Source organism: Kitasatospora hibisci, from assembly GCF_043950205.1.
In the GTDB taxonomy this organism is placed as follows: domain Bacteria; phylum Actinomycetota; class Actinomycetes; order Streptomycetales; family Streptomycetaceae; genus Kitasatospora; species Kitasatospora hibisci.
The window spans coordinates 8,149,554-8,205,326 of sequence record NZ_CP171642.1; the positions used below are offsets into that span (position 1 = coordinate 8,149,554).

51 protein-coding genes, 1 pseudogene and 1 riboswitch (1 of these 53 cut by a window edge) are annotated in these 55,773 nt (G+C 73.9%); of the genes and pseudogenes, 26 read left to right on the forward strand and 26 right to left on the reverse strand.

The window, feature by feature from the left end; genetic code table 11:
• Positions 1 to 99: 99 nt before the first annotated feature.
• The 5 genes from ACF9IK_RS35370 to ACF9IK_RS35390 all read right to left on the reverse strand — a co-directional run bounded on the left by ACF9IK_RS35370 (position 100) and on the right by ACF9IK_RS35390 (position 4,956).
• Positions 100 to 1,287: an ABC transporter ATP-binding protein gene (locus ACF9IK_RS35370; protein ID WP_395298148.1), complete on the reverse strand. Its 1,188-nt coding sequence runs from the start codon at positions 1,285 to 1,287 to the stop codon at positions 100 to 102.
• A gap of 37 nt (positions 1,288 to 1,324) precedes the next feature.
• Positions 1,325 to 2,155, reverse strand: a complete 831-nt coding sequence (locus ACF9IK_RS35375; protein WP_395298149.1) for a carbohydrate ABC transporter permease — start codon at positions 2,153 to 2,155, stop codon at positions 1,325 to 1,327.
• Complete coding sequence (locus tag ACF9IK_RS35380; RefSeq protein WP_395298150.1) at positions 2,152 to 3,084, reverse strand: carbohydrate ABC transporter permease; 933 nt, start codon at positions 3,082 to 3,084, stop codon at positions 2,152 to 2,154. Before ACF9IK_RS35380 ends, ACF9IK_RS35375 begins: the two co-directional genes overlap by 4 nt.
• Complete coding sequence (locus ACF9IK_RS35385; protein ID WP_395298151.1) at positions 3,081 to 4,301, reverse strand: ABC transporter substrate-binding protein; 1,221 nt, start codon at positions 4,299 to 4,301, stop codon at positions 3,081 to 3,083. Before ACF9IK_RS35385 ends, ACF9IK_RS35380 begins: the two co-directional genes overlap by 4 nt.
• Before the next feature lie 190 nt (positions 4,302 to 4,491).
• A complete protein-coding gene (locus tag ACF9IK_RS35390; protein ID WP_395298152.1) occupies positions 4,492 to 4,956 on the reverse strand; it encodes a phage tail protein in 465 nt (154 codons plus the stop codon).
• 500 nt (positions 4,957 to 5,456) lie between these two features.
• Here ACF9IK_RS35390 and ACF9IK_RS35395 point away from each other — a divergent pair, with 500 nt between their 5' ends.
• The 3 genes from ACF9IK_RS35395 (at position 5,457) to ACF9IK_RS35405 (ending at position 9,374) form a co-directional block, all read left to right on the forward strand.
• Positions 5,457 to 6,635 carry a hypothetical protein gene (locus tag ACF9IK_RS35395; RefSeq protein WP_395298153.1) on the forward strand — a complete coding sequence of 393 codons (1,179 nt, stop codon included), beginning with the start codon at positions 5,457 to 5,459 and terminating at the stop codon, positions 6,633 to 6,635.
• A 235-nt stretch (positions 6,636 to 6,870) separates the two neighbouring features.
• On the forward strand, positions 6,871 to 7,896 hold the full coding sequence (locus ACF9IK_RS35400) for a polysaccharide deacetylase family protein (protein WP_395298154.1): 1,026 nt from the start codon (positions 6,871 to 6,873) through the stop codon (positions 7,894 to 7,896).
• A gap of 422 nt (positions 7,897 to 8,318) precedes the next feature.
• Positions 8,319 to 9,374 carry a serine protein kinase RIO gene (locus ACF9IK_RS35405; RefSeq protein WP_395298155.1) on the forward strand — a complete coding sequence of 352 codons (1,056 nt, stop codon included), beginning with the start codon at positions 8,319 to 8,321 and terminating at the stop codon, positions 9,372 to 9,374.
• Between the two features lie 149 nt (positions 9,375 to 9,523).
• Here ACF9IK_RS35405 and ACF9IK_RS35410 read toward each other — a convergent pair whose 3' ends face one another.
• Positions 9,524 to 11,128, reverse strand: coding sequence for an ABC-F family ATP-binding cassette domain-containing protein (locus ACF9IK_RS35410; protein ID WP_395298156.1), 1,605 nt, complete (start codon positions 11,126 to 11,128; stop codon positions 9,524 to 9,526).
• A gap of 339 nt (positions 11,129 to 11,467) precedes the next feature.
• Here ACF9IK_RS35410 and ACF9IK_RS35415 point away from each other — a divergent pair, with 339 nt between their 5' ends.
• The 4 genes from ACF9IK_RS35415 (at position 11,468) to ACF9IK_RS35430 (ending at position 14,615) form a co-directional block, all read left to right on the forward strand.
• On the forward strand, positions 11,468 to 12,316 hold the full coding sequence (locus tag ACF9IK_RS35415) for a response regulator transcription factor (RefSeq protein ID WP_395298157.1): 849 nt from the start codon (positions 11,468 to 11,470) through the stop codon (positions 12,314 to 12,316).
• Positions 12,313 to 13,839, forward strand: coding sequence for a sensor histidine kinase (locus tag ACF9IK_RS35420; RefSeq protein ID WP_395298158.1), 1,527 nt, complete (start codon positions 12,313 to 12,315; stop codon positions 13,837 to 13,839). The genes ACF9IK_RS35415 and ACF9IK_RS35420 overlap by 4 nt, the downstream gene beginning before the upstream one ends.
• A 135-nt stretch (positions 13,840 to 13,974) precedes the next feature.
• Entirely contained in the window at positions 13,975 to 14,412 is a 438-nt protein-coding gene (locus ACF9IK_RS35425) for a hypothetical protein (protein ID WP_395298159.1), read from the forward strand.
• Positions 14,409 to 14,615 (forward strand): hypothetical protein, encoded by a 207-nt coding sequence (locus tag ACF9IK_RS35430; RefSeq protein ID WP_395298160.1) that lies wholly within the window; start codon positions 14,409 to 14,411, stop codon positions 14,613 to 14,615. The genes ACF9IK_RS35425 and ACF9IK_RS35430 overlap by 4 nt, the downstream gene beginning before the upstream one ends.
• 378 nt (positions 14,616 to 14,993) lie before the next feature.
• On the opposite strand, the gene ACF9IK_RS35435 is transcribed toward ACF9IK_RS35430, so the two are convergent.
• The gene (locus ACF9IK_RS35435) at positions 14,994 to 17,237 is read right to left on the reverse strand and encodes a protein kinase domain-containing protein (RefSeq protein WP_395298161.1); all 2,244 of its coding nucleotides are present in this window, start codon (positions 17,235 to 17,237) and stop codon (positions 14,994 to 14,996) included.
• A 520-nt stretch (positions 17,238 to 17,757) separates the two neighbouring features.
• Positions 17,758 to 18,579, reverse strand: a complete 822-nt coding sequence (locus ACF9IK_RS35440) for a universal stress protein (protein WP_395298162.1) — start codon at positions 18,577 to 18,579, stop codon at positions 17,758 to 17,760.
• A gap of 215 nt (positions 18,580 to 18,794) precedes the next feature.
• Here ACF9IK_RS35440 and ACF9IK_RS35445 point away from each other — a divergent pair, with 215 nt between their 5' ends.
• From ACF9IK_RS35445 to ACF9IK_RS35455, 3 genes are all read left to right on the forward strand, one after another.
• Entirely contained in the window at positions 18,795 to 19,490 is a 696-nt protein-coding gene (locus ACF9IK_RS35445; protein ID WP_395298163.1) for a response regulator, read from the forward strand.
• Positions 19,491 to 19,648: 158 nt separating this feature from the next.
• Positions 19,649 to 19,966, forward strand: coding sequence for an SHOCT domain-containing protein (locus tag ACF9IK_RS35450; protein WP_395298164.1), 318 nt, complete (start codon positions 19,649 to 19,651; stop codon positions 19,964 to 19,966).
• A 67-nt stretch (positions 19,967 to 20,033) separates the two neighbouring features.
• Entirely contained in the window at positions 20,034 to 21,017 is a 984-nt protein-coding gene (locus ACF9IK_RS35455; RefSeq protein WP_395298165.1) for an Acg family FMN-binding oxidoreductase, read from the forward strand.
• A gap of 50 nt (positions 21,018 to 21,067) precedes the next feature.
• Here ACF9IK_RS35455 and ACF9IK_RS35460 read toward each other — a convergent pair whose 3' ends face one another.
• Positions 21,068 to 22,744: a GAF domain-containing sensor histidine kinase gene (locus ACF9IK_RS35460; RefSeq protein WP_395298775.1), complete on the reverse strand. Its 1,677-nt coding sequence runs from the start codon at positions 22,742 to 22,744 to the stop codon at positions 21,068 to 21,070.
• Between the two features lie 530 nt (positions 22,745 to 23,274).
• On the opposite strand from ACF9IK_RS35460, the gene ACF9IK_RS35465 reads away from it, so the two are divergent.
• Complete coding sequence (locus tag ACF9IK_RS35465) at positions 23,275 to 23,586, forward strand: hypothetical protein (protein WP_395298166.1); 312 nt, start codon at positions 23,275 to 23,277, stop codon at positions 23,584 to 23,586.
• A 146-nt stretch (positions 23,587 to 23,732) separates the two neighbouring features.
• A complete protein-coding gene (locus ACF9IK_RS35470; protein ID WP_395298167.1) occupies positions 23,733 to 24,404 on the forward strand; it encodes a pyridoxamine 5'-phosphate oxidase family protein in 672 nt (223 codons plus the stop codon).
• 208 nt (positions 24,405 to 24,612) lie between these two features.
• Here ACF9IK_RS35470 and ACF9IK_RS35475 read toward each other — a convergent pair whose 3' ends face one another.
• Positions 24,613 to 24,990 (reverse strand): DoxX family protein, encoded by a 378-nt coding sequence (locus tag ACF9IK_RS35475; RefSeq protein ID WP_395298168.1) that lies wholly within the window; start codon positions 24,988 to 24,990, stop codon positions 24,613 to 24,615.
• Positions 24,987 to 25,493: a cupin domain-containing protein gene (locus ACF9IK_RS35480; RefSeq protein WP_395298169.1), complete on the reverse strand. Its 507-nt coding sequence runs from the start codon at positions 25,491 to 25,493 to the stop codon at positions 24,987 to 24,989. Before ACF9IK_RS35480 ends, ACF9IK_RS35475 begins: the two co-directional genes overlap by 4 nt.
• An 81-nt stretch (positions 25,494 to 25,574) precedes the next feature.
• Here ACF9IK_RS35480 and ACF9IK_RS35485 point away from each other — a divergent pair, with 81 nt between their 5' ends.
• Positions 25,575 to 26,426 (forward strand): LysR family transcriptional regulator, encoded by an 852-nt coding sequence (locus ACF9IK_RS35485; protein ID WP_395298170.1) that lies wholly within the window; start codon positions 25,575 to 25,577, stop codon positions 26,424 to 26,426.
• A 57-nt stretch (positions 26,427 to 26,483) separates the two neighbouring features.
• Here the strand turns inward: ACF9IK_RS35485 and ACF9IK_RS35490 are convergent, their stop codons facing one another.
• Together ACF9IK_RS35490 and ACF9IK_RS35495 are read right to left on the reverse strand one after the other, a co-directional pair.
• On the reverse strand, positions 26,484 to 27,362 hold the full coding sequence (locus ACF9IK_RS35490) for an NAD(P)H-binding protein (protein ID WP_395298171.1): 879 nt from the start codon (positions 27,360 to 27,362) through the stop codon (positions 26,484 to 26,486).
• Complete coding sequence (locus ACF9IK_RS35495) at positions 27,359 to 27,787, reverse strand: nuclear transport factor 2 family protein (protein ID WP_395298172.1); 429 nt, start codon at positions 27,785 to 27,787, stop codon at positions 27,359 to 27,361. Before ACF9IK_RS35495 ends, ACF9IK_RS35490 begins: the two co-directional genes overlap by 4 nt.
• A gap of 89 nt (positions 27,788 to 27,876) precedes the next feature.
• Here ACF9IK_RS35495 and ACF9IK_RS35500 point away from each other — a divergent pair, with 89 nt between their 5' ends.
• Complete coding sequence (locus ACF9IK_RS35500) at positions 27,877 to 28,473, forward strand: TetR/AcrR family transcriptional regulator (RefSeq protein WP_395298173.1); 597 nt, start codon at positions 27,877 to 27,879, stop codon at positions 28,471 to 28,473.
• Positions 28,474 to 28,494: 21 nt separating this feature from the next.
• Here ACF9IK_RS35500 and ACF9IK_RS35505 read toward each other — a convergent pair whose 3' ends face one another.
• On the reverse strand, positions 28,495 to 29,121 hold the full coding sequence (locus ACF9IK_RS35505) for a TetR/AcrR family transcriptional regulator (protein ID WP_395298174.1): 627 nt from the start codon (positions 29,119 to 29,121) through the stop codon (positions 28,495 to 28,497).
• 107 nt (positions 29,122 to 29,228) lie between these two features.
• On the opposite strand from ACF9IK_RS35505, the gene ACF9IK_RS35510 reads away from it, so the two are divergent.
• Positions 29,229 to 30,884 (forward strand): MFS transporter, encoded by a 1,656-nt coding sequence (locus ACF9IK_RS35510; protein WP_395298175.1) that lies wholly within the window; start codon positions 29,229 to 29,231, stop codon positions 30,882 to 30,884.
• A 78-nt stretch (positions 30,885 to 30,962) separates the two neighbouring features.
• Here the strand turns inward: ACF9IK_RS35510 and ACF9IK_RS35515 are convergent, their stop codons facing one another.
• Together ACF9IK_RS35515 and ACF9IK_RS35520 are read right to left on the reverse strand one after the other, a co-directional pair.
• Positions 30,963 to 31,136, reverse strand: coding sequence for a CsbD family protein (locus tag ACF9IK_RS35515; RefSeq protein ID WP_395298176.1), 174 nt, complete (start codon positions 31,134 to 31,136; stop codon positions 30,963 to 30,965).
• Between the two features lie 190 nt (positions 31,137 to 31,326).
• On the reverse strand, positions 31,327 to 31,839 hold the full coding sequence (locus tag ACF9IK_RS35520; protein WP_395298177.1) for a DUF6328 family protein: 513 nt from the start codon (positions 31,837 to 31,839) through the stop codon (positions 31,327 to 31,329).
• A 247-nt stretch (positions 31,840 to 32,086) separates the two neighbouring features.
• Between ACF9IK_RS35520 and ACF9IK_RS35525 the strand changes: the two genes are divergently transcribed.
• From ACF9IK_RS35525 to ACF9IK_RS35550, 6 genes are all read left to right on the forward strand, one after another.
• Positions 32,087 to 32,530, forward strand: coding sequence for an STAS domain-containing protein (locus tag ACF9IK_RS35525; protein ID WP_395298178.1), 444 nt, complete (start codon positions 32,087 to 32,089; stop codon positions 32,528 to 32,530).
• A gap of 12 nt (positions 32,531 to 32,542) precedes the next feature.
• A complete protein-coding gene (locus tag ACF9IK_RS35530) occupies positions 32,543 to 33,019 on the forward strand; it encodes an ATP-binding protein (protein WP_395298179.1) in 477 nt (158 codons plus the stop codon).
• A gap of 472 nt (positions 33,020 to 33,491) precedes the next feature.
• Positions 33,492 to 33,911, forward strand: a complete 420-nt coding sequence (locus ACF9IK_RS35535) for an ATP-binding protein (protein ID WP_395298180.1) — start codon at positions 33,492 to 33,494, stop codon at positions 33,909 to 33,911.
• Positions 33,912 to 34,333: 422 nt separating this feature from the next.
• The gene (locus ACF9IK_RS35540; RefSeq protein ID WP_395298181.1) at positions 34,334 to 35,146 is read left to right on the forward strand and encodes a SigB/SigF/SigG family RNA polymerase sigma factor; all 813 of its coding nucleotides are present in this window, start codon (positions 34,334 to 34,336) and stop codon (positions 35,144 to 35,146) included.
• Positions 35,147 to 35,566: 420 nt separating this feature from the next.
• A complete protein-coding gene (locus ACF9IK_RS35545; protein ID WP_395298182.1) occupies positions 35,567 to 36,025 on the forward strand; it encodes an SRPBCC family protein in 459 nt (152 codons plus the stop codon).
• Positions 36,026 to 36,097: 72 nt separating this feature from the next.
• The gene (locus ACF9IK_RS35550) at positions 36,098 to 36,391 is read left to right on the forward strand and encodes a helix-turn-helix transcriptional regulator (RefSeq protein WP_395298776.1); all 294 of its coding nucleotides are present in this window, start codon (positions 36,098 to 36,100) and stop codon (positions 36,389 to 36,391) included.
• A 319-nt stretch (positions 36,392 to 36,710) separates the two neighbouring features.
• Here ACF9IK_RS35550 and ACF9IK_RS35555 read toward each other — a convergent pair whose 3' ends face one another.
• From ACF9IK_RS35555 to ACF9IK_RS35575, 5 genes are all read right to left on the reverse strand, one after another.
• Complete coding sequence (locus ACF9IK_RS35555; protein ID WP_395298183.1) at positions 36,711 to 36,863, reverse strand: hypothetical protein; 153 nt, start codon at positions 36,861 to 36,863, stop codon at positions 36,711 to 36,713.
• 246 nt (positions 36,864 to 37,109) lie between these two features.
• Positions 37,110 to 37,682, reverse strand: coding sequence for a dihydrofolate reductase family protein (locus tag ACF9IK_RS35560; protein WP_395298184.1), 573 nt, complete (start codon positions 37,680 to 37,682; stop codon positions 37,110 to 37,112).
• Positions 37,683 to 37,944: 262 nt separating this feature from the next.
• Positions 37,945 to 39,312, reverse strand: coding sequence for a carotenoid oxygenase family protein (locus ACF9IK_RS35565; protein ID WP_395298185.1), 1,368 nt, complete (start codon positions 39,310 to 39,312; stop codon positions 37,945 to 37,947).
• A 96-nt stretch (positions 39,313 to 39,408) separates the two neighbouring features.
• Complete coding sequence (locus ACF9IK_RS35570; RefSeq protein WP_395298186.1) at positions 39,409 to 40,956, reverse strand: MFS transporter; 1,548 nt, start codon at positions 40,954 to 40,956, stop codon at positions 39,409 to 39,411.
• Between the two features lie 142 nt (positions 40,957 to 41,098).
• Positions 41,099 to 43,099: an ATP-binding protein gene (locus ACF9IK_RS35575; RefSeq protein WP_395298187.1), complete on the reverse strand. Its 2,001-nt coding sequence runs from the start codon at positions 43,097 to 43,099 to the stop codon at positions 41,099 to 41,101.
• Between the two features lie 635 nt (positions 43,100 to 43,734).
• On the opposite strand from ACF9IK_RS35575, the pseudogene ACF9IK_RS35580 reads away from it, so the two are divergent.
• Both ACF9IK_RS35580 and metE read left to right on the forward strand, forming a co-directional pair.
• Positions 43,735 to 44,014, forward strand: a pseudogene (locus ACF9IK_RS35580) (plasmid stabilization protein).
• A gap of 108 nt (positions 44,015 to 44,122) precedes the next feature.
• Positions 44,123 to 44,348, forward strand: a riboswitch (cobalamin riboswitch).
• Positions 44,349 to 44,505: 157 nt separating this feature from the next.
• Positions 44,506 to 46,821 (forward strand): 5-methyltetrahydropteroyltriglutamate--homocysteine S-methyltransferase, encoded by a 2,316-nt coding sequence (gene metE / locus ACF9IK_RS35585; RefSeq protein WP_395298188.1) that lies wholly within the window; start codon positions 44,506 to 44,508, stop codon positions 46,819 to 46,821.
• 163 nt (positions 46,822 to 46,984) lie between these two features.
• On the opposite strand, the gene ACF9IK_RS35590 is transcribed toward metE, so the two are convergent.
• From ACF9IK_RS35590 to aceA, 3 genes are all read right to left on the reverse strand, one after another.
• A complete protein-coding gene (locus ACF9IK_RS35590) occupies positions 46,985 to 47,857 on the reverse strand; it encodes a 3-hydroxybutyryl-CoA dehydrogenase (RefSeq protein ID WP_395298189.1) in 873 nt (290 codons plus the stop codon).
• A gap of 39 nt (positions 47,858 to 47,896) precedes the next feature.
• On the reverse strand, positions 47,897 to 49,510 hold the full coding sequence (aceB, locus tag ACF9IK_RS35595) for a malate synthase A (RefSeq protein WP_395298190.1): 1,614 nt from the start codon (positions 49,508 to 49,510) through the stop codon (positions 47,897 to 47,899).
• Between the two features lie 133 nt (positions 49,511 to 49,643).
• Positions 49,644 to 50,936, reverse strand: coding sequence for an isocitrate lyase (gene aceA / locus ACF9IK_RS35600; RefSeq protein WP_395298191.1), 1,293 nt, complete (start codon positions 50,934 to 50,936; stop codon positions 49,644 to 49,646).
• A 346-nt stretch (positions 50,937 to 51,282) separates the two neighbouring features.
• Here aceA and ACF9IK_RS35605 point away from each other — a divergent pair, with 346 nt between their 5' ends.
• Positions 51,283 to 52,674, forward strand: coding sequence for a short-chain fatty acyl-CoA regulator family protein (locus ACF9IK_RS35605; RefSeq protein ID WP_395298192.1), 1,392 nt, complete (start codon positions 51,283 to 51,285; stop codon positions 52,672 to 52,674).
• A 57-nt stretch (positions 52,675 to 52,731) separates the two neighbouring features.
• Here ACF9IK_RS35605 and ACF9IK_RS35610 read toward each other — a convergent pair whose 3' ends face one another.
• Both ACF9IK_RS35610 and ACF9IK_RS35615 read right to left on the reverse strand, forming a co-directional pair.
• Positions 52,732 to 53,388: a phosphatase PAP2 family protein gene (locus ACF9IK_RS35610; RefSeq protein WP_395298193.1), complete on the reverse strand. Its 657-nt coding sequence runs from the start codon at positions 53,386 to 53,388 to the stop codon at positions 52,732 to 52,734.
• On the reverse strand, positions 53,385 to 53,999 hold the full coding sequence (locus tag ACF9IK_RS35615; protein WP_395298194.1) for a phosphatase PAP2 family protein: 615 nt from the start codon (positions 53,997 to 53,999) through the stop codon (positions 53,385 to 53,387). The genes ACF9IK_RS35610 and ACF9IK_RS35615 overlap by 4 nt, the downstream gene beginning before the upstream one ends.
• Before the next feature lie 224 nt (positions 54,000 to 54,223).
• Between ACF9IK_RS35615 and ACF9IK_RS35620 the strand changes: the two genes are divergently transcribed.
• The gene (locus ACF9IK_RS35620) at positions 54,224 to 54,901 is read left to right on the forward strand and encodes a response regulator transcription factor (RefSeq protein WP_395298195.1); all 678 of its coding nucleotides are present in this window, start codon (positions 54,224 to 54,226) and stop codon (positions 54,899 to 54,901) included.
• Positions 54,894 to 55,773, forward strand: partial view of a sensor histidine kinase gene (locus tag ACF9IK_RS35625; protein WP_395298196.1) — the 5' portion only. Its footprint extends 581 nt past the window's final position; only the first 880 of its 1,461 coding nucleotides appear in the window; the start codon lies at positions 54,894 to 54,896; the stop codon falls past the right edge of the window. The genes ACF9IK_RS35620 and ACF9IK_RS35625 overlap by 8 nt, the downstream gene beginning before the upstream one ends.

A 55,773-nucleotide genomic window follows, 5' to 3' on the forward strand; every position in this document is an offset into this window, starting at 1 on the left:
GCGGGTCCGGCCCCGAACCCTGTGTCCCGAACCCCGTGTGCCGGAATCGCGGCCGCCCGTCGAAGGCATACCCCGCCGTACTCCTCGGGAGTCGGCGGGTCAGGTCGCCGGCTCACCCGGGCGGGTCAGGTTGGTGCCGCTGCGAGGGTCGAAGACGTGCATCCGGGACGTGTTGATCGACAGGTCCAGCCGGGCGCCCTCGGAGGCGCGGGTCGCGGTGTTCAGACGGGCGACGAGACGGTGCTCGCCCATGCCGGTGTCCGCCCGGCCGGAGTCGGCGGCGATCTCGGCGAGCTCCTCGGAGTGAGCGGGGCCCCCGGTCTCGGTGAAGTGCACGTACACGTCGGAGCCGACGGACTCGCGGACGTCCACGGTGACGGTGCAGACGGGATCGCCGCCGTGGTCGTCGACGAGAGCGGCGTCCTCGAAGTCCTCGGGGCGGATGCCCACGATGACGTCGCGCGGTGCGTCCGCCTGCTCCAGCGCGCGGCGTGTGCGGTCGTCGACCGGGAGGTCGCCGAGGGAGGTGCGCAGGGCGCTCTGTTCCAGTGTGGCGGCGAGGAAGTTCATGCCGGGCGAGCCGATGAAGCCGGCGACGAAGAGGTTGACCGGTGCGTCGTAGAGGTGCTGCGGCGAGCCGACCTGCTGGACGACGCCCGAGCGCATGACGACCACCCGGTCGCCGAGGGTCATCGCCTCGACCTGGTCGTGGGTGACGTAGACGGTGGTGGTGCCCAGGCGTCGCTGGAGTGCGGCGATCTGGGTGCGCATCTGGACCCGGAGCTTGGCGTCGAGGTTGGACAGCGGCTCGTCCATCAGGAACGCCTTGGGGTCCCGGACGATGGCGCGGCCCATCGCGACCCGCTGGCGCTGGCCGCCCGAGAGGTTGGCCGGCCGGCGTTCGAGGTGCTGGGTCAGGTCGAGGATGCTCGCGGCCTCCTCGACCTTGGCCGCGATGGTGGCCTTGTCCACCTTGGCGAGGCGCAGCGCGAAGCCCATGTTGTCGCGGACGCTCATGTGCGGGTAGAGCGCGTAGCTCTGGAACACCATGGCGATGTCGCGGTCCTTGGGCGCGCGGTCGTTGACGACCTGTCCGCCGATGCTCAGGGTGCCCTCGGTGATGTCCTCCAGGCCCGCGATCATGTTGAGGGTGGTGGACTTGCCGCAGCCGGAGGGGCCGACGAGGATGACGAACTCGCCGTCGGCGATGGTGAGGTTGAAGTCGCGGACGGCGAGAGCGCCGTCGGGGTAGCGCTTGGTGATGCCGTCGAGGACGATCTCGGCCACGGTTCGCCTTCCTGGTCCCGCCCGGTCGGGGGCGGTCTCATCCCTTGACTGCGCCGGCGGTGAGGCCGGCGACGATGCGGCGCTGGAACAGCAGGACGAAGATCACGATGGGAATGGTGATGACCACCGCCGCCGCGGCGATGGACCCGGTCGGCTGCTGGAACTGCGAGCTGCCGGTGAAGAAGGCGATGGCCGCCGGTACGGTCCTGGCCGAGGTGGTCGAGGTCAGGGAGATGGCGAACAGGAAGTCGTTCCAGCAGAAGATGAAGACCAGGATGCCGGTGGTGAACACGCCGGGAGCGGCCAGCGGGGCGATGACCAGGCGGAAGGCCTGCCACGGGGTGGCGCCGTCCACCTTGGCCGCCTTCTCCAGGTCCCACGGGATCTCGCGGAAGAACGCCGACAGGGTGTAGATCGCCAGCGGCAGCGAGAAGGTCATGTACGGGATGATCAGGCCGATCCAGGTGTCGAAGATGCCCAGCGCGCGCTCGATGTTGAACAGCGGTGAGACCAGCGAGATCGGCGGGAACATGGCGATCAGCAGCGAGACGCCGATCAGCAGCCGCTTGCCGGGGAACCGCAGCCGGGCCACCGCGTAGGCGGCCATGGTGCCGAGGACGACGGCGATGGTGGTGGCGATCACCGAGATGCCGATCGAGTTGACCAGCGCGCGGGTGAACTCCGAGGTCTTGAAGATGCCCCGGTAGTTCTCCCACGTCCACTCGCGCGGGATGAAGTCGCCGTCGGTGAGGGTGCTCGGGTCCTTGAACGAGAGCGCCACGATCCACCACACCGGGAACAGTGCGTACAGGATGACGATCAGGTTGGCGAAGCCCCAGCTGGTCAGGGTACGGGTGCGGCTGCTCATCGGCGCTCCGGCTCTCCGCCCGGCGCGGCGGCGCCGAATAGCTTGATGAAGACGAAGGCGATGACCGCCACACAGAGGAAGATCAGCACCGAGATCGCCGACCCGATGCCCAGGTTCAGGGCGGTGAACAGGTTGTCGTAGCCGAGGATCGACACCGATCCGGTGTCGTTGGCTCCGCCGGTCAGCACGTAGATGTTGTCGAAGATGCGGAACGCGTCCAGGGTGCGGAACAGCAGGGCGACCAGGATCGCCGGCTTCATCAGCGGCAGGACCACCAGCCGCAGCCGCTGCCAGAACGTCGCACCGTCGACCATCGCCGCCCGGACGGTCTCCTCCGGCACCAGGGCCAGGCCCGCGAGGAGCAGCAGGGCCATGAACGGTGTGGTCTTCCACACCTCGGCCAGGATGATCAGGCCGATCGCCTGCCACTGGTCGGTCAGCGGGGCGCTTCCCTCCGGCAGCAGTGCGGCGAGGTAGCCGATGCCGGGCGTCCAGGCGTACTGCCAGGAGTAGGCGGCGACCACGGTGACGATGCCGTACGGGATCAGGACCGCGGTGCGCACGGTGCCGCGGCCGAACACCGCGCGGTGCATCACCAGGGCGAGGGCCATGCCGAGCACCAGCTCGATCGCCACCGAGACCACGGTGATCAGCACGGTCACCCACAGCGCCTGCCACCAGAACGGCGAGGTGAGCACCGCGCCGTAGTTGGAGAGTCCGACCCAGTGCGCCTCCTGCGGGAACCGGAGGTCGTAGCGCTGCAGCGAGAGGTAGATCGCGTAGATGATCGGGTAGGCGGTGACGGCCAGCATCACGACGGCGGCGGGCGCGCAGAGCAGGAGACCGAGTCGGCGTTCCTGACGGGCGCCCTCGGAGAGTTCCGCGGTCTTCTTCCCGGCCCGGTCGCCGAGTGCGGTGGCAGGTGTCACGGGATCAGCCCCTTGGAGCCGAGGGCGTCCTCGATCTGCCCGCGGAGGTCGGCCACGGTGCTCTCCGGATGGATGTCGGCGGGCGGCGAGAGGGTGTGCGAGACCGCGATGGACACGTTCTGGTACGCGGGGGTCTGCGGTCGCACGCTGGCGTCGTCCAGCGCGGCCAGCACGTCCGCGGCGAACGGGTAGCTCTCGGTGAGCTCGGCGGCCTGGTAGAGGCTGCGCAGGGACGGCGGCAGGCCGCCCTTCAGCGCGTTGGTCAGCTGGTTCTCGCGGTCCCGCAGGCACAGGGTGGCCTCGAACGCGAGGTCCGGGTGCTTGCCGTAGGCGCCGACGGCCAGGTCGATCCCGCCGATGGTGACGGTGGCCGGCCGGTCCGGCAGCACCGACGGGTACGGCGCCCAGCGGAAGTGCTGGAACAGCTCGGGCTGGTTGGCCTTCATCGACGGGTAGACGAAGGGATAGTTGAGCTCGAACGCGGCCGTCCCCGACTCCATCGCCAGCCGGTTCTGGTCCTCCATCTGGTTGGGCAGCGAAGGATCGGCGGCCGCCGACGTCGCGGTGTCGTGCATGACCTGTGCGGCCAGCACCGCCGGCGGACCGAGCGACGGCGCCTGCGCGTCCGGCGTGAGGATGGAGCCGCCCGCGCTGGTGACCAGGGTGTTGAACCACACCGTCAGGCCCTCGTACTGGGCGCCCTGGATCTCCACGTAGTGCGGCTTGCCCTGTTCGGCCAGCGCACCCGCCTGGGCGAGCATCTCCGCCCAGGTCTTCGGCGGGGTCGGCACCAGGTCGTCCCGGTACCAGAGGAGCTGCGTGTTGGAGTTGTACGGGGCCGCGAACAGGCGTCCCTGCCAGGTCGCGGTCCGCACGGCCGCGTCCAGCGTGTCCGCGGTGGCCTGCTCCTTCATCGGCCCGGTCCACTCGCGGATCCAGCCGGCCTCCGCGAACTCGGCCGGCCAGGTCACGTCCAGACCGAGGATGTCCACTTGGGCGTCGTGCGCGGCCATCCGGCGCACCAGCTGCTGGCGCTGGCCGTCGGCGCCGCGTGGCAGCTTGTTGTAGTTGATGGTGTACCGGCCGCCGGACTGCCGGCCGCAGCGGTCGGCGGCCTGCTGGAGGGCCCCGGAGTCGTCCGGGAAGTTGTACCAGTTCAGCGTGACCGGTCCGCCCTGTCCGCTGCTCCCGCAGCCCGTCAGGGTCTGCGCGAGCACGAACAGACCCGCAGCGGCGGTGGACCACCGTGAGCGGAACCCGCGGATACCCGGCATCGCTCTCCCGGAACTGTGGCGGACGGACTCGACGACGCTAGCCCGCCGCCGCGCGCGGCCGCGTCAGCCGTGGGCCCGCCGCGCCGGGCGACCAGCCGAACGGCGGAGCCTCCGACAGGGCGTCACGTGCCCGTCAGTACTCGCTCTTCAGAACGAAGTACGAACCGCGGATGGTGCCGGCGAGCTTCGATTTCTGCCGTGCGAACTTGAATCGCGAGGCGAGCTCCTCGGGAACCTCCATCCCGTCCGAGAGCTTGAAGCCGACCGCCCGCTTCTTGGGGTCGTCGATGGTGTACATGACGTTGATTGAAAGACCGCTCTCGTAGAAGACGTAGGCCATGCGGATGTTGTCGACCTGGAAGGCCGTGGCTTCGAGGGGCCGGGACGAGATGACGATCTCGCGTTCCTCCTTGAGGATCCGGTGCACCCAGTCGACCACCGTCGCGGCCTCGCTCGCAGGCTCCACCGTGAAGACGTGGTCGTACTTGTTCTTGAAGTAGCGGGCCTCGTTCGCCCGCAGGCCGGCGAGCGCCTCCGCGACGGGTGACGACTCCAGACCGACGGTCGAGACGGTGTCGAAATCCACGGTGTAGGACATGGCGGATCCTTTCTCGTTGCCGCGGGTGGCTGACCGAATCGCCGGCCGGGCGCCGAGTGGTGACGGCCGTGGTCCGCTCGTCGACGCGGCGGGAAGGTGCGACGCGGTGATCGTATGCGGCGTCGGCGACGATGACCGGCCGGCAGGGCGGGTGTGCGCCGGAGTTCGCTCCAGCGGCACCGGAGCGGCTCGGAGAGCGCCCTTGCCCGTTCGCGAGCCCCTGCTCCGGCCGGCGTGATCGGTGAGGTTTCCGTCCCGGCCGTGCCGCACATCGGCCGGTTCTCGACGGTCCGGGGCCCAAAGGCCGCGCGCGAACGTGCCGCAGCGGGTGGAGACCTCCGGCATTCCGGGATCCGGGCGGCGGGGGCCGGCGGAATCCGGACAATCCGCCGTCGGCTGTTTGGATCCCGGGGGACTTCGGCAGTGTGAATATTGAATGCTCTCCTGCGGTCCCCGCCCGCCGACCCTACCTCGGTGGCCGAAGGCAGAAAAGAGATGCCATGGACGATTTCGACGGCGAAACCTCCAAGCGCAACCCCGTCTTCTGCATCCTCGTCAACGCCCCCCTCGACCTCGACCGCGACGACCTCGGCCACCCCGACCACCCGGACCTCTGGCAGCGACTTCTCGCCGACCGGCGGCCCGTTCACCGGCGCGGGCTCTACTGCCCGGACTGCCTGGCCGTCCGCGGCGTCTCGGCATGGATGTACGTCTACGAACGCCGGGGAGTGCGCATAGCCGCGCACCACAACCCCCACCACGACGGCCACCACGGAGAGAGCGACGAGCACAAGGCGTACAAGGAACGCTACGCCCGGGCGGCCGAGAGCGGCGGCCACACCGCCGAGGTCGACGCCGTCGGTGCCGACGGCAGGAGGCGTACCGGTGTCCTCGTCACCGGCGCCGGCGGAAGGCGGTTCGGATTCGACGCGCAGCTCTCCTACATCTCCGCTGCGACCGCGCGCAGCCGCGACGCCGCCGCGAGCGCCGACGGGATCACGACGGTCTGGCACACCGTGGACCCGAAGTCCCCGCTGATCGACGTCGTCCGCTGGACCCGCGCGGACGACCTGCCGGCAGCCGCGATACGCGACGACCGCGACCTGCTGGTCCGCGGCGGGGTGCGGACCCTCGACCTGCAGCTCTGCGAGCGCATGCCCGCGCCGTGCCCCGAGCGCCGACAGGGGAGCTGCGGGCGCCGCCACCCGCGGTGGAATCCGCGGCCACGGCAGTTCGACGAGCTCGTCAGGGACATCGCGGACGGCGCCTACGTCCCGCTCACGGTGCAGGCCGGCCGTGCGCTGCACCGCTTCTGGGCGCCGGCCCCGGACCTGGAGACGTACCTCGACAGCGGCGGCGCCCTCGCCGGGGACGACCACGCGAGACAGGGGGCGGCGACCCGGAGCGCCGCCCACGGGAGGCGGCCGCGGGACACGCAGTGCGCGGTGGACCGGGCCGCACGACGCACGCGGCGCTTCGGGCACGTGCCGCCGCGGGACGGTGGCGGTGCCATCTGGCTCCCCGCGGCCGGCATCCCCGCGCCGATCCCCCGACCGCCCCTGGTCTCGGTCCGCGAAGGGGTCTGCTCGGCAGGCCGTACACACTGCGGGGCCGAGGCCCGGCTCTACCCGGCCGGTTGGCTGTGCGACGCCCACCGGCCGGGTGCGAATCGGCGGTAGCCGGTCTCCAGGCCGGGACCGGCCGGTGTTCGGGGGCGCCGGTCCGCCCGAGCCGTGCCCGCTCCCCGACGAGCCGCTCGTCGTCCTGCGGAACTCGTGGCCGCCGGGTGTGCGATGTTCGTCGAGAGTGTCGCCGTGGCGGCTCGCCGTCCGTAGGATCGGGCCCGCCGCGCAGGGAGGCGGGCCTCGTCGGCCGCGCCGGGGGAGGGAGGGCGCCGCAGTGCGATTCGCCGGTGTGGGTCTGACGCGGGACGGCTACCGGATCGCCGTGGTGGACGCCGACGGAGGACCGGCCGGTCCGGTCGAGGCGTACCGGCGCTGCGCCGTGGAACGGCCGGTGGCCCGGTTGGTCGAGCTGGCGCGGCGGGCGCCCCACGGCCTCGCGGTGGTGGTCGACAGCGGCAACGGCATCCTCGACAGCTCCCTCACGGCGGCCGGCGTCGCCGTCCTCCGCGCCGACCCGCCGCTCCTGGCGGACGGTCGTGTCACGGCGGAGGCGCTCGCCGAACTGGGTGCCTCACGGCCGGAGTCGCTGGTGGCGCTCGGGGACGGCGGGTGGACGATGAGCGGGCGCGAGGAGGGGATCCGCGCCGCGGAGGAGGCCTCCGCGGCGGTCGGGCGGAGGCTCGGCGCGCAGGGGCGGCTCCTGCACGGTGGGGAGGGGGCGGCGCCGCTGGTGGCGCTCACCTTCGACGACGGCCCGCACCCGGAGCACACCCCGCGGATCCTGGACGTGCTGCGCCGCCACGAGGCCCCGGCCGCCTTCTTCTGCATCGGCCTGCACGCGCTGGCGTACCCCGGCGTGGTGCGCCGGATCGCCGCCGAGGGCCACACGCTGGGGAACCACACCTGGTCGCACGCCTATCTGCCGGACCTCGGCCCGATCGAGCTGCGGCGTCAGCTCTCCTTCACCGCCGAGGCCATCGCGGCGGCCGGCGGCGGCCCGTTGCCGTGGTTGCGGCCCCCGTACGGCGGGCGCAGCCCCGAACTGCTGGAGCGGGTGGCCGAGTCGGGGCTGACGACGGTGCTGTGGGACGTCGAGACCAACGACTGGGCGCGGCCCGGGCCGGAGGTCGTCGCCGAACGCGTGCTGCGGCAGGTCCGGCCCGGCTCGATCGTGCTGATGCACGACGGCGGTGGCGACCGGTCCCGGACCGTCGCCGCCCTGCCCGCGGTGATCACGGGCCTGCGCGAACGCGGCTACCGGCTGGTCGCGCTGGAGGAGTTGGCGGCCGGGCGCGCCCGCACCTCGGCGAGGTAGCCGTCGACGTCCTCTGCCCGTGCTTGGCGGCATTCCACGAGGCCGGGCCGGAGCCGTCCGCCGGCCTGACCGCCGAGCGGTCACCGCGCCGCGGCAGGGAGGGCACCGACGCCTGAGCCGGCTGCGTGGGCGGGCGGCGGAAGGCCGCGTGAGGGCTGTCCGCCGGCCACCGACAATTCGCTTGCGTCCGGCTCGGGACCGGATATGCTGTGCCCGTCCTCATGACTTCCGCGGTCGGAGCTTCTCTCCCCGCGGTGCCGGGTGAGGTTTTGACGAAGAGGAGGTGTGTCCGAATGGTTGCCGCCCTGTCGCGGCGCGCCTTCGTGTGCGCGCCCTACGCCACTCTCTTCCGTCATTCGCCCACCGGCTGACGACGCGCCATCATCGGCGCCACGGTGGGCCGTTCCTCTGGAGCCACCGCAGTGCGCGAGCGTTACACCGACAGCGATTCCTTCTCCCGTATCCGCCCCAAGGGCGGTCCTCGGCGCGGCCGCCGGTCCGACCGGTTCGACGACGCCGACTTCCAGCACCCCGAATTCGCCTCCTTCGAGGCCGATTTCACGCACTTCACCGATGACACGGGGGCCGTCGAGGCCGCCGTGTCCCACGAGTACTCGGCGTACCCCGGGTACGCCGAGCACCCCGCCCGCAGCGAGGACGCCGGCGTCCTCCCGGCCCCGGCCGCCGAGGGTCCGGCCGGGGGCGACCGCTGGTCCACCTGGGACCAGTCCACCCCCACCGAGAAGGGGCCGGAACCGCGCCCCGACTGGGTGGTCACCGAGCTGGCCGCCGTCGACACCGAGCTCGGGATCGTCAAGACCGGCAAGGAGGCCGACGTCTTCCTGCTGGAGCGCGGAGTCCCGGGCACCGGGCGGCGCACGCTGATGGCCGCCAAGCGCTACCGCGACGCCGCCCACCGGATGTTCCACCGCGACTCCGGCTACCTGGAGGGCCGTCAGCACAAGGAGTCCCGGGTCAGTCGGGCGATGGCCAAGCGCACCGCCTTCGGCCGCGAGGCGATCGCCGGTCAGTGGGCGGCGGCCGAGTTCGGCGCGTTGTGCCGGCTCTGGTCGGCCGGCGTGGCCGTGCCCTACCCGGTTCAGATCACCGGCACGGAGATCCTGATGGAGTTCGTCGGCACCGCCGACGGTACGGCCGCGCCCCGGCTCGCTCAGTTGCGCGCCGAGGATGCGGACGTCGAGGACCTCTGGGGGCAGCTCGGCCGCAGCCTCTCGGTGCTCGCCGCCGACGGCTACGCCCACGGCGACCTCTCCGCGTACAACATCCTGGTCCACGAGGGCCGGCTGGTGATCATCGACGTCCCGCAGATCGTGGACGTCATCGCCAACCCGCGCGGGCGCTCGTTCCTGGAGCGTGACGTGCGCAACGTCGGGGCCTGGTTCGTCTCCCGAGGCCTGGCCGAGCGGCGCGTCGACGAGCTGGTCCGCGAGCTGGCCTTCGACGCACGGCTGGGGTGAGCCGGTGCGCGCGGACGGCGGGGCGGGCCGGTCCCCGGCGAGGGGACCGGCGCCCCCGGCCCGCCCGCCCCCGGCCCGGCCGCCCCCGGCCCGGCCGACGGCACGCCGTGCCGGACCGGGGGCTGCGGTGCACCGCCCGCCGCGCGCCCTCAGGCGAGGTCGACCAGACCGCGGTAGTCGTCGCTCCACAGGTCCTCGTCCGCGTCGGGCAGCAGCAGGACGCGGTCCGGCCGCAGGGCGTCGACCGCCCCCGCGTCGTGGGTGACCATCACGATCGCCCCCGGGTAGTCGCCGACCGCGGCCAGCACCTCGCCTCGGGAGGCGGGGTCGAGGTTGTTGGTCGGCTCGTCCAGCAGCAGGACGTTCGCCCCGGAGTGGACCAGCCCCGCCAGGGCCAGCCGGGTCCGCTCCCCGCCGGAGAGGACGCCGGTCGGCTTGTCGGCGTCGTCCCCGGAGAACAGGAACGCGCCCAGCACGTGGCGGGCCTCACCGTCGCTCAGGTGCGGCGCGGCGGCGGCGAGGTTCTGCCGGACGGTGCGCTCCCGGTCGAGCGTGTCGTGCTCCTGGGCGAAGTAGCCCAGGCGCAGACCGTGCCCGTGGACCACCCGTCCGCCGTCCGGCCGTTCCGCGCCGGCGAGCAGGCGCAGCAGCGTGGTCTTGCCCGAGCCGTTGAGCCCCAGCACCACCACCCGGCTGCCGCGGTCCACGGCCAGGTCCACCCCGGTGAGGACCGGTCGGCCGCCGTAGGACTTCGCCAGGCTGATCGCGCCCAGCGGCGTCCGGCCGCACGGGGCCGGCTCGGGGAGCCGGATCCGGGCGACCTTCTCGGCCTGCCGGACCGGTTCCAGCGCGGCGAGCATCCGGTCCGCACGGCGGGCCATGCTCCTGGCCGTGACGGCGGTGGCCGAGCGCGCCTTCATGCGGTCCGCCTGGGTGTGCAGCGCGGCGGCCTTGCGCTCGGCGTTCGCCCGCTCCCTGGCCCGGCGGCGGGCCTCGGCGTCCCGCTGCGCCAGGTAGCCGGACCAGCCGGTGTTGTGGATGTCGATCGCCGCCCGGGTGGCGTCCAGGTGGAAGACCCGGTTGGCGAGGTCGGCGAGCAGCCCGGTGTCGTGGCTGATCACCACCAGGCCGCCCCGGTGCCGCAGCAGGAAGGTGCGCAGCCAGGTGAGTGAATCGGCGTCCAGGTGGTTGGTCGGCTCGTCCAGCAGCAGGGTCCCGCCCTCGCCGGCGAACAGGATCCGGGCCAGCTCCGCCCGGCGCTTCTGCCCGCCGGAGAGGGCGCCGACCGGTTCGCCCAGGGCGTGCTCCGGCAGCCCGAGACCGGCGGCGACCCGGGCCGCCTCGGCCTGGGCCGCGTAGCCGCCGCCGGCCTGGAACGCGGCCTCGGCGCGGGTGTAGGCGTCCATCGCCCGCTCCAGCGTTGCCGCACCGCGGGCGTCGGCCATCGCGGCCTCGGCCGCGCGAAGCCCGCGCAGGCTCTCGTCGAGCCCGCGCGCGGACAGGATCCGGCCGAGGACGGTGACGGACGGATCGGCGGCGTGCGAGTCCTGGGGGAGGAAGCCGACCGGCCCGGTCCGGGCGATCGCCCCCGCGGCGGGCGCCGTGTGGCCGGCGAGGGCGGTGATGAGGGTGGTCTTTCCCGCGCCGTTGCGGCCGACCAGGCCGATGCGGTCGCCGGGGGAGACGGTGAAGGAGATGTCGGACAGCAGCAGGCGCGCGCCGGCGCGCAGCTCGACACCGCGAACGGTAAGCATGGGATAACGCTCCGAAATAGCAAGAGGACGCACTTCTGGTGTGGAAGCGGGTCCTCAGCTAGGAGATTCGGGGCGTAGACATGCGGCCACCGTAACAGGCCGGCGCGGCACCGCGCACGTGCCTTTCGCGGCGCTGCTGCTGTCGCGCTGATGCGCGGTGCCGGGTGGGGGCGGGTGGGGCACCACCGGCTCCGTGCGTCGACCCGCGGCCGCCGCCGACCGGCGCGGCCGCCCGCGCCTCCGCCGTGATGCGAGCCGTGTGACCTGCTGCGGACACCCCCGGGACCGCCCCGGCACCCCGGTGTGAGAGGGTCGGCGCCCGGACACGAGGAGGCGCCGATGCAGGAGAGCTGGTCCGGGGCCGCGGGCGGCCCCGGCAACGGGTCGGGCCCGGGTGGTGCCTCCGGGCCGGGGAGCGGGGCACTGCCGGGGAGCGGGGCCGCGCCGGGCGGGCGGGTTCTGGTGGTGGACGACGACGCGGCGATCCGGCGCAGTCTGGAGCGCGGCCTCCGCCTGAGCGGCTTCTCGGTGGCCCTCGCGGAGGACGGCGAGACGGCCCTGGCCCGGATGACCGCCGACGCGCCGGACGTCCTGGTCCTCGACGTGTCGATGCCCGGCCTCAGCGGCGCCGAGGTCTGCCGCAGCCTGCGCGCCCGCGGCGACGACATCCCGGTCCTGATGCTCTCGGCGCTGGACGAGCCCGCCGACCGGGTCGCCGGACTGCAGGCCGGCGCCGACGACTACCTCGTCAAGCCGTTCGCGCTGGAGGAACTGGTCCTGCGGCTGCGGGCCCTGCTGCGCCGCCGCCCGCCGCAGCCGGACGACCGCGTGCTCGCCGGACCTCTCGCCATCGACCCGGGCACCCGTCAGGCCCACCTGGACGGCGAGGAACTCAGGCTCACCCGGCGGGAGTTCGAGCTGCTCACCCACCTCGCCCGGAACACCGGCCTGGTCCTCTCCCGCGAGCAGCTGCTGGAGCGCGTCTGGGGCTACGACTTCGACGTCCGCAGCGACGCCGTCGACACCTTCGTCAGCTACCTGCGGCGCAAGACCGAGGCAGGCGGGCGGCCCCGGCTCATCCACACCGTCCGGGGCGTCGGCTTCGTGCTGCGGCTGCCGGACGGAGCCGACCGTCCGCCCGCCGGCGCCGTCCGGGTCACCGGCCCGAGTAGGTCCGGTCCGCGGTGAGGCTCTCCACCCGGATCGCGCTCTGGGCCGCCGCCGTGGTGCCACTCCTGGTGGTGCTCGCCGGCCTGCTGCTCCTGCCCCTGGTCGGCCGCGACCTGCGGCACCAGCAGGACGCCCGGCTCAACGACCGCGCGGCCGCCCTCCTGCCCGGCGTGCGGGCGCTGGTGGCCGCCGACAGCAAGGGCCGCCCCAAGGTCGAACAGAACCAGCAGCGCAAAGTGGTGGACGCCGCCCTCGACCTGGGCGTGCGGGTGACCGGCGCGGACGGCGCGGTCCTGCTCTCCGTCGGCCCGCAGCCCGACGGCCCCGGTGCCTTCCCGGCCGCGCCGGGCGGCCCGGTCACGGTGCGGGAGCACGGCACCGCCTGGCGGGTCCTCACCGTTGCCGTCACCACCGCCGGTGGCACGAACGGCGGCCCCGCGAGCTCGGACTCCGGCCTGTTCCAGGTGGTCACCCCCACCGGGCCGGCGGACCGCGAAGCGGCCGTGGTGCGGCGCCGCGTCCTGCTGGTGGCCCTGGTGTCGGCGCCGGTCTCGGCGCTCATCGGCTTCGCGCTCGCCGAGCGGGCCACCGCCCCGCTGCGCCGCCTCAGCAGCCGCGCCGCCCTCCTGGACCCGGCGGGACCGGTCCCGTCCGGTGGCACCGGTCCCGCGGGCGGGCCGGGCGACGGGCCGGGCGGTCACGGATTCGCCGCCGAGCGGACCGGGACCGCCGAGGTGGACGAGCTCTCCGCGGCCCTCGCCCTGTTGCTGACCCGCTACGACGAACAGGCCCGGCGCACCGCCCGGGCCCTGGACACGGCCCGCTCGTTCTCCGCCGACGCCTCGCACGAGCTGCGCACCCCGCTGATGAGCCTGCGCACCAACCTCGACGTGCTGGCCGCCCACCCCGACCTGCCCGCCCTCGACCGGGCGGAGATCGTGGCCGAGCTGCGGGAGGACCACACCCGGCTGCTCGACCTGCTCACCGCGCTGAGCACCCTGGCCCGGGGCGACCTCGTCCAGCTGGAGGCGTTCCAGCCGGTCGACCTCGCCGAACTCGTCGACGCCGCAGCCGACGAGGCCCGGCGCCGCCACCCGGGTGCCGAGTTCACCGTGGAGGCCCCGGAGGAGATGAGGGTGTTCGGCTGGGAGTCCGGCCTGCGGATCATGCTCGCCAACCTGCTCGGCAACGCCGCCGTGCACGGCCGCACGGCCACGGCCCCGGCGCGCGTCGCCGTGCGGCTCGCCGCCGCGGGTCCGGCGGCGCGGCTCACCGTGGACGACACCGGCCCCGGCGTCCGGCCCGAGGACCGGGAGGCGGTCTTCCAGCGGTTCCACCGCCGGCGCGACAGCCCCGGCTCGGGCCTCGGACTCACCCTCGTCGCCCAGCAGGCCGCCCTGCACCGCGGTACGGTCGGCATCACCACTCCGCCCGGCGGCGCCGGCTGCCGGGTCGAGGTGATGCTGCCGCTCCCGCGTCCGGACGCGCCGACCGTCGAGCTGCCGGCCCGCGGGGACTGGATTGCCGCCCGGGGCCGCTGACCACCGCCCCCGGGGGCCGTCCCCGTTCCACAGGGATTCCACAAGAAGCATCCCTACGCTCCTGGACACCACCTCCGGTCGGCCGGGCCCGTAGCCGGCCGACCGGAGCCCTCGACGGCGAAAGGACGATGCCTCATGCCCGCTGCCAACCTCCTCCCCGCCGGCCGCCGGATCGCCGCAATCGGCGCCCTCGCCCTGGCCGGCTCGCTGCTCGTCGCCGCACCCGCCCAGGCCGACGGCGGCAAGGGCTCGCCGTCGGGCGCCCCGGCCGCCGCGACGACCCCGAAGGGCGACGGGGCCAAGGGCATCTGCAAGCGGCTGCCCAGGACCGAGGAGCGCGTCACCAAGGCGCTGAACCGGATCAACGGCGACGCCACCGTGGTCGGCTCGGTCGCCCGCCTGGAGCAGCGGGTCGCGAACGCCAAGTCCGCCGGCCACGCCGAGATCCAGACCTACCTCAGCGACCGTCTGACCGCCCGCAAGGCCATGGTCACCACGCTGCAGACCCGGCAGAAGGACCTCAAGTCCGTGGCGACCTGGTGCGCCGCGCAGGGCGAGGGGTCCGGCAAGTGAGCCGCCGCCCCGCCGCGGCACTCGCCGCCGTGCTCCTCGCCGGGGCCGCCCTGCTCACTGCCTGCGGTCCTGCCGGCGGCGACGGGGACGCCAAGTCGGACCGGTCCGACAGCTCCCAGGTCGACGACATGCAGCAGAAGCTGGACGCCGCCGAGAGCGCCGCCGCCCAGGCCGACGCCGACGCCGCAGCCGACATCGGCTGACCCGGGCGTCTCGGCAGGGCAGCCCTGGCCGTCACGGCGGGGCTGTCCTGCGGGCGACGCCGTCCGGCCGGACCAGGGGCGGGGCGTGCGCGCGGACGGCCACGGCGACGCGTGACCGACTCCGGACCGTCCCGCCCGTCAGCGGGCACCGACCGGTGTGACTTCAACGGGAAGTCTGCGAGTCCGTCCCTCTTCGACCTGGGGTATCGACTTGTAGTTTGCGATCCGTTCCGAGCGTTACTTTGCGAGGTGCCGTCCGGCGCCGGTGACCGTCGGTGACGGATCAAACTGTTGGCAGGCAGCAAGGGGTTGAACAACAGCGGTACAGCCGTCCCTCCAGGTCTCCGGAGGGAGAGGCACGGTGAGCGGTGGCGTCGTTTACTGGCTGTCCGGGCGGTCGATCGCGTAGACCATCGGATTCACCAGAGAGTCGCCGACCTTCTGCCCGTCGTCGCACATGACGTACACGGCGTCACCGAGGACCTGGGCCCAGCGGACCATGCGCTGCGGGAACCGGACCGGGCGGCTGCGCCGGCCGCTCACCGGGTCGACCAGGACGAGGTCGGAGTCCGAGCTGAGTGGGGAGAAGCACCAGGGAGGGCCGGGGCGGGCGGTGGCCTTCCAGTTCTCAGGCATGACGTCCCGCAGGTCTGGCGCGTCCCAGAGGGTGGTGCCGTTGCGGATGTCGACAATCCGGTTGCCGGGGTTGAGGGTGTTGTACCGGAGTTGCAGGGCGGTGTCCCACCGGCGAATCACCAGCGTGCCGGAGATGCCCCACAGTCGGCGACCGTAGGTCAGGTCCCAGGCGCTTGAGGTGTACGTGTCCGCAAGGGACTGCCCGGCGACCAGGCCGTACTCGGGGACGACCTGACCGCCGGCCTGGAGCGGTCCGAGGACCTCGCCGTCGCGGGCGGCGACGACATGGAGCTCCTTGCTGCCATTGAAGAAGATCCGGTCGTCGGTGGAGCCGGCGACCCCGTCCTCCTCGCCGCCGTCCGCCGGTCGGTGGCTCCACAGGTCCTGTCCGGTGTCCGGGGAGACGGCGAGCCAGCGTTCCTTCCAGTCGTCGAGCAGGACCGCACCACCGGCCAGGTCGAGGTGCCTCAACTGGCCCCGGTCCCTGCGGATCACGTACGTCCACACCACCGCGCCGTTGGTGGGGTCGAGGCGCCAGACGTGCTTGCCGTAGCCGACGTACAGGGCGTTGTCCGCAACGACGATGTGGTGAGCGCCGTCGCTCACCTCGCCGCTGCCAATACTCAGCTCCCGAGACCAGCGCGCCTTGCCGGTGACGATGTCCAGGCACTTCACCGTGTCACCGTCGAGGACCAGGATCGAGTCCGAGGAGAGGCGCAGAGCGTCGTCGATCGGAGTGGCCTGGCCCGGATACGGCCACACGACCTTGCCGGAGCGCGCGTCCCGGGGGCCGGCGTTCGTCATGAGCAGGGGGCCCACCTGGCCGGACGGCACGTCGTTGCCGGGCACCGTCCAACGCGGTCGGACCGGTTGGGCGGTCGCCCCGGGGGAGGCTGCCGTTGTCGCCCCACCGCCGCTGCCCGAGCCCTTGCCGCCGTCCAGGAACCGGGGGACGAGCGCGGCGGTAGCGCCACCCGTCACAACGGCGACGCCCACGCCGAGCAGTACCGAGCGTCGGCCTACCTTCCGGTCGTCGGCCGGCGCGGCTGATCTGGGTGGGTTGCCGGGTTCGGCTGGTTCGGCGCCGACCGGTGGGAGGGGTGGCCGTGGCGGCGGCGAGGGTCGTGGTGCCGGACCAGCGGTGGGCTGCGCGCCGAGGAGTGCGGCCACCGCCCCGAGCCGGGCCGCCGTCTCTGCCGCCGAGGCGGGGCGCTGTTCCGGGTCCTTGGCGAGCAGTTCGGCGACCAGGGCGTCGAGCTCGGGTGGGAGGTCCGGCCGGCTTCGGGATGGCGGTTCTGGGATCTCCGAGGCGTGGGCGACGAGCTGGGCGAGGAGCTCGCGGCCGGCGAAGGGCGGGGCGCCGGTGAGCAGGTGGTGCAGGAGGCAGCCCAGGGAGTACAGGTCGGAGGCGGGGCCGAAACCCTGGCCGTGCGCCTGCTCGGGACTCATCCAGGGGGCGCTGCCCAGGACGCTGTCGGTCCGGCTCAACTGCTCCAGGCCGAGGGCCGGGTGGAACCAGGCGATGCCGAAGTCCAGGACCTTGACCGTTCCGTCCGGGGTGAGGATCACGTTCGCCGGCTTGATGTCCCGGTGGACGATGCCGTGTTCGTGGGCGAAGGCGAGGGCGGCGCAGACCTGCCGGGACCAGTCCACGGCGCGGGCGGGGGAGGGCGGTCCGTCGGAGGCCAGAACTCGGTCGAGGGTCCGGCCCGGGGCGAGCTCCATGACGATGAAGAGGATGTCGCCATCCTGGTCGAAGTCATGCACCGTCACGACATGAGGGCTGTCGGAGAGTCCGGCGGCGGCCCGAGCCTCGCGCCGCAACCGGGCCGCCGCCTCCACCGCGACCCCGGGGCCGGCGGCGATGGTCTTGACGGCCACGGTTCGATGCAACACGAGGTCCTCGGCCCGCCACACCACCCCCATGCCACCGGCCCCGAGCTGCCCGGTCAGCCGGTATCGCCCTGCCAGGATCTGACCTGTCACCCGTCCCCCCTGGATGCGTCGATCGACGGGCACCAGCGTAGAAGCAGCGTCAGCTTCTGCCCAGCACAAGGTGACCTCCAGGCCGACCGGATCACGAACGCAGCCAACGCCGTGGCCCCGACCGCTGGATCAGGTTCGGTGCTCGCCATCGACGCGTCCGCCTGGCTGCGGCCGGATTCCAACACAAGTAACGCCCGAAAGAATCCCTTGGTCCGACCACCAGCGCCGGGCCGATCTGCGCGTGGTCCCGATCAAGGCCCCAGCCGAAGACCCCCCGCACACAGCACAACGGCCACACACCTCAGCGCTGCCAGAGACCATACTTGACCACTACTCAACGTGACTCGACTGGCCCCCGACCGCCGCTCGCAAACTACAGCCCGCATTCGCACTCTATCGATCGCAGTCACAGCCGGCTCCGTCGGCGAGGATCGCCCCCGGGCATCGTCGACAGAAGTCGATCTACTGATCGATCAGGAGAGTCGACTCCTCGTCGTGTCCATCTGTCCGAGGGGCCGGCTCAGGTCGTCGGGACGACGACGACGGGGCATTCGGCGTGCTGGACGACGGCCTGGCTGGTGGAGCCGAGTCGGCCGAAGGGGCCGCGGGGGCTGCCGTGGCGGCCGACGACGAGGAGCGTGCGGCCGGACGAGGCGGACACCAGTTCCTTCGCCGGGCTGGAGCGGGCGAGGGTCGTGGTCACGGAGACGTCCGGGAAGCGCTCCCGCCAGCCCACCAGCACCTCGCCGAGCATCCGCTTGTGCTCGCCCTCGATGTGCGACTCCTCGTACACCAGCGGGACTTCGTGGCCTGGGCCCATCAGGAGCGGATAGGCCCAGGCGTGGACGACGTACAGCGGAAGCGCCAGCCGCCGGGCCGCCAGGAAGGCGTACGCGAGCACCGGTTCCTCGTGCTCCTCGCCCTCGACGCCGACCACCACGGCGGGGTCGGCCGCCGGTTCGGCGGTGCGGACCACGACGACCGGGCAGGGGGCCTGCGCGGCCACGTGGAGGGTCGTCGAGCCGAGGAGGAGTTCGGGGAATCCGCCCGAGCCGCGGGCACCGACGACCAGCAGTGTCGCCTCCTGCGCTGCCGCGGTGAGGACTTCGCGCGGCTTGCCGTCCACGAGGTCGGCGGTGACCAGAAGCCTCGGGTGCAGGGCTGCGACCCGGGCGCGCTCGACGGCCAGCAGGGCTCCGTCCTCCTCCCGGCCGGAGGGCAGTTCGGGGGCGCGCACGAGACGCAGCGTGAGCTGTCGTAGCGTCGCCTCCTCGGCGGCCCAGTCGAGGGCGGCCTCGCTCGGCTCCGATGCGTCGATCCCCACGGTGACGGGTCCGTTCAAGGCGCATCCTCCAGTTCGCGGCGCAGCGCCGGTCGGCCGGTGGATCCAGGCTATGCCCGCTCCCGGTACGCCGCCGGTCGGGTGGCCGGGCGGGCGGAGGGACGGCCTGGCGCGGGGGCGGAGGGGACGGGCGCGCAGGCGTTCGCTGGTGCGGCCGGCCGGTCCGGCGCGGAGAATCGGTGGGGTGACCGGCCCGGCGACCCAGGGAGCAGGCGATGGACGCGAGCGACCCGGCGGCGACGGGGGATCAGCCGGTGCGGGTGTTCCTGTTGGACGACCACGAGGTGGTCCGGCGCGGGGTGCGGGACCTGCTGGAGGCGGAGCCCGACATCGAGGTCGCCGGCGAGGCGGCCACCTGCGCGCAGGCGCTGGCCCGCATCCCGGCGCTGCGCCCGGACGTCGCGATCCTCGACGTGCGGCTGCCGGACGGCGACGGGGTCACCGTCTGCCGGGAGCTTCGGGACCGCCTGCCCGGGCTGGCCTGCCTCATGCTGACCTCGTTCGACGACGACGACGCCCTGCTCGACGCGATCATGGCCGGTGCGGCCGGGTACGTGCTGAAGCAGGTCAAGGGCACCGACCTGGTGAGCGCGGTGCGCACGGTGGCGTCCGGGCAGTCCATGCTCGACCCGGCGACCACCCGCAAGCTGATGGAGAGCCTGCGCCACCACGAGGAGAGCGAGACGGAGGCCGCGCTCGCCGCGCTGACCCCGCGCGAGCGGGAGATCCTGGCCCTGGTGGGGGAGGGCAAGACCAACCGGCAGATCGGCCAGGAGCTCTACCTCGCCGAGAAGACGGTCAAGAACCATGTCTCGCGGCTGCTCGCCAAGCTCGGCGTGGAGCGCCGCCTCCAGGCGGCCGTCCTCGCGGCGCACGTCGATCCGGAGCAGCACCGCCACCACCCGCACTGAGCAGGGGTGCCCGTACCGGGCTCGGGGTCGACGGAACCCCGGCGTGGTGCCCCTCGGGCCGGCGGATTGAGCCGAACGGCCCATGCGGTGCCCCCGGCACAGGCCGCACGGTGGAAGTGGGGCGGACACGCCCCGCGGGCCCGGCCGAGGAGGCCGCGATGATGTACTGGAACGACCACGGGATGAACGGCTGGGGTCTCGGCCTGATGACCGTGACGATGCTGCTCTTCTGGGGCCTGCTGATCTTCGGGGTGGTGGCCCTGGTCCGGTACCTCGGTCACGCCTCCCAGCACCGCCCGGCCGCCTATGACCCGCCGCCCCAGCCGCCCGCGGGCGGTGCGCCAGGGCGTCCCACCCCCGAGCAACTGCTCGCCGAACGCCTCGCGCGCGGCGAGATCGAGCCCGACGAGTACCGCCGGCGCATGGACGTCCTGCGCGGCGGCCCGCCGCCGGAGCCCCCGCCCTCCGGCCGGTGAGGCGGCCCAACCCGACCCGGACACCCGATCCCGGGGCATGCGACCCCGGAGGCCGGAGGAGACGGTCATGTCCACCCTCGCCCTCGACGCCGCCGCGTTGGAGAAGCTGGTCTCCGCGGCGGTCGCCGCCCCCTCGATCCACAACAGCCAGCCCTGGCACTTCAGGCTCCAACCGGAGACCTCGATCCTGGAGGTCCGCGCCGCCCGCGAGCGGGCCGTCCCGGCCGCCGACCCGCAGGGCCGGGCCATGCACATCTCGGTCGGTGCGGCCGTGCTGAACCTGTGTGTCGCCGCCCGGTACCTCGGCTGGGCACCGCAGGTGCGGCTGCTGCCCGACCCGGCCGAACCGGACCTCTTCGCCACCGTCGAGCTGGACGTCTCGGCCCTGGCCAGGGCCCCCGGTACCGACGACCTGTACGAGGCGATCTGGCACCGCCACACCATCCGCACCCCGTTCACCGGAGAACCCGTCCCGCCGGCCGTCCTGGACGAGCTGGTGACCGCCGCCCGCACGGAGGACGCGGCCCTGGGCCTCCCCGACCAGGAGGAGACCGCCCGGCTGCTGGAGATCACCGCCGAGGCCGAGCGGCGCAACACCACCGACGCCGCCGCGCTGGACGAGAGCCGCAGCTGGGTCCACAGCGGCGACCTTCTGCCCTACGGCATCCCGTCCCGCGCGCTGGGCCCGCAGGACCGCACCGGGCAGGTGCCGATGCGAGACTTCGCCGCGATCCGGGCCGCCGAGCACCGGAACCCCGCCACCTTCGAGCGCGAGCCCCGGATCGCGGTGCTCTCCACCGCGCACGACCGACCCGTGGACTGGCTGCGCGCCGGGATCGCCCTGGAACACGTCCTGCTCGCCGCCACCGTCCACGGCGTCCGGGCTTCGCTGCTGCACCAGGCGATGGAATGGCCGTACCTGCGCTGGGCCACCCGTGAGCCGCACCAGCGGCCGGGCCACGTCCAGATGCTGATCCGCCTCGGCTACGGCCCGGAGGGCGCCGCCACGCCGCGCCTCGCGCCCCGGGACGTGCTGGATCCGGAGGGGTAGGGAGAGCCGGAGGGCCCGGGGGCTGCTGCGGGGGCGGTGACGGCCTCGGCTCAGTCTGCCGGCAGCGGGACCCGCCACAGGAGTTCGGTGCCGCCTTCGGGGCGGCGGCGGGCGGTGAAGGTGCCGCCGAGGGCGGCGGCCCGGTCGGCCAGGTTGGCGAGGCCGCTGCGGCGGCCGCCGGCGGGAAGGCCGACACCGTCGTCCGTCACGGTCAGCGACAGCTCCGACCCCGCGCTGATCGTCACCTCGACCGCGTGGGCGTCGGCGTGCCGGGCGGCGTTGGAGAGCGCCTCCTCCAGCACGGCGACGGCGGCGTCGGAGGTCTCGGCGGGCACGGTGACGTCGAGCAGGCCGGTCATCCGGACGGACGGGGTGAAGCCGAGCGTCCGGGAAGCCCGCTCGACCACCTCGACCACCCGGGTGCGCAGCCCGGTGGCGGCCGGGCCGGTCTCCCGCACGCGCAGGCCGAAGATGGTGGCGCGGATCGTCCTGGCCGTGTCGTCCAGGTCGTCGATGGCCCGCTGCACACGGTCGGCGGCCTCCGGGTGATCGATGAAACGGGTGGCGCCCTGGAGGGTCATGCCGGTGGCGAAGAGCCGCTGGATCGCCAGGTCGTGCAGGTCGCGGGCGATCCGGTCGCGCTCCTGCAGCAGTGCCACCCGCTCGGAGTCGCGGCGTCGCTCGGCGAGCTCCATGGCCACCGCCGCCTGGCCCGCGAAGCCCAGCAGCGGAGCGGACTCGTCCTCGCCGAACAGCGCGGCGCCGGCCGCCCGGGCCAGCATCAGGACGCCGCGTACCCCGTGCTCGGGAGTGCCGATCGGCACGGCGACGGCCGGGCCGAGGCCCTCCCAGAAGGGCGGGCCGGCGGTGATCCGCGGGTCCTTGCGGGCATCGGTGCTGACCACGAGCCCGCCGGTGCGCACGGCGGCGCCGACGAAGGACCCGTCGACGGGGACGACCAGGCCGCGGTGCTGCTGCTCGCCGAGACCGGAGGCGATCCGCACCTCCAGCTCCTCGGTCTCCGGGAGCGGGAGGGCGACCACCGCCAGGTCCGCGCCGGCGACCTCGGCCGCCCGGGTGACCAGCAGGTCGAGGACGTCCTGCTCCGCCTGCCCCGACAGCAGCCCGTTGGTGACCTCTGCGCTCGCCTGTAGCCACCGCTCGCGCAGCCGCGCCCGCTCGTACAGACGGGCGTTGTCGATGGCGACCCCGGCGGCGACGGCGAGGGTGGCGAGCACCGACTCGTCCTCGGCGTCGAACTCCCCGCCGCCCCGCTTCTCGGTGAGGTAGAGATTGCCGAACACCTTCTCCCGGACACGGATCGGCACCCCGAGGAAGGACTGCATCGGCGGATGGTGGGCCGGGAAGCCGTAGGAGGCCGGGTGGTCGGAGATCCGCGCCAGCCGCAGCGGCTCGGGGCGGCGGATCAGCTCGCCCAGCACCCCGTGCCCGGAGGGCAGGGATCCGATCATCCGGACCTGCTCCTGGGAGACCCCGACCGGGATGAACTGGGAGAGCCGCCGGTCCTCGCCGATCACGCCGAGTGCACCGTACTGGGCGTCCACCAGGGTCACCGCCGCCTCCACGATGTGGCGCAGCGCCTGTTCGAGCTCCAGGTCACGCCCGACCGCCAGCACCGCCTCCAGCAGGCTGTGCACCCGGTCGCGCGTGCCGCGGGCCGCGTCCAGCCGGGCCTGGAGCTCGTCCAGCAGGTCGTCGAGCCGCAGCCTGGGTACGGGGGCGGGTCTCTCCGGACCTTCCGGGTGCTTCGGACCGTCTTGAGGGTCCGGAAAGTCCGGACCCTCCGGTTGCTCCGGACGCTCCGAATGCTGCGCTGTGCTGCCCAAGGGAATCCTCCGTGGCTCGCCCGACACCACTGAACGGCCCGCACCGAGGAGCCCCCGGCCGCTGACCGGCCGGCCTGGGACGTGCTCGCCACTGACCAGCCTAGAGACCGGCGGCCCGCGGCGCCGGGCGGCCGTCGGACGCGCGCAGGGCCGATCGGCCCGGGCCGGGGGCCGCGCGGCCCCTGGCGGGGCCCGACACCCGGCGGAACGCTGGAAGGGCGGGTGGAACCGGGCCGGTGGCTTCCGGTGTTGCCGCCCGGCCGTCCGGGAGGCGCGTCCGGGAGGCGCCCGCCGGGGGTCTGGGAGAGGCTTGCGAGGCGTGTGCGACGCGCCGGAGTGGCACCGGGGTGCCCGCCCCGCCCGGCGTACACGGCCGATGCCCCGAGGCGCCCGAGAGGAGTGAGCAGGGCATGAAGGCACTGACGTATCACGGCCCGACCCGCCGCACCCGGGGCGAGGTCCCCGACCCCGCCGTCCCCGACCCCGCCGTCCGCGGCCCCGCCGTCCCCGACCCCGCCGTCCCCGACCCCGCCGTCCCCGACCCCGCCGTCCGCGGCCCCGAGGACGCCCCGCTGCTGCTCGACGTGACGGCGGCCGGCCGGCTGGACGTCGCCGGGCCGGTCACCCACCGCTCCGGCCTCGACGAGATGCAGGAGGCCCACGACGTCTTCGCCGGCGCCGGCGCGAACAGTGCCCTCAAGGCCGTGCTCTTCCGGACCTGAGCCGGGCGGCCGGGGCGGCGGGGCGGGACGACGGAGGACCAGAACGGACGAGTGCCGGCGATGCCGGAACGAGGCCGAACGAGACCGGGCCGGACCGGACGAGGTCGGACGGTGCCCGCGGGCACCGGCGATCCGAGGAGCAGAGGATGAACACCCCAGAACCCGAAGCCGTCCAGCGGGCCGAGCCGGCCGCCGTCGCCCGCCGCGTCCGCGAGCGCCGCGACCAGCTCGGTCTGACCGACGAGATGCTGGCCTACCAGGCCGCCATGGCACCCCGCTACCTGCGGCACCTCCTGGACGTCGGTCCGGCGTTCGACCCGGCCGGGTTCGTGCGGATCGCCGCCGCGCTCCGGATGACCTGGTCGGACCTGCTCGAAGGCCGCGCCGACGCCCCGCCGGGGCAGGGCGACCCCGGCCCCCGACCGCTGCTCCTGCACCTGACCGAGCCCGAGTGCTGGGACCTGGTCGGCACCCACGGCATCGGCCGGGTCGGTCTGCCCGTCCAGCCCGCGCCGGCCGTCTTCCCGGTCAACTACGCGGTGGACGCCGGGACGATCGTCTACCGCACATCCGCCCGCGGAGCCGCCGCTCCGCCCGACGGTTCGCCGGTCTCCTTCCAGGTGGACCACATCGACGACCGGATGAGCCAGGGCTGGAGCGTGTTGATCCTCGGCGAGGCCCACCACGTCGAGGACCCCGACGAGCGGGAGCGGCTCTCCCTGCTGCCCGGCACCGCCCCGTGGGCGGGCGGCAGCCGCGCCCAGTGGGTGCGGATCCGCCCCGACGAGATCACCGGTCGCCGTATCGGCAGCGGATGACCACGGGCGAACGACTTCACGGAGTGGGGCTGCGGCGGGCCACGGAGCCGGGCACCGATTCCGGCCGGGCCCGGCAAAGTGTGCCTGCCGCTCCACGACCGCCCGGCCGAGGGCGTGATCGTCACGACGGAGCAGAACTGGTCGGCCCAGGGCGTCACGCCCGTGCCACCTTCCGAGGCGTGGCCGCAGCCGGAACCCGTGTCCGGGATCACAGCCGAGCGGTCGCCAACGGGACGGTCGCGACGGCGGCGAGCAGCAGGGCCGCGTTGAGGCCGATCCGGCGGTCCCCGCGGCGCAGGTGGACGCCGGTCGCGGCGATCTGCAGGAGCGTGAAGCCGACGGCCGCGGCCAGGGCGACGGACGGGGCGATCCCGGTCAGCGGCGGGAGGACCAGGCCGGCTGCGCCGAGCACTTCGACCGCTCCGAGCGTCCGGACGGTCGGCATCGGCGTGCTGTCCACCCAGGCCATCATCGGCAGCAACTGCTCACGGCTTCGAACCGCCTTCAACCCGCCCGCGTAGAGGTAGAAGAGGGCGAGCGGCACGGCGACGACCCAGTACGCGGCGTTCCAGTGCACGGCGTTCACGACGACGTCCGGTCCACGCCGGCGACGGGCTCGGTGGCGTAGCGGCCCATCACCCGCAGGTGCGCCTGCGGCGTCACCGCGTCGCCGTCGGCGTGGAGGTCCCGCAGGTCCCGGAAGTACTGCACGTACAGGTCCGGCGTGAACGTGCTGAGCATGACGGCCGGTTCGTCGCTCAGGTTGGCGAAGGTGTGCGGAGCCCCCGGCGGGACCATGACCAGGGTGCCGGCGGTCGCGTCGTGGTTCCCGTCCCCGACGGTGAACCGCACCGTGCCCGAGACGATGTAGAAGCCCTCGTCGTGGCCGGCGTGGCGGTGCTGCGGCGGTCCGGGCGTGTGCGGGGCGAGGACGGACTCGGCGATCCCGAGGCGGTGCCCGGTGGTGCTGCCGTCCTCCAGGATCCGCATCCGGACCGTGCCCAGGAGGACGGTCTCGCCGTCGTCCGGGCCCACCACCGAGACGGCGGGGACGGACGGTGGTGTGCTGGTGTTCGGTTCGTCGGTCATGTGTCGATTGCAATGCCGGGGCACGGGGGCTGTCCAAGACCTGTTCCGCGGCGGTCGATACCGTACGGGTATCGTCGCAGCATGGAGCTGCGTTCGCTGCGGTACTTCGTGGCGGTGGCCGAGGAACTCCACTTCGGCCGCGCCGCCGCCCGGTTGCACATGAGCCAGCCTCCGCTGAGCCGGGCGATCAAGCAGTTGGAGGCCCGGCTCGGTGTTGTTCTGCTGCACCGCTCCGCCTCGGGCGTCACGCTCACCCCGGCCGGGGTGGCGCTGCTGGAGGAGGCGCGGGAACTGCTCGACCGGGCCGAGCGGGTGCACGCCAGGATCGCCGCGGCGGCCGGCCCCGCGACGCTGACCGTCGGCATCCTCGGCGACAGTTCCGACACCGGGGTGGCCAGACTCGCGGCCGCGTACCGCCGGCAGCACCCGGGCACGGAGGTCCGCATCCGTGAGACCGACCTGACCGACCCCACCTGCGGGCTGCGCGCCGGCCCGGTCGACGTGGCGCTCACCCGGGCTCCCTTCGACGGGACCGGCCTGGAGGTGCGCGAGCTGCGGGCCGACCCGGTCGGCGCGGTGCTGCGGGCCGATGATCCGCTGGCCCGCCGTGCGCACCTGGAACTGGCGGACCTGGCCGATCGGCGGTGGTTCCGCTTCCCGGACGGCACCGATCCGATCTGGCAGGCGTACTGGCACGGCGCCGCGCCGCGGCAGGGGCCGGTGGTGCGCGCCGTCCAGGAGTGCCTGCAGGCGGTGCTCTGGAACGGCACCGTCGGGATGACCCCGCTCGGGCACCGCCCGCAGGGGGAGCTGGCCGTGGTTCCGGTCGTCGACATGCCGCCGAGCCGCGTGGTCGTGGCGTGGAACCGGAGCGACCCGAACCCGCTGATCGGCTCCTTCGTCCGGATCGCCGCGGCGGCCTACCGCGACTGACGGCCGGTCACGCCGTCGTGACCTCCGCGGGCCGGGGCGGGGCGGGCACCGCACGGGTCAGGTGCGGGCGGCCAGCTCCCGTTCGGCGACGGCACGGAAGCCGGTCGACGGGCGGCCGGTGAGTCGGAGGACGGTGTCGGTGGTGCGGTCCTCGGCGCCCTCGGCGATGGCGAGGTCCATGCGGGCCAGCATCGCGGCGAACTCCGGTGCCACCTGCGCGGCCAGACGGTCCCGCAGCTGCTCGTACGACAGCCGGCGGTGGACGACGGGGCGGCCGGTGACCTCGGTGAGCACGGCGGCGATCTCGTCGTGGCTGAGCGCCTGCGGTCCGGTCAGCACCAGGTCGGTGTCGGGCGCCCGGCCGTCGAGCAGCGCCCGGACCGCGACCGCCGCGATGTCCTCGGCATCGACGAACCCGATCCGGCCGTCCCCGGCGGCGGTCAGGATGGTGCCGTGGGAGCGGATGCCCTCGGCGTGGGTGTGCGTGCCGGTGAAGTTCTGCATGAACCAGGACGGCCGCAGCACCGCCCAGGCGTCGAACAGACCGGGCAGGGCCGCGTGGACCCGGCCCACCGCAGGGCCCCCCTCGGGGACGGCCGAGGAGCTGAGCAGCACCGCGCGCCGCACGCCGGCGGCCCGGGCCCGCCGCAGGAACGGCAGCATGACCGCGGCCGGGTCCGGATCGCCGACCGGCGGGACGAGGTAGACGCGGTCGGCGCCGTCGAGGGCACCGGCGTGGGTGGCGGGGTCGTACCAGTCGAAGCGGACCGGTTCGGTGCCCGGGAGCGGGGTCGCGCTCCGGCCGGCGGCCCGCACGCGGCATCCTGCGGCGACCAGCCCGGCGGCGGTGCGGCGGCCGGTGGTCCCGGTGGCCCCGACGACCAGGGCGGTGGCGGACGCGGCTGGGGTGGTGGGGGAGTCGGTGGTGTCGGTCATCGCGCGCCGCGCCCCGCGAGGTCCAGGCCGGGCTGCTCGACGGCGAGCGGGTTCCAGTAGTCGCGGTAGGCGGTGAAGCGGCCGTCCTCGACGGTCACCACGGCGATGTACGTCATGTCGAAGGGCGCGCCGGTGGCCACCACGCGGCCCACGCCGCGCATCTCGACCACGATGGTGCCGTCGTCGGTGGTCTCGTGGATCCGCAGGTCGGGGAAGTCGTGCAGGTCGATGTGGTCCGGGTAGTCGCGGATGTAGTCGGCGACGGCCGCGCGCCCCTCCAGCCGCCGGGGTCGGCCCGGGGGCGCGAAGGGGAACTCCATGACGCCGTGCTCGGCCCACAGGCCGACCCAGCCTGGGATGTCCTTGGCCAGGAGCAGGCGCAGGCTGTGGCGGTAGAGCTCCGCCGGGGAGGTGGTCTCGGTCATGGGGGTCCTCCGTCGCGTAAGATGCGGACCAGCGGTCCGCTTCTCGAAGAATACGGACCGTCGGTCCGTATCGCAATCGGAGGTGCCCCATGACCGAGCGCAAGCCGCGGAAGGACGCGACCCGCAACCGGGAGGCCGTCTTCGTGGCCGCCGACGCCCTCTTCGCCGACTGCGGGAGTCCCGAGGACGTCACCATGGCCGACATCGCGGCGGCGGCCGGCGTGGGGAAGGGGACGCTCTTCCGCGCGTTCGGCGACCGCACGGGGCTGATCCGCGCGCTGTACGCGGCGCGGCTCGAACCGCTCGCCACGGCGGTCGCGGAGGGCCTGCCGCCGCTGGGGCCCGACACCCCGCCGCCGGTGCGGGTGCCGGCCCTGCTCGACGCGCTGCTCTGCTTCAAGCTGGACAACCGGCACCTCGCGCTGGCCCTGGAGCGGAACGGTGCGGACAGTCCCTACCGCACCGAGCACTACGAGCGCTGGCACGCCCTGCTCCGGGACCTCCTGGAGCAGCTGCCGGGGCGGGCCGGCGCCGGCCCGGCGGACTTCGCCGCGCACGCCCTGCTCGCCGCCACGCGGGCCGATCTGGTCGGGTACCTGGCCGGTGAGAAGAGCGTGCCCCGCGAGGAACTGCGTGCCGACCTGGCCGAGTTCACGGCCTCGGTGATCGGCGCCGCGTCCGGGTGACCGGCCGTCGGCCCCGGCCGGTCAGAGGCCGCGGGCGACGGCCGCGAGGACGGTGTCGACGGCGCGGCGGACCTCCTCGGGGGGCAGGTCGTGCAGGGGCCCGTCGGTGAGCAGGTGGGCGAGCCCGTGGACGGCGGACCAGGCGGCGTACTCCGCGCCGGGTCGCCGCTCGGGCGGGAGGACGCCGGCGTCGACGAGCTCGTCGAGGCGGGCGGCGAGGAGCAGGTACGGGTCGGTGCCGGGCTCGGGGCGCGTCGGGGGGTGACGCTCGGGGCTGGGGGCGGCACCGCAGAACGCGGTGCGGAACCAGCCGTGCTCGGTGAGGGCGAAGTCGACGTAGGCGCGGCCGATCGCTTCCAGCCGGGCCCGGGCGCGGGCCTCGGGTCCGGCGTCGGCCTCGGCGGCGCCGGCCTCGGCGGCGCGTTCGAGCATCAGCCGGCCGAGCTGCTCCATGCAGCGGGCCGCGACCGCGGCGAGCAGGTCCTCGTGGCTGGCGAAGTGCCGGTAGGCGGCGTTGTGGGAGACGCCCGCCTCGCGGCTGGCGGCGCGCAGGACGACCGCATCCGGCCCGCCCGAGCGGGCGAGGGTGACGCCGGCGGTGACCAGGGCCTCGCCTAGGTTGCCGTGGTGGTATGTCCGGTTCTCCAAGGTTCCACCGCATTTCCTGCCGCGTGTTGACAGTGTCCACTTCGGGTGGAAGCGTGTCAATCAGCGCATGTTCCCACTGTCAACATGCCTGGCGGATGGAGCCTCTCATGCCCGCCCTCACCCCTCGCCGACGCCTGCTCGTCCTGGCCACGGTCTGCCTGGCGGCGTTCGCGATCAACCTGGACACGACGATCGTCAACGTCGCACTGCCCGACCTGAGCCGGCAGCTGGACGCCACCACCCGTGACCTGCAGTGGGTCGTCGACGGTTACAACCTGGCCTTCGCCGCGCTGGTGCTGACGGCGGGCTCGCTCGGCGACCGGTTCGGCCGCCGGCCCGCCCTGCTGGTGGGGCTGGCCGGCTTCGCCGCCACCAGCGCGCTGGGCGCCGCAGCCGGTTCGCCCGCCGCACTGGTGGCGGTGCGCTTCGTGATGGGCGCGTGTGCGGCGGCCATCTTCCCCACCACCCTGTCGGTGATCACCAACACCTTTCCCGACCGCCGCTCCCGCGCGAAGGCGGTCGGGGTCTGGGGTGCGGTCACCGGTCTCGGTGTCGCGGTGGGCCCGGTGGCCGGCGGCCTGCTGCTGGCCCACTTCGGCTGGCCCTCGGTCTTCCTGGCCCTGGTGCCGGTGACCCTGGTCGCCCTGGGGGCGGCCTGGGCCTGGGTGCCCGAGTCCAGCAGCCCGGCCTCGGCGCGCCTGGACGTGCCCGGGCTGGCCACGTCCTCGGCGGCCGTCGGCGTCCTGGTCTACACGATCATCGAGGCGCCCAGCCGAGGCTGGGGCGCCCCCGCGACGGTGGCGGGCTTCGCCGCCGCGGTCGCGCTCACCGCCGCGTTCATCGTCGTCGAGCGGGGCCGGGCCGACCCGATGATCGACGTGACGCTCTTCCGGACCCCGGCCTTCTCGGCCGCCAGCGGTTCGGTCACCCTCGCCTTCTTCGCCCTGTTCGGCTTCATCTTCCTGGTGACCCAGTACTTCCAGTTCATCCGCGGCTACGGCACGCTCGCGACCGGTGTCCGCGTGCTGCCGGTCGCGCTGACCATCGCGCTCGGCTCGCTCGGCGGCGTCGCCCTGGCGACGAGGGTGGGCACCCGGGCCGTGGTCACGGCCGGCCTCGCGATGCTCGGCGCCTCGTTCGCGTGGATCGCCGCCTCGTCGGCCTTCGCCCCGTACCTCCAGGTCGTCGGTCAGATGGTGCTGCTCGGCCTGGGCCTCGGGCTCACCACCGCCCCGGCCACCGAGTCGATCCTGAGCGTGTTGCCGCCGGCCAAGGCCGGGGTCGGTTCGGCGGTCAACGACGCCACCCGTGAGGCCGGCGGCACGCTCGGCGTCGCGGTCCTCGGGTCCGTCTTCACCTCCCTCTACGCGAGCCGGCTCGCCGACGGGCCCTTCGCCGGCCTGCCGTCCCGGACGGCCGGTGCGGCGGAGAGCTCGGTGGCCTCCGCGCTCGGCACGGCGGCCTCCCTCGGCCGCGGGGACCTGCTGGCCGCCGTCCAGGCCTCCTTCATGGACGCCTTCCACCTCGCCTGCCTGGTCGGCGCGGGCGTCTGCCTCGCGGGTGCGGTCGTCGCCCGCCTGGCCCTGCCCGGCCGGACCCCCGCCGCCGCCCCGGCGGTCGTCCGGGCCCACCGGGCGGCGCCGGATCCGGTTCGGAGCACGCCGGCCGCCGCTGCGTCCCGCCCCGCGGCGACCCGCTCCGCGGCGCCGACGGGCCCCGCGCCGAACGCCGCGCCGGGTCAGGGCCGCGGGGCCGCGCGCTGAGGCCGCCCGGAACCTCGGAGCCTCCGGGAGCGCGAACCCGCCCGCCGGCCGTCACGGCCTCCGGGCGGGTTCGCCGGTTCAGTGCTTGGTGGCGTCCTTGACCTTCTCGCCGGCCTGCTTCAGATCGCTCTTGATCTGCCTGCCCCGGCCGCTGGCGGTCGCGGCCGGGTCGCCGAGGGCGCGGCCGGTGGCCTCCTGGGCCTTGCCCTTGGCCTTCTCGCCCATGTTCCGCATCTTCTTGGCGGTGCTCACTGCAGACTCCTCCCACTCCGACGGGAACTGCCAATCTCGTCCGGGGCGTCTGCCCGGGGCCGAGGACTTCACACACCGGGCTCAGCCCGGGTCCTCCAGCAGCAGCGGGCCCGGAGGACCCGGAGCGACGGTCGTCGACTCCCGGGTGCGGTGCGGCAGGAGGATGCCGGCTTCGCCGGGGAGGCCGTGTTCAGCGGCCGTTGTGCCGGCGCAGCTTCAGGAGCGGCAGGATCAGCCAGCAGGTCGCGAACCAGAGCACGACGCCTCCCGCGATCCAGCCCGCGAGCGCCGACCCCGTCGCCACACGCAACAGGAGCAGCACGGCGGAGCCGATCGTCAGGGCCAGCAGGATCAGGCCGATGGCCACCAGCCTGGCAGCAGAGTCGACCAGTTGGGGCTTGAGCAGATGCCCGGCGAAGATCCGGTGGTAGGCGACCGGCGCGGTCAGCGCACCCGTGGCGAGTGCCCCGAGGACGACGGTGCTCACGTACAGTCCGCGGTCGAACGCGCTCAGCTGGGTGAAACGGGGCATGAAGGCGACGCTCAGCAGGAATCCGAAGAGGACCTGGGAGCCGGTCTGGGCGACGCGGACCTCCTGGAGCAGGTCGCCCCAGCGCCGGTCGGCCCGTTCGTCCGGCGACTCCCGGCGGCCGGTCCGGGGCCGGTGGCCCTGGGCGGTCCGGCCGGTGTCGGGTGTCGTCACGGTGATCGCCTCCTCCTCTCCGGTGCCCGTGGTCCTCCCCGGTGTCCGCGGCCGTCGTACCGGCCGTGCCGGTACGTGTAGCCGTGACGGGGGCGGGCAAACGTCGGGCATGGAGGACGAGCGCGCGTCGGGGCCGGCCGTCCCCGAGGCAGCACCGACGGACCCCGAAGTTCGCGCACTCGGGCGTGCCGCGCGGCATCATGGTCGGGACGGCACGTCTTCGTACCGACCGGACCGGGAGCCCGCCATGCCACGGCCAGCCGATGAGCCCGTCGGGGGCGAGGAAGTCCATGCCAGGCTGCTGGTGTCGGTGGGCCGGGCGGGGTCGGTGCGGATCGTCACGGTGGGGGGCGAACTGGACCACGACACGGCGAGCGAGCTGCGGGCGGCGCTCGCCCTGCCCGTGGACGACGGGATCGCGCGGATCCTGGTCGACTTCGGCGACCTGCAGTTCTGTGACTCCACCGGCCTGAACCTCCTCCTGCGGGCCCGACTCGACGCCGAGGCCGCCGGGCTGAGCCTGGAGGTGGCGGACCTGCAGCCGGCCGTGGCCAGGCTGTTCGAGATCACCGGGGTCGACACCGTGATGCGGATCCACCCCGACCGCGGGGCGGCGCTGAAGGCACCGGGCTCCGGTACCGGGTCCGGGGACGACGACCGCCCGCCCCCCGCGACCGCCGGTGAGGCGTGAGGGGGCCGAGGCATGAGGCCCGGGAAGGACGCCCGGCCGGCCGGTACGGAGCAGACCAGACGGCTCGTCCTCGCAGGCAGCGAGGGCGCGGTACAGCGCTGCCGGGACTTCAGCCGGGCAGCACTGTTCCTCTGGCACTGGCTGCCCGCGGCCGACGAGGAGCAGCTCGCCGTGTCGGAGGACGTCCTGCTGATGGTCTCCGAGCTGGTCACCAACGCCTGCCTGCACGCCCCGGGCGGCCCGCGGGAGTTGCGCCTCCACTGGGACGGCGCCCGGCTGCGGGTGGAGGTCGCGGACGCCAGCCCGGTGCCGCCGCGCCTGCTCGTGCACGGTGACCCGGCCCGGCCCGGCGGGCACGGCCTGCGGGTGGTGGACCGGCTCGCCCGGGCCTGGGGCTCACTGCCGGAGGGCCGCGGGAAGCTGGTCTGGCTGGAGGTCCCCTCCCCGCTCGACCACCAACGGCTCGACCGCCGGGCCCGCTCGAACTGACGGGGCCCGAGCCGCCGGTCACCGCTGTCCCGGGTGGGGTGCCGGTGGCGGTGCCGGGTCGGGATCGGGGAACGGATCGGGGAACGGGGGGATCGGCGGTGGAACCGGGTCCGGTCCTTCGCCGGGCCGCGGCGCGGGGTAGGGGTGGGGGACCGGCTCCGTGTCCGGATCGGGGGGCGTCGGGATGGTCATGGTGTCCTCCCTCCAGGTCGCCGCCACTTCCGACCGCACGGGTGCCCAGTGCCCCCCGGCACAAACCGTCGGAGCCGCCGGCCGCGCCGCGTCCCGGCGCGGGCGCGACGTTAGGAGCGGGGACGTCCGGGTAGACGCGGCCGGGTGAGAGTGGTCGGCACCGGTCCGAAGAGGATCTTCGGGGACTGAGGAAACGGACGAGGCCACGAGGAGCACGAGCACCATGACACCGGACGGTGTGAGGGAGGTGCGGTCGCCTGGCCGGGCCCGGATGCCGGCTGTGCCGCGCTCCCTTTCGGGGCCGCGTGCCCGGTGGCTGCCGCTGTCCGACCGGACGGGCGTGGTGGCCGACGCCCGGTCCGTCACCGTCGACTTCCTGGCCGACGTGGCCGACCCCTCCGTGGTAGCCGACGCCGTGCTCCTGGTGTCCGAACTCGTCGGCAACGCCATCCGCCATGCCGGGGAACCGGGCTGGCTCCTGCTCGTCCGCCGTCCCGGCCTGTTGCGGATCGAGGTGAGCGACTCCAGTTCCAGACCGCCGGTGCCTCGACGCCCGAAGGCCGTGGAGGCACCGGGCGGTCTCGGCCTCTTCCTGCTGGGCTGCCTCGCGCTGCAGTGGGGCTGGCGCCCGCTGGGCCCGGGCAAGGCCGTCTGGTGCGAGCTGCGGTTGCCGCCGGGCGACGTTCCGGACAAGCCCTGACGCATCCGTCCGTCGGACGCCGCCACGGGCACACACCTGCCCGGACGAATCGGAACAAACCATCTGAAACATGAATTGAATGTCGTGCATGGGGGTAGGAGACCCCGTGCGGCGGCTGCGGGCGACCCGCCGCCGTTCCCGCACCCACCGGGTGCCACCGGGACCTTCGCTTGAAGAAGCCGGGCACAGGTCCTGGGGGAAGAAGCCCGCGAGGCACGAGCGCGAGCCGCGCCGTCTCGCGGGGCGTTCACCCCGATGCCCAGGAGAAGCAAGTGTCCACCCCACTGGAAGCCCGCGCTCGTGTGGAATCCCATGAGCGTGTCCGCCCGTCGGAAGCCCCGCGGACCGACAACCCGCCGGGACCCGGGCCGGGCCTGCCGTCCGACCTGCCCCCGCGCCCGACCGAGGCGGAGCTGCGCACGATGGGCAAGTCCGAGGCGCGTGAGCTCAGCGATGCCCTGTTCGAGCGTCTGGCCGGGCTGGCCCGCGAGACACACGCCTACAGCTACGTGCGCGGCACGATCATCGAACTCAACATGCCGCTGGTGCGGTTCATCGCCGCCCGCTTCCGGCACCGCCCCGAGGACATGGATGACATCCTCCAGGTCGGCACCGTCGGCCTGATCAAGGCCGTGGACGGCTACGACCCCGCACGCGGCGTCGAGTTCGTGACCTACGCCATCCCCACCATCGCCGGTGAGATCAAGCGCTTCTTCCGTGACACCTCCTGGCCGGTACGGGTTCCGCGGAGCATGCAGGAGCTCTACCTCGCCGTGGCCCGGGGCTCGGACCGGCTGGAGCAGCAGCTCGGCCGCCTCCCGCACCCGGAGGAGATCGCCGAGGACCTGCACATCACCGCCGAGGAGGCCGTCGAAGGGCTGGTCGCCGGGCGGGTCTACCGGCCCAACTCCCTGGACGCGCTGCGTGACCCCGAGGGCGACGAGACCGGCAGCGCGCTGTTCGACCGCCTCGGCGCCTGCGACCCGGGCATCGAACTCGCCGTCTTCCGCACGGCCGTGCAGCCGCTGCTCTCCCAACTGCCCAGGCGTGAGCAGCTCGTGCTCAAGCTCCGGTTCTGGGACGGCCGGACCCAGTCCGAGATCGCCGAGCGGATCGGCGTCTCGCAGATGCACGTCTCCCGGCTGCTCGCCGCCACCCTGGCGAGGCTTCGCGAGCAGCTGGAGGACCGCGACGCTCCCGGATGGGCGGACGACGGACCGGAGCCGCCCGCCTGAGCCCGCCCGACCCGCGGTCCCCGCGCCGGTTCCCGTCCCGACCGGCGTTCCGCCCCCGCAGCGGACAGCCGCGTGCGGGGGTCCCCTCTGCCCGTGCCCTCGCCGACCGCAGGCCCCCGGCCGGGGCTGCTGCGGCTCTCCTCCGCCCCCTGGCGGACCGGCCCGACCTGCTGCCGGCAGGCGACCTCGCCCGGCACGGCACCCCGAGGAGGCTGCCGGGATCGGGGGAGGAAGCGGGCGACCTGTCCGCCCCGGTGTAGCGGCCGGCACAGCCGCCTGCGCGCGTACCACTGCCGTGACGGGACGTCACGGAGCGAATGGCGAGTGCGTCGTGGCCCCGGGGTTACACCGGCGCCGAGTGGGCAGACGCGCCGGCGGGTGGCCGGGGCAGGCCCGGCCGCAATCCGGGAGGAGTCCAGGATGAGCATGGTCAAGGAGTCGGTTGACGTCGACGTGCCGCTGCACACGGCCTACAACCAGTGGACGCAGTTCGAGGAGTTCCCCCGCTTCATGGAGGGCGTCGAGTCGGTGACCCAGCTGGACGAGCGCCGCAACCACTGGCGGACCAGCATCGGCGGTGTCACCCGTGAGTTCGACACCGAGATCGTCGACCAGCTGCCCGACGAGCGGATCGCCTGGCGGACCATGGACGGCGACGTGCACCAGCAGGGCGTCGTGACCTTCCAGCGCCTCGACGACCGGCACACCCGCATCAACATGGCCATCGACTTCCGCCCGGAGGGGATGGCCGAGAAGGCCGGCGACATGCTGGGCGTGGTCGATCGGAGGGTGAAGGGCGACCTGCGGCGCTTCAAGAGCTTCATCGAGGAGCGCGGCGTGGAGGACGGCGGCTGGCGCGGCCGGATCAGCCCCGGCTGACCCGCGCCGACAGCGGCCCGGCCCCGGTCCTGCGACCGGGGCCGCGTCCGGCCGTAGCCTGGAGACGTGGACATGGGAGCACCGACCACCCCGGTACGGCAGTGGACCTTCCTGACCAGCCATGCCCGTGTGCTCGTCCAGATCGCGCGCGACCCCGGTATCCGGGTCCGTGAGATCGCCGCCCGCTGCCTGCTCACCGAGCGCGCGGTTCAGCGGATCATCGTCGACCTGGAGGAGGCCGGCTACCTCAGCCATGAGCGGCAGGGACGGGTGAACCAGTACCGCGTCGTCGCCGGCAAGCAGTTGCGTCACCCGGCCGACAGCGGGCCCACCATCGCCGAGCTGCTCGCCGTCCTGCTGCGCTGAGCCGGACCGTCGCCGGAGCCGGAGCCGGAGCCGGCGGCACGGCAACGGGTCGGCCGCCGCGAACGCCGGTGAGACCGGGCGGGCAGGTCGAGCGGGGCCGCCGGGAGCGTCGGCGACGTGCCTGCGCAGGTGCAGCGGCAAGGCGACGCAGAGCAACCCGCTGTGGTCGACCACGATCGGGGCGCCCTCGCGGCTGGTGGCGCGGGTCAGGCGGCGGCCGGGACGGGAACGGCCGAGGGGCGCCCTATTCGTAGGGCGCCCCTCGGCCGTTCGGCGGTCCGGCCGTCACGCTGGTGACGGCCCGCCGCGGTGGTGGTGCTCATCCGCCGAGGCGGGCGAGGAGCAGGCGCGCCCGCCGGGTCTTGGCCTCGGCGCGGTTCTTCAGGTACACCGCGTGGGCGAGCCGGTGCTGCTCGGCCTCACGCATCCGCTCGTCGATGATGGCGCGCGCGGTGTCGAGGTGGTAGGTCATGGCTGTCGTTCCCCCTGCCGGCGGGTGGCCTGTCGATGGCTTGGGCATCGACTCCGAAGGCCTCCCTGCGCCTATGATTCTACACCAATCTTTGGGTTCTGGTCGCCAATTCCGAGCCGGTTTGGGGAGTTGTCCTGTCGTTTGAAGGCCTGTCGGTTGGTGAGCAGCGGGGGTGACGGATGTGGCCGCCCGGCGTCCGGCGGTGGTCGGGCCGGTTGCCGGGGCTCCGCCGGGAGTCCCGCCTCCTCAGCGGACGACGTCGAAGACGTTCAGCTGCAGGCCGTTGGGGTAGGCCCGGTGCTCGACCAGGTTCAGCTTCTGGACGTCCTTGTCCGTGGTGCTGAACAGGCGCTTGCCCGCGCCCAGCAGGAGCGGGAAGACGAGCAGGTGGTAGCGGTCGATCAGCCCGGCGTCCGAGAGGCTCCGGTTGAGCGAGGCGCTGCCGTGGACGATGATCGGGCCGCCCTCGGTCCGCTTCAGCGCGGCGACCTCGTCGAGCGAGCGCAGGATCGTCGTCTCGCCCCAGTTCGGCACCAGGTCGTCCTCGGTGAGGGTGGTGGAGACGACGTACTTCGGGATCACCTTGTACTCGGCGAACTCCGCCATGTCCGGCCACACCGGGCTGAACGCCTCGTAGCTGGTGCGGCCCATCAGCATGGCGGCGGCCTCGCTCTGCTCCCGGCCCTTGATCTCGAACGCCTCGGGCAGGAACTCGGTGTGCTTGAAGGTCCACCCGGTGTTCCGGTAGCCGGGCTCGCCGCCCGGGGCCTCGACGACGCCGTCGAGCGAGATGAAGGCAGTGCTGATCAGGGTACGCATGTCCGGTGTTCCTCCGCGTTCGGTTGCTACGTCCGGACCGGTCCGTCGACGACACCACCACCACACCTGCGGCGCGCCGCCCGGACCAGCCATGAGTTCTGACTGTGGATCATGGACGAACTCATCGGTCGCCGTCCAACATTTTCGCCGACGACACCCGGAGCGTCCCCGTGGCGGGCCCCCCGTCGCGGGTGCCACGCCGAAGGCCCCACCCCGCCTCCGGCGGGGCGGGGCCGTCCGCTTCGCGCGGGGCCGCGGGGCGTCAGCCGCGGGTGGCGTCCTGGCCGGCGTCGGGGATCCAGGAGCCGTGGAGTCCGGCGGTCACCCGGTGGGGCAGGTGGACCGTGGCGATGCGGTCGAGGCCGGCGGCGTCGAGGACCAGCAGCTGCGAGGCGTCCTGCTTGAGGTCGGACACGACGGTGAGCAGGTATCCCTCGTCCTCGCCGGTGGCTCCGGCGGCCGGGACGAAGACGGCCTCACTGGGCATCCGGGCGTCGCCGACCGGGCGGATGCGGCGCGCCCCGGTGATGCGGTCGTACTTGACGACGCCGTAGCCGCCGAAGCCCTCCTCGTCGGGGAAGGAGACGGCGTACCGGTAGCGGTTCTCGGCGCCCAGGTACTCCTCGTTGAGGGTCGGGAACTCCACCGGCAGGTCGTCGATGATCTGCTCGTCGACGGTGCCGTCCACGAGGTCGACCACCCAGCGCCGCGTGTAGGAGCGGCTGACGGGCTCGCTGCCGCGGCCGGGGGCGCCGACCCACCAGTTCCAGGAGAGCCGGAACCCCTCCCGGTCCACGGTGGGGCCCTCCAGGACGATGCGGCCCAGGCCGTCCTCGTAGGCGTTGGCGACGTGCAGCATGTTGCCGGGCTCGATGGAGAACCAGCGGACGCGTCCGGCGCCGTCGGCGCCGCGCGGCATGACGCCGATGCGGGCCGGCTGCTCGTCGCTCCAGCCGTAGGGGATGCCGGAGTGGTCGGCGGGGTCGAAGGTCACGTTGCCCTCGACGAAGACCACGTGGCGGCGGGTGACGGCGAAGTCGTGCTTGAGCGAGGCGGTCGCGCCCGGGACCTCGGCGCTGTGGACGATCTCGCCCTTGGCGTCGGCGACGTAGTACGTCAGGAACGGCGGGAAGGGCGAGGACGCGAAGAAGTGGAGCTCGCCCGTCACCGGGTCCTCCTTGGGGTGCGCGGTCATCGCGGTGCGCAGCTTGCCGTTGAAGTCGTACGCCCCGACCGTGTCCAGCTCCCGGGTGAGCTCGAACGGCAAGTTCGCCTCGCAGAGGGCGAGCAGGCGGCCGGCGTGCTCGATGACGTGGGTGCCGGCGGCGCTGGCGGTGAGGTCGGGGCCGTGCTCGGTCAGGTAGGGGGCGCCGTCGAGGGCGGGGGTGTGCACCCAGCGGTTGCGGTACCACTCGGCGCGGCCGTCGCGGAGTCGGATGCCGTGCACCATGCCGCTGCCCTTGAACCAGTGGGTGGGGGTGATGCCGGGCTTGGGGTTGTGGCTGTTGCGGACGAGCCGACCGGTCAGCTCGGGCGGCAGGGTGCCCTCGACGGTGAGCCCGGTGGCGGTGAGCTCGTCGGCCACGGGGGCGTAGTGGCCGGTCAGGTACGGCTTGGCGGTGGCGGTCATGGGAAGGGTTCCTCCGGTGTTCGCTGTTCCGAGTCGGGTGTTCTGTGTGTACGGGGGCGGACGGGGTCTGCCGGACGAGCCGGCCCGGTCCGGGGTTCAGGCGGCTCGCGGGTCGGGCGCCGGCTGCGGAGAGACGGGCGTGGCCTTCCGGCGGCCGGTGCACCGGGTGAGGAGGAGCGCGAGCAGGGCGGTGACGGTCAGGACCACGGCCGAGACGGCGAAGGCGGTCCGGTAGCCGGCGGTGAGGGCTTCGAGGTGCGGCTGACGGGCGGCCGCATGGGTGGTGACGGAGCCGGCCAGCGTGGTCAGGGCCGCGAGGCCGATCGCGCCGCCGACCTGGCGGGTGGTGTTGACCAGTCCGCCGGCCAGTCCGGCGTCCTGGGGCGGGACACCTTCCACGGCCAGGGCGGTGAGCTGGACGAAGGCGATGCTCAGGCCCAGGCCGATCAGGACGCTCGGCCCGAGGACGTCGGCGAGGTAGCTGCCGTCGGCGCCGATCCGCGACAGCCAGAGCAGACCGGCGGCCTCGGTGAGCAGGGCGGCGACCACGGTCGTGGCGGGACCGAGTCGCCGGGAGACCCGCGGTGCCACGGCGGCGCCGAGCATGTTGGCCGCGGCGAGCGGGAGTTGGCCCGCGCCGGTGGCCAGCGGACCGGATCCGAGGACCTGTTGCTGGTAGAGCGGCAGGAAGAAGAACAGGGCGATCCACACCGACCCCAGCAGCGCCATCAGCAGGTTGCCCGTGGCCACCCGGCCGGTGGCGAGCAGCCGCGGCGGTATCAGGGCGTTCGGCCGGCGGCGCTCGATGAGTGCGAAGGCCGTGAGCAGGGCGACGGCGGCGCCCAGGGCCCCGACCACCCCGCCGTCGCTCCAGCCGGCTCCGCGGGCGGTGGTCAGGCCCCAGACCAGGCAGGTCAGGGCGAGGGTGACGGTGGCGGTGCCCGGCAGGTCGAACCGCCCGGACGCCCGCCCGGCCTTCAGCCCAAACTTCAGCCCGGACACGGGCTCGTCCACCGGTCCGGCCACGCGTCCGGCCACGTGCCCGGCTTCCGGCGGAACGAGGGCGGCCACGGCGGCCAGGACCAGTGCCGACCCGAGCGCGACCGAGTGGAAGATCGCCGGCCATCCCCATGCCTGGGTCAGCACACCGCCCAGCAGCACGCCGGCCGCGCCTCCCGCGCCGGAGACCGCTCCCCACACTCCGAGGGCCTTGCCACGCCCGGGGCCGGTGGGGAACTGCTCCATCGCCAGGGCCAGAGCGGCCGGGACGATGGCCGCCGCGGCGAGGCCCTGGACGGACCGGGCGGCGATCAGCAGACCCGCGGCGGCGGCCAGCCCCGCCACCAGCGAGGCCGCCGCGAACAGTGCGAGCCCGGCGATCAGCACCCGGCGGCGGCCGAGCAGGTCGGCCGCCCGTCCGCCGGCCAGCAGCAGCGCCCCGAACGCCAGGCCGTAGGCGTTGACCACCCAGGTGGTCGAGCCGTCCGAGAGGCCGACCCCGGCCCGGATCTGGGGCAGCGCCACGTTCACGATCGAGGTGGCGAGCATGACGGTGAACTGGGCCGCGGCGAGGGCCGCGAGCGCCGCTCCCGGTCGGTGAGCCCGGCCTGCCGCCGGCTCGGTCTGCGTGCGTGCAACGTTCATGGCGCACAGACTCGTTCGGGACGCTGTCCACTTGCCAGGCCCGGAGGGGCCGAGGACCGTCCACCACTGTCCGCAGCTGTCCACCCGCGCCGGGCCACGCCGGTGCGCGGCCCGCACCGCTCCGGAAGGCGGGCACGCGTCCTCAGCGGGTGCCGTGCAGCTCCTGCTCCCACAGCGCTTCGCAGAGCAGGTCCAGCCCCTGTCGCAGGTGGCGCCGGTAGGTGCCGTACGGGAGGCTCAGGCGGCGGGCCGCGGCCTCCTGGGTGGGCGCGCCGGAGAAGTAGCCCGCCGTCACGGCGTCCCGGGCGCGGACACCGCGCGGGTCGCGGCCGAGGTCGTCCACGGTCCGGCGCAGCAGCTCGCGCAACACCTCGACGGGCTCCTCGAAGTCGGCCGCCAGACGGGCGCGCATGAGGGAGCAGGCGGCGAAGGCGCCCGGATCGCGCCAGTGGGCCAGGGCCTCGCGCACGGCCTGGTCGAACGCGCCGCGCGAGACACCCGACGGCCCGGCCTGGACGGGCACGGCGGTGGCCGCGATGAAGTGGCGCAGCCACGTCTCGACGGGCACCTGCCGCCAGTCGACGCCGAACACGCCGTACGTGTGATCGCCGACCCGCGGGCGGGCGCCGGTGTCGGCGAGGCTGCCCTTGACGCGCGCGGCCCACGTCTCCGCGTCCCGCCAGACGGCGAAGCCGAAGGCGCGTCCACGGGCGCGGGCGGACTCCGCCTGGGCGCGGGAACTGCTCAGGTCGATGACGCGCGAGGGTATCTGGTAGCGCTCGGGGTAGACCGTGAAGCGGCTGACGCCGATGTGCTCGCCGGGCCGTACCGGCGCGGTGGCGTCGGTGTACGCCCAGGCGGCCGCCACGACCGGATCGGTGGCCAGATCCTCCGGGTCGGCGGGGGCGGGCAGCGCGAGGCGGGCGGTGAACGCCACGATCCGGCCGGTGCTCACCAGGCGGTAGACGCTGAAGGCCTGCGGCTGGCGCGCCGCCCAGTAGCGGACCAGCTCCGCGGAGGCCGGACCCTCGGTCTCCGCGGCCATGCGCAGCACGACGTCGAGGTCGTCCGGGGTGAGGGGCCGGTCGTGCACCTCGTCCTCGCGGGACCAGGTGCGCAGCCGCGCCACGATCTCCCCCTCGCGGAAGAGGTAGAAGAGTTCGTCGGTGACGGTCCAGACCCGCTCCTCGGGTGCCTCGCGCAGAAGTCGCAGGTACTCTTCGGCGAGTCGGTGGCGCATCGTCACGAAGGCGTTGGGGGCCCGCCAGCGCAGGTCGGCGGCCAGCGTCTCGCGCGCGGCGTCGTGCGGATGGAGGCCCCGGTGGGTGGACTCCATGAAGGGCAGGTCCCGGAGCCAGGCGAAGAGCGGGTGGGCCTCCTCGTCGGGCAGGACGGCGGCGAGCAGTTCCTCCGAGGTCGAGTAGGCCTGGGCCGCCACCTCCAGGGCGCGGCGGTGGGCCGCGCTCGGCACCTCGCCGATCAGGCCGGAGAGGAGGGTGCGCAGGACGTCGGCCGAGGGGGCCCAGACGTCCTCCCGGTTCCAGTCGGCCGTCCTCGCGGCGGCCGCGAGGGAGAGGGCCAGCGGGTTGCCGCCTGCAAAGCGCAGCACCCGCTCACGGAGTTGGGGGAGGACCTGAGCCGTGGTCAGCAGGCTCCGGGCCTGCTCCTCGGTGAACGGCTCCAGTTCGCGGACGGCCAGCAGCCCGGCCCAGGCGGGGTCGGCGGTCCACTGGGGTTGCGGGGCGAGGCGGCCGGCCAGGACCACCAGGGTGTCGTCGGCGGCGCGGGGCAGGAACCGTTGCCACAGCCAGCTCTCCAGCCACTGGCAGTGCTCGAAGGAGTCGACCAGCAGGACCGTCCCGGGCACGTCCAGGAACGGGGCGGCGCTCCGTTCGAAGTCGGCCGGGTCCCGGCTCACGAAGCGGCCGTCCAGTTCGAGGAGGAGCCGTCCCGCCGTCCGGGCGTCGTCCGCCAGGCGGCGCAGCAGCGTCGACTTGCCGATGCCGCCCGGCCCGAACACGTAGAACGCGAACGGCGCGTGCGGATCACCGGACAGGGCCTGCGCGAACTGCCCGAGCTCCGCGTCCCGGCCGATGAAGGCCTGGACGCGTGCGCTGCTCAGTCTCTCCCGGACGGACGCCATGACGGCTCCTCTCCCCATCTCTCGGTACCGGACCGGCCCTGCGGTCCGGAGGGCGGGGTGACAGGGCGTCGGTGCCGGTGAACGGTGTTGAACGGCGGGCGGTGCCCGGCGGGGGTACGGCCTCGGTGGGGGTGGGCCGTCCGACCGGCCCGGGGAACCGGCGCCCGTGCTCTCAGGCCGGCGGTAAGCGACGAGGCCGGCGGACCGCGGCGCCGTGCACGGCCTGCGGACGGCGGCGCACCACGTTCCGCGCTGTGACCGGACAGCCGATTCGCACTCTGGGCAACGCTTGTCGGCTCCTACGTCGGGACGGCCGAGGAGGTCCACGCCCAGGACGGCCCGCGGCCGGCCCACCCGTGGAATTTGTCGTGGGCACTATAACTGAAGCCCCGTCGGCACCGGACCCGGCCGACCGGGCCCCGGGTGGTTCGCCTTCGCCCGTTCCGCCTCGGCGTTCGTCGTGCGGTCGGGGGCAGCGGGACGGGCAACCGCAGGAGGAGGGCACATTCGGCCGGGCCTTCCGCCCCGATCGAACCGGGGGACGAGAGCCTTCGGGAGGCGAACGACGAGAGAGCCGGCGAGGAGGAGCCACGCCTGCCGGTTCGAACGGGAAGCGTGAGCGTCGGTACGAGCGCATCAAGGAGAGCGCGAAGGACCGTGGTGAGAGCGAGAAGCGCGCGAAGGAGATCGCGGCCCGGACCGTGAACAAGGAGCGCGCCCGGCACGGTGAGTCGAGGACTGCCAGCCGCTCCTCGACCAAGGACATGTCGTCGTCGCGGCGCGGTGGTCTGCGTTCGCACTCGGGCTCGCAGGGGGCCGACGTACGACCGGCTGTACAACGAGGCCAAGCAGCGCAACATCGAGGTTCGTTCGAAGATGAACAAGAAGCAGCTCGCCGACGCCCCGGGGCGCTGAAAGCCGGCACGCACCCCGGAGGCCCCGTCCGACCTGTCCTGAGGTCGGCCCCGTCCCGGTATCCGGACGATTTACGCGGTTCAGTGTTCAGCTCCCGCCGTCCTGCCCCTAAGCTGGCCGTGCAGCTGGTTCGCCCTGTCCGCCAGGCAGGCGCGTCGCAAGAGGGAACCCGGTGGGAATCCGGGACTGCCCCGCAGCGGTGAGTGGGAACGACCGCCGTCATACGCACTGGGCCCCGGTCGGGTCTGGGAAGCGACGGCCAGTAGGTGTCCGCCCTGGAACCAGGGCGGCCGTGCCCACGAGTCCGAAGACCTGCCACTGCCCGCGCGCGACCGTTCGCGCGCGGCAATCCGGTGACCTCGTGGGCGGGTCGGCGTGCGTACCAGGCGGAGCAGTACCCGCGTGCGGGGCGTCCGCCCGGTTCGTCATCCCTTCGCGCCTTCGTGCCGTCATCGGGCACCGGAGGAACCAGGCTCGCGAAGGAGAGTCCCTTGACAGCGAAGTCCGCAGCCGCGGCGACCGTGGCCACCGTGTTCGGATACCCCCGCCAGGGCCGGCGCCGGGAACTGAAGAAGGCGATCGAGGGGTACTGGAAGGGCGCGGTCACCGCCGGGGCGCTGCTGGCCACCGCCTCCGACCTGCGCCGGGAGAACTGGGCGCAGCTCGCCGAGGCGGGGGTCGAGGAGGTCCCGACCGGCGACTTCTCGCTCTACGACCACATGCTGGACGCGACGCTCGCCGTCGGTGCGATCCCGGCCCGGCACCGGGCCGCGGTCGAAGCCGACCCGCTGGACGGCTACTTCGCCATGGCGCGCGGCACCCAGGACGTCGCGCCGCTCGAGATGACGAAGTGGTTCGACACCAACTACCACTACCTCGTTCCCGAGTTGGGCCCCGACACGGTGTTCGCCGCGAACCCGGCCAAGGCGGTCGCCGAGCTGCGCGAGGCCCTCGTCCTCGGCCACGCCGCCCGGCCGGTGCTGATCGGCCCGGTCACCTACCTGCTGCTCGCCAAGCCGGCACCCGGCGTCGCGGCCGACTTCCAGCCCGTCACCCTGCTGGACCGGCTGCTGCCCGTCTACGCCGAGCTGCTCGCCCACCTGCGCGCGGCGGGGGCCGAATGGGTCCAGCTGGACGAGCCCGCGCTCGTCCAGGACCGCGCTCCGGCCGAGCTGAACGCCGCCGCCCGCGCCTATCGCGAGCTGGGCGGCCTCACCGACCGGCCGAAGCTGCTCGTCGCGAGCTACTTCGACCGCCTCGGCGAGTCGCTTCCCGTCCTGGCCAAGGCCCCCGTGGAGGGTCTGGCGCTGGACTTCACCGGCCCGGCGGCCGCCAACCTGGGCGATCTTGCGGCCGTCGGGGGGCTGTCCGGCAAGCGACTGGTCGCGGGGGTCGTCGACGGCCGGAACATCTGGATCAACGACCTCGGGAAGTCGCTGGCCACCCTGGCGACGCTGTTCGGCCTCGCCGAGCGGGTCGACGTCGCGCCGTCCTGCTCCCTGCTGCACGTGCCGATCGACGCCGGCCTGGAACGCGACGTCGACCCGCAGATCGCCCGCTGGCTCGCCTTCGCCAAGCAGAAGGCGGCCGAGGTCGCCCTGCTGGCCCGCGGCCTGCGGGAGGGCACCGGCGCGATCACCGCCGAGCTCGCCGCCAACCGCGCCGACCTGGCCTCCCGCGCCACCTCGCCCATCACCCGTGACCCGGCCGTGCGCACCCGCACGGCCGCCGTCACCGAGGCCGACGCCCGGCGCGCCCAGGCCTACCCGCAGCGCGCCGAGGCCCAGCGCGCCCGGCTCGGCCTGCCGCTGCTGCCGACCACCACCATCGGCTCGTTCCCGCAGACCACCGAACTGCGCGTCGCCCGCGCCGACCTGACCGCCGGCCGGATCGATGCGGCCGCCTACCGGGAACGGATGGAGGCCGAGGTCCGCGAGGTCATCGCCTACCAGGAGAAGGCCGGCCTGGACGTCCTGGTCCACGGCGAGCCCGAACGCAACGACATGGTCCAGTACTTCGCCGAGCAGCTCACCGGCTACCTCGCCACCCGGCACGGCTGGGTCCAGTCCTACGGCACCCGGTACGTGCGACCGCCGGTCCTCGCCGGCGACATCTCCCGCCCCCACCCGATGACCGTCGACTGGTTCCGCTACGCCCAGGGCCTGACCGACCGTCCGGTCAAGGGCATGCTCACCGGGCCGGTCACCATGCTCGCCTGGTCCTTCGTCCGCGACGACCAGCCGCTCGCCGACACCGCCCGCCAGGTCGCCCTCGCCCTGCGCGACGAGGTGGCCGACCTGGAGGCCGCCGGCGCCGCGGTCGTCCAGGTCGACGAGCCGGCCCTGCGCGAGACCCTGCCGCTGCGGTCCGCCGCCCGCCCGGCGTACCTGGCCTGGGCGACCGAGGCGTTCCGCCTCGCCACCTCCGGCGTCCGCGTCGACACCCAGATCCACACCCACATGTGCTACGCCGAGTTCGGCGCGATCATGACGGCGATCGACGACCTCGACGCGGACGTCATCTCCCTGGAGGCCACCCGCTCCCACATGGAGGTCGCCGGCGAGCTCGCGGAGGCGGGGTACCCGCGCGAGGTCGGACCGGGTGTCTGGGACATCCACTCCCCGCGCGTCCCGAGCATCGACGAGGCCGTCTCCCTGCTGCGCGCCGGCCTCGCCGCCATCCCGGCCGAGCGGTTGTGGGTCAACCCCGACTGCGGCCTGAAGACCCGCGGCTGGCCGGAGACCCGTGCCTCCCTGGACAGCCTGGTCGGCGCCGCCCGCCGCCTGCGGGAGGAACTGGCGGACTGACCCGCGGACGGACCCGACCGGGCACCGCACGCGCGCGGTGCCCGGTCGGCGCCTGTCCGAGCCGCCCGGGCACCACGACGCCCCGGAGAGCGCGGGGGGCGCGCCCTCCAGGGCGTCGTGGTGCCGATGGCGGTGGCCGGCGGCGGGAGGTGCGGACGGACCGTCACGCCGGCGGGTGGACGTGGATGTGGAAGCCGCGGCCGGTCTTGCGGCCGAGCAGTCCGGCCTCGACCATGCGGGAGAGCAGCGGCGGGGGCGCGTACAGCGGCTCCTTGTACTCCTCGTACATCGAGCGGGCGATCGCCTCGACGGTGTCCAGGCCGATCAGGTCGGCGAGGGCGAGCGGGCCCATGGGGTGGGCGCAGCCGTGGACCATACCGGCGTCGATGTCCTCGGGGTCGGCGTGCCCGGCCTCGGCCATCCGGACCGCGGCGAGCAGGTAGGGCACCAGCAGGGCGTTGACGACGAAGCCGGCCCGGTCCCGGGAGTGGACGACGTGCTTGCCGAGGACGTCCGCGGCGAAGGCCTCCACCCGGCCGACCACGGCGGGGTCGGTGTGCAGCGAACTGACCAGCTCGACCAGCGGCATCATCGGGGCCGGGTTGAAGAAGTGCAGGCCCAGGACGTGCGAGGCACGGCCGGTGGTGATGCCGAGCCGGGTGACCGGGATCGCCGAGGTGTTGGTGGCCAGGACGGCGTCCTCGCCGACGAGCACCTTGTCCAGAGTGGTGAGCACCTCGGTCTTGACGCGTTCGTCCTCGACGACGGCCTCGACGACGAGCTGGCGGTCGGCGAGCGCTTCGAGGTCGTCGGCGAAGAGCAGGTGGGCCCAGGCGTCGGTGCGCCGTTCCTCGCTGATCCGGCCCCGGTCGACGGCGCGGTGCAGCGAGCGGTCGATCCGGCTGCGGGCGGCGCTCAGGGCGTCGCGCCCGTTCTCGCAGACGACGGTGTCGAGCCCGGCGCGGGCGAAGACCTCGGCGATGCCGGAGCCCATCTGCCCGGCACCGACGACGGCGACACGGCGGATGCCGTTCATGTGATTACCTCCTCAGGGTCGATGCGGTGGCCGAGCAGGTCAGGCGGCCGGGGCGGCGGTGCGGACGAGGTGGCGGGCGTAGGCCTCGGTGGTGACGAAGGGCGGAAGCTCCGTGCCGAGTGCGGTCTCCTCCAGGATGCGCACCGCTTCGTCCACCAGCGCCGGGTCGGCGTCCTCGCCGATGAGCGTGGCCCGTTCGCGGTCGATCAGCCGTCGTACCAGGTCCGCAGTGGCGAGGGAGCCGCCGGCGAGGCGGGTGCAGTGGTGCTGCCACTGCCAGAGCTGGCAGCGGGCGATCTCGGCGGTGGCGACGTCCTCCATCAGGCCGAAGACGGCGACGGCGCCGGAGCCGCCGAGCCAGGCGACCAGGTAGCGCAGGGCGACGGCCACGTTGGCGCGCAGGCCCTGCTCGGTGGGCAGGCCGGCCGAGAGACGGTGGACACCCAGCAGGTCGGCGGCGGTGACGTCGACGTCCTCGCGGGTGTGCTCCAGCTGGTGCGGGCGCTCGCCGAGGACTTCGTCGAAGGCGGTGCGGCAGGTGGCGACCAGACCGGGGTGGGCGACCCAGGAGCCGTCGAAGCCGTCGCCGGCCTCGCGCTCCTTGTCGGCGCGCACCCTGGTGAGGGCCGCCTTGTCGGCCTCGGGGTCGCGCTGCGGGAGGGCGGCGGCCATGCCGCCGATGGCGTGGGCGCCGCGCCGGTGGCAGGTGCGCACGAGCAGGTCGGTGTAGGCGCGCATGAACGGCTGGGTCATGGTGAGGGTGGCGCGGTCGGGCAGGACGAACCGGGGCCCGTGGTGGGCGAAGTTCTTGATGAGGCTGAACAGGTAGTCCCAGCGGCCCGCATTGAGGCCGGCGGCGTGTTCGCGCAGCTCGTAGAGGATCTCGTCCATCTCGAAGGCCGCGGTGACGGTCTCGATCAGCACGGTCGCGCGGATCGTGCCGTGCGGGATGCCGAGGTCGGCCTGGGCGAGGGTGAACACGTCGTTCCACAGCCGCGCTTCGAGGTGGTTCTCCAGCTTGGGGAGGTAGAAGTACGGGCCGGAGCCGGCCGCGATCTGCGGTCGGCCGCAGTGGAACAGGTACAGGCCGAAGTCGACCAGCGCGCCGATCGCCGGGCGCCCGTCGATGAGGAGGTGCTGCTCGTCCAGGTGCCAGCCGCGGGGGCGGACCACGATGGTGGCGGGGTCGTTCCCGATCCGGTACCGCTTGCCCTCCGCCGTGGTGTCGTCGATCCGACGCCCGATCGCGTCGATCAGGTTGAGCTGGCCGGTGACCAGGTTGTGCCAGGTGGGGGCGGTGGCGTCCTCGAAGTCCGCCAGCCACACCCTGGCACCGGAGTTGAGGGCGTTGACGGTCATCCGGCGCTCGGGCGGGCCGGTGATCTCCACCCGGCGGTCGGCTAGGCCCGGCCCCGCGCCGGCCACGCGCCAGCTGAGGTCCTCCCGGAGGGTGCGGGTCTCCGGGAGGAAGTCCAGGGTGCCTCCGGCGGCCAACTCGGCCCGGCGGCGGTCCCGTTCGGCGAGCAGTTCGGTGCGGCGGCCGGCGAGGGCCGCGTGCAGACGGGTGAGGAAGGCGAGCGCCTCGGGCGTGAGGATCTCGTCGAAGCGGTCCTCGGGCGCGCCGAGGATCTCGATGCGGCTGGGCTGGGTCATCCGGTGCTCCAGGAGGCGGGGAGGCGAGGGAGGCGGGGAGGCGAGGGGGAGGCCGCCCGGGGCCTCGTCCCTCAACGAGGCCCCGGGCGGTGGGTGGAAGGCGGCTCGTCCCCAACGAGACCGCCGGGGTGGCTCAGTGGAACTGCTCGGCCTCGGTGGAGCCGGTCAGGGCGAGGGTCTCGGCGTGGGGGTTGAGTGCGGTGGAGACCAGGTCGAAGTACCCGGTGCCGACCTCACGCTGGTGCTTGACGGCGGTGTAGCCGTCCGGCACGGCGGCGAACTCGGCCTCCTGCAGCTCGACGTACGCCGTCATGCCGTGCTCGGTGTACCCGCGGGCCAGCTGGAACATCGAGTGGTTGAGCGCGTGGAAGCCGGCCAGGGTGATGAACTGGAACCGGTAGCCCATCGCGCCGAGCTCCCGCTGGAACTTGGCGATCTGGTCGTCGTCCAGCGCGGCCTTCCAGTTGAAGGACGGCGAACAGTTGTAGGCGAGCATCTTGTCCGGGTGCTCGGCCTTGATCGCCTCGGCGAACTCGCGGGCCTGGGCGAGGTCCGGCGTGCCGGTCTCCACCCATATCAGGTCCGCGTACGGGGCGAAGGCGAGGCCGCGCGAGATCACCGGGGCCATGCCGGGCTCGACCCGGTGGAAGCCCTCGGCAGTGCGCTCGCCGGTGCAGAACCGGGCGTCGCGCTCGTCCACGTCGGTGGTCAGCAGGTTGGCGGCGAGCGCGTCGGTACGGGCGACGACGACGGTCGGCACGTCGGCGATGTCGGCCGCCAGGCGGGCGGAGTTGAGCGTGCGGATGTGCTGGGCGGTGGGCACGAGCACCTTGCCGCCGAGGTGGCCGCACTTCTTCTCGGAGGCGAGCTGGTCCTCGTAGTGGATGCCCGCGGCGCCGGCCGCGATCATGCCCTTGGTGAGCTCGAAGGCGTTCAACGGGCCGCCGAAACCGGCCTCCGCGTCGGCGACGATCGGCACCAGCCAGTCCGGGCCGTCGTTGCCCTCGGCGGCGTCGATCCCGTCGGCCCGCAGCAGCGCGTTGTTGATCCGGCGCACCACCCGGGGGACGGAGTCGGCCGGGTAGAGGCTCTGGTCCGGGTAGGTCTGCCCGGCCTGGTTGGCGTCGGCCGCGACCTGCCAGCCGGACAGGTAGATCGCCCGGAGCCCGGCCTTCACCATCTGCACGGCCTGCCCACCGGTGAGCGCGCCGAGGGCATGGACGTAGTCCTGCTCGTGCAGCTGCCTCCACAGCCGTTCGGCACCGCGCCGGGCCAGGGTGTGCTCCTCGCGCACCGTGCCCGACAGGCGCACGACGTCGGCGGCCGTGTAGGTGCGCTCGACGCCCGCCCATCGGGGGTCGGAGGCCCACCGGGCGGCGAGCTCCGCCGCCTGCTTCTCCTGCTGCTGCCGAACCGACTGAGTCATGGGTCTGCTCCCCGGAAGTGTGCTCGTTGCGAAGGGTGTGACGTACTTCACCGCGAGGGCGAGTGGGCGGCCGGGTGATGCCGGGCGGCGGTGCGGGACCGCGGGACGTGGATGCCCGGACAGCACTCCCAGCCGCGACTGACCTGGTGTTCCGTTGCTGTCCTGCGCATCTCCCGGCCGCAGCAACGACTCTGACAGCCCGCGCAGCCGCCGTCACCGGTGGACCTCTGCCAACTTCTGCGAAGGATGCCCGGGACATGTGCGAAGGTTGCGAAGCGCCGACCGTGCACTCCGCGGGCTAGGCTGGCCGCACCGGTGGGCCGATGCGTGCAGTGGGGGGAACGACGTGGGGAAGGCCTTCGCCGGCGCCAGGCTGCGCCGCCTTCGCGAGGAGCGCGGCCTGAGCCAGGCCGCGCTCGCCCGGCTGCTCGACCTGTCGCCCAGCTACCTCAACCAACTGGAGCACGACGCCCGCCCGCTCACCGTGCCCGTCCTGCTGCGCCTCACCGAGGCGTTCGGGGTCGAGGCCGGGTACTTCGCCCCGCCCGACAGCGCCCGGCTCACCGCCGAACTGCGCGAAGCGCTCGGCGAGCAGGTCACGGCCGGGCAGGTGACCGCCGGGGAGCTCGACGAGCTGGCCGCGCGCCTGCCCGCCGTCGCGCGACTGCTGACGGACCTCGGCCGCAGCCGGCGGGCGCTCTCCGAGCAACTAGCCGTCCTCGCCGGCGAACGCGGTCCGGCGGCCGACGCCCTCACCCCGCACGAGCAGGTCCGCGAGTTCTTCTACCGGCGGCGCAACTACGTCGACGAACTCGACACCACGGCGGAGGAGTCCGCGGCGGCGATCGGCCTGCGACGCGGCGGGGTCAGGGCGGTGCTCGCCGAGCGGCTCGCCTCCGGCCACGGCGTGCGGACCGTCGCCGGAAGCGAGCACCTGCACCGCTACGACCCGCGCACCGGGGTTCTGAGCCTGTCGGACCGGCTGCGCCCCGGCCAGCAGGCATTCCGGATGGCCACCCAGCTGGCGTACCTGGAGCACGACCCCCTGCTGTCCGAACTCGCCGCCCAGGACAGTCCGGAGGGCTCCACCGCCTGGTCGCTCACCCGGATCGGCCTGGCCAACTACTTCGCCGCCGCGCTGGTGCTTCCCTACACCACGTTCCACACCGAGGCCGAGTCCTCGCGCTACGACATCGAGCACCTCGCCGACCACTTCGGCGTCGGCTACGAGACCGTCTGCCACCGCCTGAGCACCCTGCAACGACCCCGGCTGCGCGGGGTGCCGTTCTCCTTCGTCCGGGTCGACCGGGCGGGCAACGTCTCCAAGCGGCAGTCCGCGACGGCCTTCCACTTCTCCCGGACCGGCGGCACCTGCCCGCTCTGGAACGTCTACGAGGCGTTCGCCGCGCCGGGGCGGGTCCACGTCCAGGTCGCCGCGATGCCCGACGGTCGGCGCTACCTGTGGACCGCCAGGGCCGTCACCCGTTCCCCGGGCGGCTGGGGCCGCCCCGGCAAGACCTTCGCCATCGGCCTGGGCTGCGAGATCCGCCACGCGGGACGGCTCGTCTACTCGGCGGGACTGAACCTGGGCGACGAGAGCGCCGCCACTCCGATCGGCCTCGGCTGCAAGATCTGCGAACGCCCGGTCTGCCCGCAGCGCAGCGCGCCGCCGATCGGCCGCCCGCTCCAGGTCGACGAGAACACCAGCACCTTCGTCCCGTACCCGGCCGCCCCGTGACCGGTCGACCGGTGGGAAGGCCTCCACGCAGCCGGCCGGGCGGGTGGGCGACCCCCGTCACGACAGAGGCGACGAGGCGGGACGCAGGGCCGCGCCGCCGATCGCCAGCCAGCCGGCGGCGAGGAGCCAGGACCCGAGGACGTCCAGCGGCCAGTGCACCCCGAGGTAGACGCGGCTGAGCCCGATCGCGACCGCGAAGAGGGCGGCTCCGGCGGCCGCGGCCCGGGCCGCGGTGGGACGGGCCCGGGCCACGGCCATCGCCAGGAGACCGGCGCTCACCGCGGAGGTGAACGCGTGCCCGGACGGGAAGGAGAACCCGCCGGCGGTCGTGGCCCAGTCCAGCCGCGGCGGGCGGGGACGGCCGAAGGCCTCCATGAGGCTCCGGCGCACGAGCTCGCCCGCCAGCAGCCAGAACAACGGCGCCACCAGCAGCAGCACGGTCCTGCGCGGCGGGCGCGAGGCGGGGGTGGCCCTGACGAGGACGACGCCGGCCGCCAGGGCCATCAGGAAGGGCACCACCCCGGTGCCGAACGCCGTGAGGGCGACCACGGCGGACCGGGCCGCCGCGGGCCGGTCCGCCGCACTCCAGCGGACCGCGGCCCGCTCGAACGGGAACGGTACCCAGGTGCGGGTGGCCAGCAGGACGGCGAGCGCGGCGAAGAGCAGCCACGCCGTCCCCAGGACGACCAGCCACTCCCGTCCGCGCCCGGTCATGCGCCCAACCACCTCTCCAGTGCACCCCCTCGGGCGCGTTCCACCAAACCCCCGCCCCGGCCGGCCAGCCGGCCCAGCCCGTATCCCGCCGCGGTGCCGACCAGCGCACCGAGCAGCACGTCGTGCGGGTAGTGCACACCGACCGCCACCCGCGAGACCCCCATGCCTGCGGCCAGGAGCAGCGCGAGGGCGCCGATGCGGCGGTCCACCAGCCACAGCACGGCGGCGCCGGCGAACACGATCACGGTGTGGTTGCTCGGCAGCGCCCAGTCCCCGGCGCCGGGGCAGGCCTCCAGGGTCGGAGCAGCGGGGAGCACCCGGCACGGGCGCGGTTCCCGCAGCACGTCCTTGAGCAGGGTGTCGCCGGCGAACGCGAGCGCCACGCAGAACGGGGCCGTCAGCGCCCGCGCCATCGCCTCGCCGCCCAGCCGCCGGGCCCGCCACCAGGCCGCGAGCATCAGCGCGGCCAGCAGGCCCAGGCCGTACGCGGAGAACGCCGCGACGGCCTCCTGCCAGGGGGACGGCAGGTGCTGTGCCCAGCGGACCACCCGCAGGTACAGCCCGCCGTCGACCGGGCGGCCGTCGAACGCCAGCAGGCCGGGGCCGGTCATCGGGAGACCTCCCCGGGCGGGTCGGCGTCCGTCCGGCCGGCGGCCGGCATACCGGTCGAGTGGTGCATCGCGGTGTGCGCCCTTCCTCAAGAGACGGCGCGGACGGCTCGGCTGGGGCGGTCCGCGGGATGTCCGGCCAGCATGGCCCGGCGATGCTGAAGGAGCGCTGAAGACCTGAAGACGCCTTCAGCATCGCGACGGCGCGACCTGCCACCCTGGTGGGTATGCGGGTACTGGTGGTGGAGGACGAGCGCCGACTGGCGACGGCGCTGGAGCACGGGCTGACCGCCGAGGGATTCACCGTCGACCTCGCCCACGACGGGGTCTCCGGCCTGGCCATGGCGATGGCCGACCGGTACGACCTGATCGTGCTGGACATCATGCTGCCCGGCCTCAACGGCTACCGGGTGTGCGCACGCCTGCGCGCCGTCGGCAGCGACACGGGCATCCTGATGCTGACCGCGAAGGACGGCGAGTGGGACGAGGCGGAGGCCCTCGACACCGGAGCCGACGACTTCCTGTCCAAACCGTTCTCGTTCGTGGTCCTCGTCGCCCGGCTGAACGCGCTCGCCCGGCGCCTCGGCAGCCGCGCACCGCGGCGCACCGTCCTCGGCGACCTCGTCGTCGACGCCGCCGCCCGCACCTGCAGCCGCGGCGGCACGGCCGTCCCGCTCACCCCGCGCGAGTTCGCCGTCCTCGACCACCTCGCCCGGCGGGCCGGCGAAGCCGTCTCCAAGCGCGAGATCCTCGACGCCGTCTGGGACGGCGCCGGCGACGGAGACCCCAACACCGTCGAGGTCCACATCAGCGCCCTGCGGCGCAAGATCGACGCTCCGTTCGGCCGGTCGTCGGTCCAGACCGTCCGAGGCACCGGCTACCGGCTGGCGGCCGACGGTGGCTGACCCGACCCGCGCGGCCCGACCTCCGGGCCCCGCCCGCAGCGCGCTGCACCGCCTGCGCGGCGTGGCACGCAGGGCCACGGACCACCCCCGGGTCGCGGCCCTGACCTGCCGTCTGGCACCCCGCTCCGTCCGTACCCGGACCACCCTGGCCGCCTGCGCCAGCGTGGCCGTCGTCCTGCTCGTCGCGTCCGCCGCCGTGGTCCTGCTGGTCCGGGCCAACCTGGAACGCAGTGCCGAGGCCGACGCGCGCGAGCAGGCCGAGGTCGTCGCCCGGCTGGCCACGGAGGGTCGCCTCAACGCCCTCCTCCCGCTGGACCACGGCACCGACTTCGTCCAGGTGGTCGACGCGGGCGGGCGAGTCGTCGCGGCCAGCCAGAACCTCGCCGGGCGCCCCGCCCCCACCCGGGACGGCGACAGCGCCCACGACCTCCTCCGGGGCGGGGACCACCAGAGCGTCACCACGATCACCGCCGCCACCCCCACCGGGCCCGTCACCGTGCACGTCGGCGCCTCGATGCGCACCGCCGACGCCGCCGAGGACGTCACCACGGCCGCGCTCGCGGTGCTCGGCGGCGTCCTGGTGCCCACCGTCGGGGCCCTCACCTGGCGCGCCACCGGCCGGGCCCTGCGCCCGGTCGAGGCCATCCGCGCCGAGGTGGCCGCCATCGGCGACCGTGACCTCCACCGTCGCGTCCCCGACCCCCGCAGCGACGACGAGATCGCCCGCCTCGCCGGCACCATGAACGCGATGCTCGCGCGGCTCGAAGCCGCCGGCACGCGGCAGCGCCGCTTCATCGCCGACGCGTCGCACGAGTTGCGCAGCCCCCTCGCCGTGCTGCGCACTCAGCTCGAAGTCGCCCTGGCCCACCCCG

Coding starts and splice junctions, on each gene's coding strand:
- ACF9IK_RS35540 (WP_395298181.1), top strand. CDS start 34,334: ATGGGCAAGTCCGAGGCGCGTGAGCTCAGCGATGCCCTGTTCGAGCGT.
- ACF9IK_RS35395 (WP_395298153.1), top strand. CDS start 5,457: ATGGACGATTTCGACGGCGAAACCTCCAAGCGCAACCCCGTCTTCTGC.
- ACF9IK_RS35455 (WP_395298165.1), top strand. CDS start 20,034: ATGTCCACCCTCGCCCTCGACGCCGCCGCGTTGGAGAAGCTGGTCTCC.
- ACF9IK_RS35560 (WP_395298184.1), bottom strand. CDS start 37,682: ATGCGTACCCTGATCAGCACTGCCTTCATCTCGCTCGACGGCGTCGTC.
- ACF9IK_RS35565 (WP_395298185.1), bottom strand. CDS start 39,312: ATGACCGCCACCGCCAAGCCGTACCTGACCGGCCACTACGCCCCCGTG.
- ACF9IK_RS35550 (WP_395298776.1), top strand. CDS start 36,098: ATGGGAGCACCGACCACCCCGGTACGGCAGTGGACCTTCCTGACCAGC.
- ACF9IK_RS35555 (WP_395298183.1), bottom strand. CDS start 36,863: ATGACCTACCACCTCGACACCGCGCGCGCCATCATCGACGAGCGGATG.
- aceB (WP_395298190.1), bottom strand. CDS start 49,510: ATGACCCAGCCCAGCCGCATCGAGATCCTCGGCGCGCCCGAGGACCGC.
- ACF9IK_RS35615 (WP_395298194.1), bottom strand. CDS start 53,999: ATGACCGGCCCCGGCCTGCTGGCGTTCGACGGCCGCCCGGTCGACGGC.
- ACF9IK_RS35480 (WP_395298169.1), bottom strand. CDS start 25,493: ATGACCGACGAACCGAACACCAGCACACCACCGTCCGTCCCCGCCGTC.
- ACF9IK_RS35495 (WP_395298172.1), bottom strand. CDS start 27,787: ATGACCGAGACCACCTCCCCGGCGGAGCTCTACCGCCACAGCCTGCGC.
- ACF9IK_RS35465 (WP_395298166.1), top strand. CDS start 23,275: ATGAAGGCACTGACGTATCACGGCCCGACCCGCCGCACCCGGGGCGAG.
- ACF9IK_RS35490 (WP_395298171.1), bottom strand. CDS start 27,362: ATGACCGACACCACCGACTCCCCCACCACCCCAGCCGCGTCCGCCACC.
- ACF9IK_RS35415 (WP_395298157.1), top strand. CDS start 11,468: ATGCAGGAGAGCTGGTCCGGGGCCGCGGGCGGCCCCGGCAACGGGTCG.
- ACF9IK_RS35450 (WP_395298164.1), top strand. CDS start 19,649: ATGATGTACTGGAACGACCACGGGATGAACGGCTGGGGTCTCGGCCTG.
- ACF9IK_RS35575 (WP_395298187.1), bottom strand. CDS start 43,099: ATGGCGTCCGTCCGGGAGAGACTGAGCAGCGCACGCGTCCAGGCCTTC.
- ACF9IK_RS35410 (WP_395298156.1), bottom strand. CDS start 11,128: ATGCTTACCGTTCGCGGTGTCGAGCTGCGCGCCGGCGCGCGCCTGCTG.
- ACF9IK_RS35610 (WP_395298193.1), bottom strand. CDS start 53,388: ATGACCGGGCGCGGACGGGAGTGGCTGGTCGTCCTGGGGACGGCGTGG.
- ACF9IK_RS35445 (WP_395298163.1), top strand. CDS start 18,795: ATGGACGCGAGCGACCCGGCGGCGACGGGGGATCAGCCGGTGCGGGTG.
- ACF9IK_RS35530 (WP_395298179.1), top strand. CDS start 32,543: ATGAGGCCCGGGAAGGACGCCCGGCCGGCCGGTACGGAGCAGACCAGA.
- ACF9IK_RS35470 (WP_395298167.1), top strand. CDS start 23,733: ATGAACACCCCAGAACCCGAAGCCGTCCAGCGGGCCGAGCCGGCCGCC.
- ACF9IK_RS35485 (WP_395298170.1), top strand. CDS start 25,575: ATGGAGCTGCGTTCGCTGCGGTACTTCGTGGCGGTGGCCGAGGAACTC.
- ACF9IK_RS35390 (WP_395298152.1), bottom strand. CDS start 4,956: ATGTCCTACACCGTGGATTTCGACACCGTCTCGACCGTCGGTCTGGAG.
- ACF9IK_RS35510 (WP_395298175.1), top strand. CDS start 29,229: ATGCCCGCCCTCACCCCTCGCCGACGCCTGCTCGTCCTGGCCACGGTC.
- ACF9IK_RS35500 (WP_395298173.1), top strand. CDS start 27,877: ATGACCGAGCGCAAGCCGCGGAAGGACGCGACCCGCAACCGGGAGGCC.
- ACF9IK_RS35425 (WP_395298159.1), top strand. CDS start 13,975: ATGCCCGCTGCCAACCTCCTCCCCGCCGGCCGCCGGATCGCCGCAATC.
- aceA (WP_395298191.1), bottom strand. CDS start 50,936: ATGACTCAGTCGGTTCGGCAGCAGCAGGAGAAGCAGGCGGCGGAGCTC.
- ACF9IK_RS35375 (WP_395298149.1), bottom strand. CDS start 2,155: ATGAGCAGCCGCACCCGTACCCTGACCAGCTGGGGCTTCGCCAACCTG.
- ACF9IK_RS35525 (WP_395298178.1), top strand. CDS start 32,087: ATGCCACGGCCAGCCGATGAGCCCGTCGGGGGCGAGGAAGTCCATGCC.
- ACF9IK_RS35590 (WP_395298189.1), bottom strand. CDS start 47,857: ATGAACGGCATCCGCCGTGTCGCCGTCGTCGGTGCCGGGCAGATGGGC.
- ACF9IK_RS35620 (WP_395298195.1), top strand. CDS start 54,224: ATGCGGGTACTGGTGGTGGAGGACGAGCGCCGACTGGCGACGGCGCTG.
- ACF9IK_RS35570 (WP_395298186.1), bottom strand. CDS start 40,956: ATGAACGTTGCACGCACGCAGACCGAGCCGGCGGCAGGCCGGGCTCAC.
- ACF9IK_RS35545 (WP_395298182.1), top strand. CDS start 35,567: ATGAGCATGGTCAAGGAGTCGGTTGACGTCGACGTGCCGCTGCACACG.